General features: G+C 71.0%; 52 protein-coding genes (1 of these 52 running past the window's edge). 22 read left to right on the forward strand and 30 right to left on the reverse strand.

Annotated elements, in window-relative coordinates:
- From D9R02_RS01695 to D9R02_RS01705, 3 genes are all read right to left on the reverse strand, one after another.
- Window positions 1–877 (reverse strand): HAD family hydrolase (locus tag D9R02_RS01695; protein WP_147435318.1); only part of this gene is annotated, 877 nt, incomplete at its 3' end.
- A gap of 5 nt (window positions 878–882) precedes the next feature.
- Window positions 883–1404, reverse strand: a complete 522-nt coding sequence (locus D9R02_RS01700; protein WP_039101009.1) for a YbhB/YbcL family Raf kinase inhibitor-like protein — start codon at window positions 1402–1404, stop codon at window positions 883–885.
- A gap of 150 nt (window positions 1405–1554) precedes the next feature.
- Complete coding sequence (locus D9R02_RS01705; RefSeq protein ID WP_070636647.1) at window positions 1555–2487, reverse strand: carbohydrate kinase family protein; 933 nt, start codon at window positions 2485–2487, stop codon at window positions 1555–1557.
- Window positions 2488–2710: 223 nt separating this feature from the next.
- On the opposite strand from D9R02_RS01705, the gene D9R02_RS01710 reads away from it, so the two are divergent.
- On the forward strand, window positions 2711–4126 hold the full coding sequence (locus D9R02_RS01710) for a glyceraldehyde-3-phosphate dehydrogenase (RefSeq protein WP_223110557.1): 1416 nt from the start codon (window positions 2711–2713) through the stop codon (window positions 4124–4126).
- A gap of 195 nt (window positions 4127–4321) precedes the next feature.
- Here D9R02_RS01710 and D9R02_RS01715 read toward each other — a convergent pair whose 3' ends face one another.
- The 3 genes from D9R02_RS01715 to D9R02_RS01725 all read right to left on the reverse strand — a co-directional run bounded on the left by D9R02_RS01715 (window position 4322) and on the right by D9R02_RS01725 (window position 7955).
- A complete protein-coding gene (locus tag D9R02_RS01715) occupies window positions 4322–5752 on the reverse strand; it encodes a M18 family aminopeptidase (protein WP_070636646.1) in 1431 nt (476 codons plus the stop codon).
- Between the two features lies 1 nt (window position 5753).
- The gene (locus D9R02_RS01720) at window positions 5754–6908 is read right to left on the reverse strand and encodes a CPBP family intramembrane glutamic endopeptidase (RefSeq protein WP_070636645.1); all 1155 of its coding nucleotides are present in this window, start codon (window positions 6906–6908) and stop codon (window positions 5754–5756) included.
- A gap of 312 nt (window positions 6909–7220) precedes the next feature.
- Window positions 7221–7955: a glutamine amidotransferase gene (locus D9R02_RS01725; protein WP_019310603.1), complete on the reverse strand. Its 735-nt coding sequence runs from the start codon at window positions 7953–7955 to the stop codon at window positions 7221–7223.
- Between the two features lie 120 nt (window positions 7956–8075).
- Here D9R02_RS01725 and rfbA point away from each other — a divergent pair, with 120 nt between their 5' ends.
- A complete protein-coding gene (gene rfbA, locus D9R02_RS01730) occupies window positions 8076–8966 on the forward strand; it encodes a glucose-1-phosphate thymidylyltransferase RfbA (protein ID WP_039101004.1) in 891 nt (296 codons plus the stop codon).
- A gap of 232 nt (window positions 8967–9198) precedes the next feature.
- Here rfbA and D9R02_RS01735 read toward each other — a convergent pair whose 3' ends face one another.
- Window positions 9199–9960, reverse strand: a complete 762-nt coding sequence (locus D9R02_RS01735; RefSeq protein ID WP_039101002.1) for an IclR family transcriptional regulator — start codon at window positions 9958–9960, stop codon at window positions 9199–9201.
- A gap of 221 nt (window positions 9961–10181) precedes the next feature.
- Between D9R02_RS01735 and aceB the strand changes: the two genes are divergently transcribed.
- Window positions 10182–11789 (forward strand): malate synthase A, encoded by a 1608-nt coding sequence (gene aceB, locus D9R02_RS01740; RefSeq protein ID WP_121566202.1) that lies wholly within the window; start codon window positions 10182–10184, stop codon window positions 11787–11789.
- Window positions 11790–11876: 87 nt separating this feature from the next.
- On the opposite strand, the gene D9R02_RS01745 is transcribed toward aceB, so the two are convergent.
- The 3 genes from D9R02_RS01745 to D9R02_RS01755 form a co-directional block, all read right to left on the reverse strand.
- Window positions 11877–12437, reverse strand: a complete 561-nt coding sequence (locus D9R02_RS01745; protein ID WP_039101085.1) for a GNAT family N-acetyltransferase — start codon at window positions 12435–12437, stop codon at window positions 11877–11879.
- A gap of 92 nt (window positions 12438–12529) precedes the next feature.
- Complete coding sequence (locus D9R02_RS01750; protein WP_039101000.1) at window positions 12530–13576, reverse strand: NAD(P)-dependent alcohol dehydrogenase; 1047 nt, start codon at window positions 13574–13576, stop codon at window positions 12530–12532.
- Window positions 13577–13697: 121 nt separating this feature from the next.
- Window positions 13698–13997, reverse strand: coding sequence for an ArsR/SmtB family transcription factor (locus D9R02_RS01755; RefSeq protein ID WP_052239242.1), 300 nt, complete (start codon window positions 13995–13997; stop codon window positions 13698–13700).
- A 75-nt stretch (window positions 13998–14072) separates the two neighbouring features.
- On the opposite strand from D9R02_RS01755, the gene D9R02_RS01760 reads away from it, so the two are divergent.
- From D9R02_RS01760 to allB, 6 genes are all read left to right on the forward strand, one after another.
- The gene (locus D9R02_RS01760) at window positions 14073–15365 is read left to right on the forward strand and encodes an FAD-dependent oxidoreductase (protein WP_121566203.1); all 1293 of its coding nucleotides are present in this window, start codon (window positions 14073–14075) and stop codon (window positions 15363–15365) included.
- Complete coding sequence (gene arsB / locus D9R02_RS01765; protein ID WP_220700411.1) at window positions 15355–16419, forward strand: ACR3 family arsenite efflux transporter; 1065 nt, start codon at window positions 15355–15357, stop codon at window positions 16417–16419. Before D9R02_RS01760 ends, arsB begins: the two co-directional genes overlap by 11 nt.
- The gene (locus tag D9R02_RS01770) at window positions 16416–16829 is read left to right on the forward strand and encodes an arsenate reductase ArsC (RefSeq protein WP_121566205.1); all 414 of its coding nucleotides are present in this window, start codon (window positions 16416–16418) and stop codon (window positions 16827–16829) included. The genes arsB and D9R02_RS01770 overlap by 4 nt, the downstream gene beginning before the upstream one ends.
- 197 nt (window positions 16830–17026) lie before the next feature.
- A complete protein-coding gene (locus D9R02_RS01775) occupies window positions 17027–17812 on the forward strand; it encodes a hydroxypyruvate isomerase family protein (RefSeq protein WP_121566206.1) in 786 nt (261 codons plus the stop codon).
- Window positions 17813–18005: 193 nt separating this feature from the next.
- Complete coding sequence (locus D9R02_RS01780; RefSeq protein WP_121566207.1) at window positions 18006–19136, forward strand: glycerate kinase; 1131 nt, start codon at window positions 18006–18008, stop codon at window positions 19134–19136.
- A 473-nt stretch (window positions 19137–19609) separates the two neighbouring features.
- The gene (gene allB, locus D9R02_RS01785; RefSeq protein ID WP_029603401.1) at window positions 19610–20929 is read left to right on the forward strand and encodes an allantoinase AllB; all 1320 of its coding nucleotides are present in this window, start codon (window positions 19610–19612) and stop codon (window positions 20927–20929) included.
- Window positions 20930–21011: 82 nt separating this feature from the next.
- Here the strand turns inward: allB and D9R02_RS01790 are convergent, their stop codons facing one another.
- Complete coding sequence (locus tag D9R02_RS01790; protein WP_019310615.1) at window positions 21012–21569, reverse strand: mycothiol transferase; 558 nt, start codon at window positions 21567–21569, stop codon at window positions 21012–21014.
- A gap of 94 nt (window positions 21570–21663) precedes the next feature.
- Here D9R02_RS01790 and D9R02_RS01795 point away from each other — a divergent pair, with 94 nt between their 5' ends.
- On the forward strand, window positions 21664–22620 hold the full coding sequence (locus D9R02_RS01795) for a helix-turn-helix transcriptional regulator (RefSeq protein WP_019310616.1): 957 nt from the start codon (window positions 21664–21666) through the stop codon (window positions 22618–22620).
- Between the two features lie 74 nt (window positions 22621–22694).
- On the opposite strand, the gene D9R02_RS01800 is transcribed toward D9R02_RS01795, so the two are convergent.
- On the reverse strand, window positions 22695–23075 hold the full coding sequence (locus D9R02_RS01800; protein WP_029603403.1) for a VOC family protein: 381 nt from the start codon (window positions 23073–23075) through the stop codon (window positions 22695–22697).
- A gap of 284 nt (window positions 23076–23359) precedes the next feature.
- On the opposite strand from D9R02_RS01800, the gene D9R02_RS01805 reads away from it, so the two are divergent.
- Both D9R02_RS01805 and D9R02_RS01810 read left to right on the forward strand, forming a co-directional pair.
- A complete protein-coding gene (locus tag D9R02_RS01805; RefSeq protein WP_124109525.1) occupies window positions 23360–23566 on the forward strand; it encodes a hypothetical protein in 207 nt (68 codons plus the stop codon).
- 88 nt (window positions 23567–23654) lie between these two features.
- Window positions 23655–24506, forward strand: coding sequence for a class I SAM-dependent methyltransferase (locus tag D9R02_RS01810; protein ID WP_019310619.1), 852 nt, complete (start codon window positions 23655–23657; stop codon window positions 24504–24506).
- Window positions 24507–24532: 26 nt separating this feature from the next.
- Here D9R02_RS01810 and D9R02_RS01815 read toward each other — a convergent pair whose 3' ends face one another.
- The 3 genes from D9R02_RS01815 to D9R02_RS01825 form a co-directional block, all read right to left on the reverse strand.
- Window positions 24533–25372, reverse strand: a complete 840-nt coding sequence (locus D9R02_RS01815; RefSeq protein ID WP_235586565.1) for a nucleotidyl transferase AbiEii/AbiGii toxin family protein — start codon at window positions 25370–25372, stop codon at window positions 24533–24535.
- Window positions 25373–25452: 80 nt separating this feature from the next.
- Window positions 25453–26187 (reverse strand): type IV toxin-antitoxin system AbiEi family antitoxin domain-containing protein, encoded by a 735-nt coding sequence (locus D9R02_RS01820; protein WP_019310621.1) that lies wholly within the window; start codon window positions 26185–26187, stop codon window positions 25453–25455.
- A 218-nt stretch (window positions 26188–26405) separates the two neighbouring features.
- Complete coding sequence (locus tag D9R02_RS01825; protein ID WP_019310622.1) at window positions 26406–28340, reverse strand: primary-amine oxidase; 1935 nt, start codon at window positions 28338–28340, stop codon at window positions 26406–26408.
- Window positions 28341–28550: 210 nt separating this feature from the next.
- On the opposite strand from D9R02_RS01825, the gene D9R02_RS01830 reads away from it, so the two are divergent.
- Together D9R02_RS01830 and D9R02_RS01835 are read left to right on the forward strand one after the other, a co-directional pair.
- Entirely contained in the window at window positions 28551–29180 is a 630-nt protein-coding gene (locus tag D9R02_RS01830) for a TetR/AcrR family transcriptional regulator (RefSeq protein ID WP_039100963.1), read from the forward strand.
- Between the two features lie 9 nt (window positions 29181–29189).
- Window positions 29190–30146: a hypothetical protein gene (locus D9R02_RS01835; protein WP_121566208.1), complete on the forward strand. Its 957-nt coding sequence runs from the start codon at window positions 29190–29192 to the stop codon at window positions 30144–30146.
- 107 nt (window positions 30147–30253) lie between these two features.
- On the opposite strand, the gene D9R02_RS01840 is transcribed toward D9R02_RS01835, so the two are convergent.
- The 4 genes from D9R02_RS01840 to D9R02_RS01855 are packed head-to-tail and all read right to left on the reverse strand — an operon-like array spanning window position 30254 to window position 34245.
- Window positions 30254–31399 (reverse strand): glycine betaine ABC transporter substrate-binding protein, encoded by a 1146-nt coding sequence (locus tag D9R02_RS01840; protein WP_019310625.1) that lies wholly within the window; start codon window positions 31397–31399, stop codon window positions 30254–30256.
- Complete coding sequence (locus D9R02_RS01845) at window positions 31396–32175, reverse strand: ABC transporter permease (RefSeq protein WP_183085932.1); 780 nt, start codon at window positions 32173–32175, stop codon at window positions 31396–31398. The genes D9R02_RS01840 and D9R02_RS01845 overlap by 4 nt, the downstream gene beginning before the upstream one ends.
- Window positions 32172–33611, reverse strand: coding sequence for an ABC transporter ATP-binding protein (locus D9R02_RS01850; protein WP_100205740.1), 1440 nt, complete (start codon window positions 33609–33611; stop codon window positions 32172–32174). The genes D9R02_RS01845 and D9R02_RS01850 overlap by 4 nt, the downstream gene beginning before the upstream one ends.
- Entirely contained in the window at window positions 33604–34245 is a 642-nt protein-coding gene (locus D9R02_RS01855) for an ABC transporter permease (RefSeq protein WP_019310628.1), read from the reverse strand. Before D9R02_RS01855 ends, D9R02_RS01850 begins: the two co-directional genes overlap by 8 nt.
- Before the next feature lie 353 nt (window positions 34246–34598).
- On the opposite strand from D9R02_RS01855, the gene D9R02_RS01860 reads away from it, so the two are divergent.
- Window positions 34599–35153: a type 1 glutamine amidotransferase domain-containing protein gene (locus D9R02_RS01860; RefSeq protein WP_070636622.1), complete on the forward strand. Its 555-nt coding sequence runs from the start codon at window positions 34599–34601 to the stop codon at window positions 35151–35153.
- 88 nt (window positions 35154–35241) lie between these two features.
- Here the strand turns inward: D9R02_RS01860 and D9R02_RS01865 are convergent, their stop codons facing one another.
- The 8 genes from D9R02_RS01865 to D9R02_RS01900 all read right to left on the reverse strand — a co-directional run bounded on the left by D9R02_RS01865 (window position 35242) and on the right by D9R02_RS01900 (window position 43596).
- Complete coding sequence (locus tag D9R02_RS01865; protein ID WP_121566209.1) at window positions 35242–36336, reverse strand: pyridoxal-phosphate-dependent aminotransferase family protein; 1095 nt, start codon at window positions 36334–36336, stop codon at window positions 35242–35244.
- A gap of 238 nt (window positions 36337–36574) precedes the next feature.
- On the reverse strand, window positions 36575–37768 hold the full coding sequence (locus tag D9R02_RS01870; RefSeq protein WP_121566210.1) for a type II toxin-antitoxin system HipA family toxin: 1194 nt from the start codon (window positions 37766–37768) through the stop codon (window positions 36575–36577).
- Window positions 37765–37962: a helix-turn-helix transcriptional regulator gene (locus D9R02_RS01875; protein WP_019310632.1), complete on the reverse strand. Its 198-nt coding sequence runs from the start codon at window positions 37960–37962 to the stop codon at window positions 37765–37767. The genes D9R02_RS01870 and D9R02_RS01875 overlap by 4 nt, the downstream gene beginning before the upstream one ends.
- Window positions 37963–38089: 127 nt before the next feature.
- Window positions 38090–39313, reverse strand: coding sequence for an MFS transporter (locus tag D9R02_RS01880; protein WP_259463886.1), 1224 nt, complete (start codon window positions 39311–39313; stop codon window positions 38090–38092).
- Between the two features lie 233 nt (window positions 39314–39546).
- The gene (locus D9R02_RS01885; protein ID WP_121566212.1) at window positions 39547–40011 is read right to left on the reverse strand and encodes an SRPBCC domain-containing protein; all 465 of its coding nucleotides are present in this window, start codon (window positions 40009–40011) and stop codon (window positions 39547–39549) included.
- Between the two features lie 65 nt (window positions 40012–40076).
- Window positions 40077–40793, reverse strand: coding sequence for a glycosyltransferase family 2 protein (locus tag D9R02_RS01890; protein ID WP_259463887.1), 717 nt, complete (start codon window positions 40791–40793; stop codon window positions 40077–40079).
- A gap of 287 nt (window positions 40794–41080) precedes the next feature.
- The gene (locus tag D9R02_RS01895) at window positions 41081–42418 is read right to left on the reverse strand and encodes a PIG-L family deacetylase (protein WP_121566214.1); all 1338 of its coding nucleotides are present in this window, start codon (window positions 42416–42418) and stop codon (window positions 41081–41083) included.
- Window positions 42412–43596 carry an acyl-CoA dehydrogenase family protein gene (locus tag D9R02_RS01900; protein WP_183085933.1) on the reverse strand — a complete coding sequence of 395 codons (1185 nt, stop codon included), beginning with the start codon at window positions 43594–43596 and terminating at the stop codon, window positions 42412–42414. Before D9R02_RS01900 ends, D9R02_RS01895 begins: the two co-directional genes overlap by 7 nt.
- 97 nt (window positions 43597–43693) lie before the next feature.
- On the opposite strand from D9R02_RS01900, the gene D9R02_RS01905 reads away from it, so the two are divergent.
- From D9R02_RS01905 to D9R02_RS01930, 6 genes are all read left to right on the forward strand, one after another.
- Complete coding sequence (locus tag D9R02_RS01905) at window positions 43694–44062, forward strand: GntR family transcriptional regulator (RefSeq protein WP_121566215.1); 369 nt, start codon at window positions 43694–43696, stop codon at window positions 44060–44062.
- A gap of 46 nt (window positions 44063–44108) precedes the next feature.
- Window positions 44109–45032, forward strand: coding sequence for an ABC transporter ATP-binding protein (locus D9R02_RS01910; protein ID WP_121566226.1), 924 nt, complete (start codon window positions 44109–44111; stop codon window positions 45030–45032).
- Window positions 45029–45844, forward strand: a complete 816-nt coding sequence (locus D9R02_RS01915) for an ABC transporter permease subunit (RefSeq protein ID WP_059280707.1) — start codon at window positions 45029–45031, stop codon at window positions 45842–45844. The genes D9R02_RS01910 and D9R02_RS01915 overlap by 4 nt, the downstream gene beginning before the upstream one ends.
- A 154-nt stretch (window positions 45845–45998) precedes the next feature.
- Complete coding sequence (locus tag D9R02_RS01920) at window positions 45999–46421, forward strand: hypothetical protein (RefSeq protein ID WP_121566216.1); 423 nt, start codon at window positions 45999–46001, stop codon at window positions 46419–46421.
- A 4-nt stretch (window positions 46422–46425) separates the two neighbouring features.
- Window positions 46426–47034 (forward strand): molybdenum cofactor guanylyltransferase, encoded by a 609-nt coding sequence (mobA, locus tag D9R02_RS01925; RefSeq protein ID WP_121566217.1) that lies wholly within the window; start codon window positions 46426–46428, stop codon window positions 47032–47034.
- Between the two features lie 22 nt (window positions 47035–47056).
- The gene (locus D9R02_RS01930; RefSeq protein WP_121566218.1) at window positions 47057–48445 is read left to right on the forward strand and encodes a molybdopterin molybdotransferase MoeA; all 1389 of its coding nucleotides are present in this window, start codon (window positions 47057–47059) and stop codon (window positions 48443–48445) included.
- A 445-nt stretch (window positions 48446–48890) separates the two neighbouring features.
- Here D9R02_RS01930 and D9R02_RS01935 read toward each other — a convergent pair whose 3' ends face one another.
- Both D9R02_RS01935 and D9R02_RS01940 read right to left on the reverse strand, forming a co-directional pair.
- Window positions 48891–49391, reverse strand: a complete 501-nt coding sequence (locus D9R02_RS01935; protein ID WP_039100971.1) for a DUF456 domain-containing protein — start codon at window positions 49389–49391, stop codon at window positions 48891–48893.
- Between the two features lie 244 nt (window positions 49392–49635).
- Complete coding sequence (locus tag D9R02_RS01940) at window positions 49636–54768, reverse strand: NAD-glutamate dehydrogenase (protein WP_121566219.1); 5133 nt, start codon at window positions 54766–54768, stop codon at window positions 49636–49638.
- Between the two features lie 339 nt (window positions 54769–55107).
- Between D9R02_RS01940 and D9R02_RS01945 the strand changes: the two genes are divergently transcribed.
- Window positions 55108–55962 carry a formate/nitrite transporter family protein gene (locus D9R02_RS01945; protein WP_019311081.1) on the forward strand — a complete coding sequence of 285 codons (855 nt, stop codon included), beginning with the start codon at window positions 55108–55110 and terminating at the stop codon, window positions 55960–55962.
- A 58-nt stretch (window positions 55963–56020) separates the two neighbouring features.
- On the opposite strand, the gene D9R02_RS01950 is transcribed toward D9R02_RS01945, so the two are convergent.
- On the reverse strand, window positions 56021–56360 hold the 3' portion of the coding sequence (locus D9R02_RS01950) for a histidine phosphatase family protein (protein ID WP_019311080.1). It continues 206 nt past the right edge of the window; the window shows 340 of its 546 coding nt (coding positions 207–546); the start codon falls outside the window, past its right edge — the gene reads right to left on this strand; its stop codon occupies window positions 56021–56023.

Below are 56360 nucleotides of genomic sequence, written 5' to 3' on the forward strand. Positions count from 1 at the left end.
AGCGGTACCTGGCGGGGGCGGGGACCGCCGCGGCGTCGTGCGCCTCCCCCGCCAGGTACCGCTCGATCACGTGCGCCACGCCGTCCTCGGTGAACGCCGGTGCGGTGCGCTCCACGGCGGCGACGACGCCCGGGTGCCCGTCCGCCATGGCGTAGCCCCGCCCGGCCCAGGTGAGCATCTCGAGGTCGTTGGGCATGTCCCCGAACGCCATCACCTCGTGGCGGGAGATCCCCAGCTCAGCGGCGAAGTGCTCGAGGGTGCGGGCCTTGGTGAGCCCGCGCTGGCCCATCTCCACGAGCGGGGCGGCGGCCACCGAGTGGGTGACCGCGAGCCTGCCCGCCACCACATCGCGGACGGCCTCGAAGTAGGCTTCCGGCTCGGCGCCGTCCAGCTTGGCGAGCAGTTTGACCACCTGGGTGCCGGCGCGCAGGGTCTCGGTCACTGGTGCCTCGGTGACGTCCCGGATCTCCATCCGGTCCGTGCGCGCCCATCCGTGGTCCGTGTGCACGGCGTCCAGGGTCTCCGCGGCGAACAGCGAGTCCGGGAATGCCCGGCGCACGTCCTCGATCACCGGCAGCGCCTCGGACACGTCGAAGCCGTTGGCGTGCAGCACACGCTCCGTGCCGGGATCGAAGACCACGGCGCCGTTGGAGCAGATCACCACGCCCACGTCGTCGAGCTGCTCGTGCAGGGGGTCCAGCCACCGTTTGGGGCGCCCGGTCACGAACACCACCTGGATCCCGGCGTCCCGGGCCGCGGCGATGGCCTCCAGGGTGCGGGGGCGGAAGCGGAAGTCCGGGCCCAGGACGGTCCCGTCCAGATCGCTCGCGATCAGCCGGACGGGCGCCCGCCCCGGATCCTGCACGTGCTCCGCCACCGCGACTACTTCACTTCGTACGTGGGCGTGAGGAACGCGCGTCCCAGGGCGTGGGAGAACAGGTTGAAGTTCACCACAGCGGGGCTCGCGCTCTCGTCCACCTCGAGCTCGGGGACGTCCACGGCGGTCACGCAGATGATGTAGCGGTGCGGGCCGTGCCCCTCGGGCGGTGCGGCGCCCAGGTACTCGTCCGTGCCGCCGTCGTTGCGATGCTTCACGGCACCCTTCGGCGGGTTCGACGCCGCCCCGGTGGCCAGTTCGGTGACGTCCGCCGGGATGTTGGACAGGCACCAGTGCCAGAACCCGCTGGGGGTGGGGGCGTCCGGGTCGAACATGGTCACCACGTAGGACTGCGTGCCCTCCGGGGCACCGGACCACGACAGCTGCGGGGAGACGTCCTCTCCCCCGGCACCCATGATCCCGGAGACCTGGGGCGTGGCCACGGGCTCGCCGTCGGTCACGTCCGTGGAGGTCAGGGTGAAGGTGGGCAGCTCGGGGAGGTCGGCGTAGGGATGACGGTCGTACATGACGGTGTTCCTCTCATCTCGCGGGGTGGTGGTGTCCGGACTTTGCTGTCCGTGGGGTTCTGCGGTCCATCCAGCCACGGCGGGTGGCCCTGCTCAGACGCTCCTGCCGGGCGCAGTGGATTCTGTCGGGGCGGGAGCGGTGGCGAGCTGTCAGCCGCTCGGCGGCAGGTCCTCTCGGGTGGGCAGCTGCGCCCCGGAACGGGAGACCGTGACGCCCGCGGCCGCGGCGGCGTAGCCCAGCAGCGCGGTCACCTCGTCCGCACCGAGCTGCTCGAGCGAGGACGCCCCGGAGGCTCCCAGGATCTGGCGGTCCGCGAGTCCGCTCAGCAGCGCGGCCATGAACGAATCCCCCGCTCCCACGGTGTCCGCCACGGTGACTCTCGCGGCGGGGACGAACACGCCGTCGGGCCCCGTGCCGCGGCTGAGTGCCCACGGTCCCATGGCGCCGCGCGTGACCACCACGAGGCGGACACCGGCGGACAGCCACGCGCGGGCGGAGTCCTCCACGGTGCGGTGCGGGTAGAGCCACAGCAGGTCCTCGTCCGAGGCCTTGACCACGTGGGCGAGTCCCACGATCTGCTCCGCGCGGGCGCGGGCGTCCGAGGAGTCGGGAATGATCGAAGGCCGGCAGTTGGGGTCGTAGGAGATCAGCGCGTGGCGGTGCGCACGCTCCAGAGCCTGCCGCACCACGGAGGCCCCCGGCTCCAGCATGGCGCCGATCGACCCCACGTGCAGCAGGTCCGTGTCCGCGAGCAGCTCGTCGATCCGGACCGGAGAGACGTCCAGGGACCAGTCCAGCTGGAACTCGTAGTCCGCCGCGCCGTTCTCGTCCAGCACGGCCTGGGCCACGGAGGTGGGGCGGTCATCCGCCTCGAAGGGCAGCCGCACCCCGTTGCCGCGCAGGTGCTCGACCACCTGGTGGCCGTACTCGTCCTGGCCGTAGCGGCCCAGGAACTGCACCTGGTGACCCAGCCGGGCCAGGCCCACGGCCACGTTCATGGGGCTTCCGCCCACGTGGGCCCGGGGTTGTTCGCCGCTGCGGGACACCACGTCCACGAGGGCCTCACCGATCACGGTCAACATGGTTCCACGGTAGCAAAGCACCCGCGGCCCGCCCCGAGCGCGCAGCCGCGCCAGGCGGCGTCGTCATCCGTGGGCACAGACCACGAGGGGGCGCGGGGGCACGTAAACTGGGGCCGACGAGCAGCGCCGCTCACGGGGCGCTCCATCACGCCAGCTCGCGCACCGCCGCGCGACACCAACACGGCCCGCACGAGGACGTCCGGGCCGAGGAAGAAGGATGCTCATGAGCGCCACGTGGTCAGAACGAGAGGCCCTCGCCGAGCAGCTGGTCCCCCTGGTGGGGCAGCTGCACCGCAACAACAAGGTGGTCACCACCGTCTTCGGCCGGTCCCTGGTGCACAAGTCCGTCACGGACATCATCAAGGTCCACCGCTTCGCCCGCCGCATCATGGGTGAGGAGATGCCCCTGGAGAAGACCGTGGAGATCGTCACGGCACTGGGTGCGCTGAACCTGGGCGTGTGCAACGTGGACGTGGCCAAGCTCTACCAGGGCTTCACCGAGTCCGGCTCCACGGACCTGGACGGCTACCTGCGCGAGGCGCTCGCCCCGGCCGTGGACCAGCACGGCAGCAACGACGCCGAGACCCGGGACGTGGTGCTGTACGGCTTCGGGCGCATCGGCCGCCTGCTCGCCCGCATCCTGCTCAACCGCAACGACGGCACAGGCCTGAACCTGCGCGCCGTGGTGGTGCGCAAGAAGCCCGGCAACGACCTCGTCAAGCGCGCGTCCCTGCTGCGCCGCGACTCCGTGCACGGCTCCTTCGACGGCACCATCACCGTGGATGAAGAGAACAACGTGATCACCGCCAACGGCGTGGCGATCCAGTTCATCTACGCGAACTCCCCCGAGGAGATCGACTACACCGCCTACGGCATCCACGACGCCCTCGTGGTGGACAACACCGGCGTGTGGCGCGACGAGGAGGGCCTCTCCCAGCACCTGCGGTCCAAGGGTGTGGGCAAGGTGCTGCTCACCGCCCCCGGCAAGGGCGAGATGAAGAACATCGTGTGCGGCGTGAACGACCAGGACATCGACCCGGAGGACACCATCATCTCCGCGGCGTCCTGCACCACCAACGCCATCACCCCGGTGATCAAGGTCCTCAACGACGAGTACGGGATCGTCCAGGGCCACGTGGAGACCGTGCACTCCTACACCAACGACCAGAACCTGATCGACAACTGGCACAAGGGTGACCGCCGCGGCCGCTCCGCCGCGCTGAACATGGTGATCACCGAGACCGGTGCCGCCAAGGCCGTGGCCAAGGCCCTGCCCGTGATGAAGGGCAAGCTCACCGGCAACGCCATCCGCGTGCCCACCCCGGACGTCTCCATGGCCATCCTCAACCTCCAACTGGAGAACGCCCCGGAGTCCGCCGAGCAGGTGAACATGTTCCTCAAGGACATCTCCCTGAACTCGGCCATGCGCAAGCAGATCGACTACGTGGACTCCCCGGACGTGGTCTCCACGGACCTCGTGGGCTCGCGCCGCGCCGGCGTGGTGGACGGGCTGGCCACCATCGTGAACAACAACTCGCTGGTGCTCTACGTCTGGTACGACAACGAGTTCGGCTACTCCTGCCAGGTGGTGCGCGTGATGGCCCGCATGGCGGACATCTCCATGCTGCAGCTGCCGTAACCCGCTCCTGCTCCACGGACGCCCCGCGCGCCCTGCTGACGACGCCGCCCGGTGGCCTTCTGCGCGAAGGTCACCGGGCGGCGTCGTGCGTGGGAGTGGTGTGTGCACGCCTCTGCGTGCGGCGTCGCGGGCGGAGGGGCGTGCGCGGCTGCGCGGCCGAGCCTCGCGTGTAGGGCGGAGCGGGCGGCGCGGGGCTCAGCCGCGCCAGAAGCCCCCGATGGCGCGGTACATTGCGAACAGGTCTGCGGTGTGCACGAGCTCGCGCGCCGAGTGCATGGACAGCAGACCCACCCCCACGTCCAGGGTGCGGATGCCCAGGCGGGTGGCGGTGATGGGGCCGATGGTGGACCCGCACGGCACACCGTTGTTGGAGACGAACTCCTGGTACGGAACACCGGCGCGTTCGCACGCCTCCGCCCACACCGCGGCACCCACGGCGTCCGTGGTGTAGCGCTGCTGCGCGTTGATCTTGAGCAGCGGGCCACGGCCGGGCTCCGGGGTGTTCACCGGGTCGTGGTGGCCCTGGTAGTTGGGGTGCACCAGGTGGCCCGCGTCCGAGGACAGGCACACCGAGTGGGCGAGCGCGCGACGGTGGTCGTCGGTGGAGTCCCCGCGGGAGGCGCCGATGCGCACGAGCACGTCCTCGAGGAACGGGCCGGCCGCACCGGAGCGGGTCGCGGACCCCACCTCCTCGTGGTCGAACGCGGCGAACACGCTCACGTGTTCCGCGGACTCCAGCTCCTCCGCGTGCTCCACCAGGGACCGCAGCCCCGCGTGGACGGTGGTGAGGTTGTCCAGGCGGCCGCTGGCCAGCAGGTTCTGCTGGGCGCCGATGAGCTCGGGGGCCTGGGTGTCCGCCACGGTGATGTCGTAGCCCAGGATGTCGGCGGGGTCCACGGCGGGCACCTCCGCCGTGGGCGTCCCGGTGCCGGGCGCCGTGCCGGAACCGGCAGTCCGCGCTGCAGGGTCGCTCGCCTCCCCGGCGCCGCCGGCGGCCGGTGCGTGGACGGCGTCTGCCAGCACCGCGAGGACGTCCGCGTCCTGGGCATCCCCCACACCCCACACGGGCTGGGTGTGGCGCTGCCGGTCCAGGCTCAGGGCGTCGTTGGCGGAGCGGTCCAGGTGGATGGCCAGCTGCGGGATGCGGGCCACGGGCCCGGTGCTCGTGAGCACGGAGCGCGGTGCCCCGTCCGCGCCGCGCACCACCAGCCGGCCCGCGAAGCGCAGGTCCCGGTCCAGCCACGAGTTCAGCAGCGCTCCGCCGTAGACCTCCACGCCCGCCTGGTACCAGCGGTGGGTCACCGTGGTGGGGCGGGGCTTGAGCTTGAAGCCCGGGGAGTCGGTGTGGGCACCCAGGATGCGATAACCCGCCCCCGGTGCGGCACCGGACGGGAGCACCCAGGCGATCAGGGCGCCGTCGCGCACCGTGTACCAGCGGCCCGCGCCGATCTGCCACGGCTGGGCCTCGTCCAGGGCGGTGAACCCGGCGTCGTCGAGTGCCGCGGCCACAGTGGCCACGGCGTGGTACGAGCTGGGGGACGCCGTCACGAACCGCCCGAGGTCGCGGGCGAACTCTGCGTGGGCAGGGCTGTCTGGGGCCGCGTGCGCCCGGTCGGAAGCGTGCATGTCAGTACTGTCCGTCATGGGGCCCAGTGTATGTGGGCTGCATCTCACCGGCGCCGCGGGTGTCCAGGACACCCACGTAGCGGCCCTGGCCGTCCCGCACCACGTAGGGGCCGTACTGCGGGGGCAGGCTCAGGTAGGTCTGCGTGGCGGGGTCGTAGGGGTAGGCGGCCAGCCCGGAGCGGTCCGCCGCGATCGCCGCGGGCCGCACGGTCGGCAGCCGGGGCGGGGCCGGGGGCTGCGGGAGCACCACGGTGCGGGTGACCGCGACCTCCGGGTGGCGCTTCACGAGCCAGAACACCAGGGCGATGAAGGCGCCGTTGAGGATCACCTCGGTGACCAGGTCCGTGGGCGCCCCGCTGGTGTCGTTCATGTCCACCAAACCGAGCATGGCGAACAGCGAGACGGTCATGTTGTTCACGGCGTGCAGGGCGATGCCCGCCTCGAGCCCGCCGGTGCGCCACGTGACGATGCCCATGGACACCGCCATGATCGCCACTGAGAGCAGACCCCACACGTCGTACACGTGCCCGGCCACGAACAGCGGGACGGGCAGCAGGATGGCCCACGCGGGGTGCTTGAGCCAGCGGCCCACCATCTGGGCCAGGTACCCGCGGAAGACCACTTCCTCCGCCGTGCACTGCAGTGGCACCACGATCAGCGTGGTGGCCAGCAGCCAGCCGAAGCCCGGTGCCAGCTGCACGGAGGTGGGGGTCCCGCCCGTGGCGAGGTCCAGGCCGATGCCCGCCAGGTTGACCACCGCGTAGACGCCCACCGCCACCAGGAAGCACAGGAGCAGCCACTTCCACCGGATGCGGCCGGTGACCGAGAAGATCAGCCCGAGCGGCCGGGGGCCGAGCACGAGCCGGGCCAGCAGGGCGCTGGGCAGCAGCAGCGCCACGGACGCGAAGAGCATGAAGTACACGACCGGGTCCAGCTGGTCGGCGGCCAGCACGTCCTCGGTCAGGGTCTCGGGGAATGCGAGCGCCAGCACGATCCCGAACAGGATGCTCAGGACCATGAAGATGCCGAAGAGGATCAGCCCCTCCACCAGCGGCATCCACCAGCGGTGGTGGGGGTCCGTGCGGGCCAGACGGTGGTAGAAGTACGTGCGGGTCCGGGGAGCCGGCTGCACTCCGCCCGTCACAGACCCGCCCATGGGAGCACCGGGCCACGTCTCGCCCGGGGCCGGTGCGCTCGGGGTGCTTGTCGGGGAGGGAACAGGACGGGACCACGGTGCGCTGGGGTGACTCATTCCCCCACGGTATCGGTCCGGGGCCCGGTGCGCCGGATTGTGCAGGGCGCCCGCCGTGCGCTCACCCTCGCGGCAGCCCGTGGGCGCCCCCGGGGCCCCGTGGAACGGCCCACCCAGGTGGCTCGCGCGACCTCCTGCCGCGAGCGCCGTCGTTCGAGGGCAACCCGCGGCGACGCACGCCCCTACCTGACGACCACGCGGCACCCGCGGCCGGTGTCAGCGGGCGTAGCGCTCCACGAACGCGCTGAGCACCTTGGGCGCCTGGTCCACGGCGGGCCCGTGGGTGATCCGCTCGATCACGGTCTCCAGCTCGTCCGGCTTGAAGTAGCCCAGGTCCTTGTACACGCGGATGCGGTTCACGAGCCCCTCCACGTCCAGCTCCGGGTGGAACTGCGTGGCGTAGAGGTTCTCCTTGATGCGGTACATCTGCACCTGGCACACCGATCCCTCCGCGAGCAGAACGGCATTGGGCGGCATCACCCGGGTGCCCTCCTTGTGCCCCACGTAGGCGCTGAACTCCCGGGGCATGTCCGCGAGGAGCGGATCCGCCTCCCCCGCCTCCGTGAGGGTCACGGTGATGGGACCCACCTCCTCCGGACGGGTCCGGTCCACCACGGCGCCCTGGTGGATGCCGAGGGTCCCCACGCCGTAGCACGCCCCCAGGAACGGGTAGTCACGGGCCACCACCTCGTCCAGCAAGCCGCTGATCCAGGTCTCCGCGAGCCGCTGCACGCGGGACTTCTGCTCCGCGGGGTCCGAGGAGTTGAACGGCGAGCCGCCCACGATGATCCCGCTGTAACGGTCCAGGTCCAGCGTGGGGAAATTCCCCTGCTCCAGGCGGATGCGTTCCAGCTGCGAGGTACTCAGCCCTCCGAAGCGCGCCACGGCCTCGTACTCCTCGTCCGCCAGGACGTCGTCATCACGGGTGGCCAGCAGCACGAACGGTTTCATGCCCTCATGCTAGCCACGGCCGCAGGCCTCGCCGCACACCGGCGGCTCGGGCACCTGGGACGATCCCCACACAGGCCATGCGTCCCATGCACTCGAATGAGTCCCTGCCATGATGGGGACATGAAGGGCATCATCCTCGCGGGCGGCACGGGCTCCCGTCTGCACCCCGTGACCCTGGGCGTGAGCAAGCAGCTCGTGCCGGTCTACGACAAGCCGATGATCTACTACCCGCTCTCCACGCTACTGCTCGCGGGCATCCGGGAGATCCTGGTGATCACCACCCCGCACGACGCCGAGCAGTTCCGTCGCCTGCTCGGGGACGGCTCCCGCTTCGGCGCGGTGATCTCCTACGCCCAGCAGGAGTCCCCGGACGGGCTCGCCCAGGCGTTCCTGCTGGGGGCCGAGCACATCGGGGACGACAGCGTGTGCCTCGTCCTGGGCGACAACATCTTCTACGGTCCGGGACTCGGCACCCAGCTGCGCCGCTTCCACGACCTCCAGGGCGCCGCGATCTTCGGGTACCGGGTGGCGGATCCCAGCGCGTACGGCGTGGTGGAGTTCGACGCCGCCGGGCAGGCCGTGTCCATCGAGGAGAAGCCCGAGCACCCCCGCAGCCCGTACGCCGTCCCGGGGCTCTACTTCTACGACCGGCGCGCCGTCGAGTTCGCCCGCTCGCTCACGCCCTCACCGCGCGGCGAGCTGGAGATCACGGACCTCAACCGGATGTACATGGACCGGGGCGAGCTCGCGGTGCACGTGCTGCCGCGCGGCACCGCGTGGCTGGACACCGGCACGTTCGACTCCCTCGCGGACGCCACAAACTTCATCCGCACCGTCCAGGCGCGCCAGGGCACCTCGATCGGCTGCCCCGAGGAGGTGGCGTGGCGCATGGGCCTGATCTCCGACGCCCAGCTGCGCGACTGCGCCACCGAGCTGCACAAGAGCGGCTACGGCGCGTACCTCGAGTCCCTTCTCACGGAGCACGACGCCGCCCTGCCGCAGCGCAACTGACCCCGCGCCCTCGCGCTCTGCCCCGTCTGCGGACAACGCAGCGCAGGAGACGCGGACGGGCACGGCTGCGTCGTCAGGCGTCGGCGTGTCGGCGAGCGCGGCGACCTCGTCCGGCGCGGGAACCAACGGTGGTTGCGGCGGGACCATCCGGCGCCGGGCCCACGGCTCGCGCGTCCGACCTGCCGGGTGCCGGAACGCGGCAGGACGGCTGGGCACGGCGGCGTCGTCCGCCTCAGCCAGCGCGGGAGAGCTGTCCGGACAGCTGCACCGCGGCCTTGCGCAGCAGCGGGACCGCGCGCTCCCCGAACTCCCAGTCCACGCGCGTGGTGGGCCCGGACACCGAGATCGCCGTGGGGGTGGGGGCGTCCGGGACGAGGACGGAGAAGCAGCGGACGCCGATCTCCTGCTCCTCGTCGTCCACGGCGTAGCCGCGTTCGCGGATCAGCGCGAGGTCCGCGAGCAGCTCCTCCACGGTGCCCAGGCTCTTCTCGGTGGGGGTGGGCATGCCCATGGACGTGACGATCGAGACCACCTGCTCCTCCGGGAGGGTGGCCAGGATGGCCTTGCCCACGCCGGTGCCGTGCAGGTGCGCGCGACGGCCCACCTCGGTGAACATGCGCATGGAGTGGGAGGACTGCGCCTGCCCCACGTACACGACCATGCGCCCGTCCAGCACGGCCATGTTGGCGGACTCCCCCAGCTGGTCCACGAGCCCCTGCAGCACGGGCTGCGCGTAGGTGCCCAGCGCGAGCCCCGCGGCGTTGCCCAGCCGGATGAGTCCCGGGCCCAGCGCGTAGCTGCGGTTGGGCAGCTGGCGCACGTGGCCCAGCGGGATCAGGGTGCGCAGCAGCCGGTGGATGGTGGGCAGCGGCAGCTGCGCCCTGGAGGCCAGCTCGCTCAGCGAGATCTCTCCCCCGGCTGCGGTGATGATGTCGAGCAGGCCGAAGACCCGTTCGACGGACTGCACCCCGCCCGTGCTCCTGGCCTCTGGCATCCGTGCGCTCCCTCGGTCGTCGATGGTGTCGTGCGTGGCTCACCGCCGGTCGGGTCGCGCCGCGGCGGGACCGAACGGCCACGGCCGGGTTCGGGCGATCCCGGTGACCCCTCGCACGTGTGGCCCGCGTCTCAGCAGGGCCTTGTCCTGGGTCACATCCTATGTCTAAACTCGTGGTAATGGAATAATTTTTCCACAATACGGATACTTGGAGGCACTCCATGAGCATCACCCACACCACCCCGCAGAACGTGGCCGCGGCGGACGAGATCCTCTCGGAGGAGGCCCTCGCGTTCGTGGAGGCGCTGCACGAGAAGTTCGCGGACCGCCGTGAGGAGCTGCTCGGCAAGCGCGAGACCGCCCGCGCGCAGGCCGCCAAGACCGGCACCATGGACTTCCTCCCCGAGACCCGCGAGGTCCGGGAGGGCGACTGGAAGGTGGCCCCGGCCCCCGAGGCGTTGCAGGACCGGCGCGTGGAGATGACCGGACCGGCGTCGCCCGCCAAGATGGCCATCAACGCGCTGAACTCCGGGGCCAAGGTGTGGCTCGCGGACCTCGAGGACGCCGCCTCCCCCAGCTGGGCCAACCAGGTGGACGCGATCGCCAACCTGCGCGACGCCGCCCGCGGCACCCTGGGCTTCACCTCCCCGGAGGGCAAGGAGTACACGCTCCGCGAGGACGTGCCCCTGGCCGTGGTGGTCATGCGCCCGCGCGGCTGGCACCTGCCCGAGTACAACATCACGGTCAACGGGAAGACCGGCTCCGGTTCCCTCACGGACTTCGGGCTGCACTTCTTCCACACGGCCAAGCAGCTGATCGAGAACGGCCAGGGCCCGTACTACTACCTGCCCAAGATGGAGTCCTACCTGGAGGCGCGGCTGTGGAACGACGTGTTCACGTTCGCGGAGGAGTACCTGGGCATCGAGCACGGCACCGTCCGCGCGACCGTGCTGATCGAGACCATCCCCGCCGCGTTCCAGATGGACGAGATCCTCTACGAGCTGCGGGACCACGCCTCCGGGCTCAACGCGGGGCGCTGGGACTACCTGTTCTCCATCATCAAGTACTTCCGCGATGCCGGGGAGAAGTTCATCCTGGCGGACCGTTCCGCGGTGACCATGACCGCTCCCCTGATGCGCGCGTACACGGACCTGCTGGTGCAGACCTGCCACAAGCGCGGTGCCTTCGCGATGGGCGGCATGGCCGCGTTCATCCCCTCCCGCAAGGACGAGGAGATCAACAAGGCCGCGTTCGAGAAGGTCCGCAACGACAAGACCCGCGAGGCCGGGGACGGCTTCGACGGCTCGTGGGTGGCCCACCCGGACCTCGTGCCCGTGTGCCAGGAGGTCTTCGACGGCGTGCTCGGTGAGAAACCGAACCAGGTGGACCGCCAGCGCCCCGAGGTGGACGTGACCGCCGAGATGCTGCTGGACGTGCCCTCCGCCGGTGACCAGCGCACCGAGAAAGAGCTCAACGCCAACCTGTACGTGGCCATCCGCTACGTGGCGGTGTGGCTGTCCGGCAGCGGCGCGGTGGCCATCCACAACCTCATGGAGGACGCCGCCACGGCGGAGATCTCCCGCTCGCAGATCTGGCAGCAGATCAAGAACGGCGTGGTCTACACGGACACCGGCAGCACCGCCACGCGCGAGCTCGTCTCCGACGCCCTCGACAAGCAGCTCGAGGTGCTGCGCGGGGAGATCGACCAGGAGAACTACGAGAAGTGGTTCGTGCCCGCTGGGCGGCTCATCTCGGACATGGTGCTCAGGGAGGACTACCCGGCCTTCCTCACGCTGTCCGCCTACGACCTGATGGAGAGCACCAGGTAGGCCGCCCCCAGCGCCTGCCCCGTCCGGCCCCCGCGGTTGCCGCCTCGTGCGGTACCTCGGGGGCCGGAGGTCTGTCCGTCCGCTCGCTCAGCCGTGGTGCTCCTCCGCGAGCATGGCGTACCCGTAGCCGTCGTGCCACTGACCATCCCGGTGCATGCAGTCCCTGACCGTGTGGATTTCTCGGCGCATCCCCACCTTCTCCATGACCTTCCAGGAGCCGGTGTTCTCCGCGAAGCAGCCGGCCTCCACCCGGTGGACACCCATGTCGAACGCGATGGCCAGGCCTTCGCGCACGAGTTCCGTGGCCACGCCACGGCCCTGGGCCCAGGGTGCCACCACCCAGCCGAGCTCCACCTGCTGCCCCCGGGCCTGCTCGGTGACGTCCGCCTGGGACCACGCGTCCTGGAGCTTGACCATGAGGTAGGCCGCGAGCCGCCCGTAACAGTGGGCCATCAGGTGGGTGGTGGCCAGGGCGTCCCAGTCCGCCCGGAACTCCTGGCGTGAGGCGTAGAGCCTAGTGGTCCAGCGGTTCAGCTCCTGGTTGCTCTTGAGGGCCCACAGCGTGTCCGCATCCTCCGGGGTCAGGCGACACACGGTGAGCCGTTCGGTGCGGCGGGGCCAGGAGAGGTCGTTCAGGGTTCGGGGCATGGGCTCAGGGTAGTGGAGCGCGGTGAGACGCACGACGGTGCCCTGGACCGCGAAGGTCCGGGGCACCGTCGTCGGCGTGCCTGGGTCTTGCCTCAGATGGTCTTCGCGTCGATCACGAAGCGGTAGCGCACGTCCGAGTCCACCACGCGGTCGTAGGCGTCGTTGAGGTCCTCGGCGTTGATCAGCTCGATCTCTGCGGTGACCCCGTGCTCACCGCAGAAGTCGAGCATCTCCTGGGTCTCGCGGATGCCGCCGATGTTGGAGCCCGTGAGGGACTTGCGTCCGCTGACCAGCAGCGGGGCCTTCACCTCGAGGGTCTCGGTGGGCAGACCCAGCAGCACCATGGCACCGTGCGGGCGCAGGGTGGCCATGAACTCCTGGACGTCCACGTGCGCCGAGACGGTGTTGATGATGACGTCGAACTCACCCTTGTGCTGCGACAGCGCCTCAGGGTCCTCCGTGCGGGCGATCCAGTCGGTGGCGCCGAAGCGTCGGCCGTCCTCCTCCTTGGAGCGGGTCTGGCTGATCACGGTCACCTCCGCACCCATGGCGGCGGCGAGCTTCACGGCCACGTGGCCGAGTCCGCCCATGCCCACCACGGCCACCTTGGAGCCCTCGGTGACACCCCACGTGCGCAGCGGGGAGTACGTGGTGATGCCCGCGCACAGCAGCGGCGTGGTGGCCGCCGGATCCAGGTTCTCGGGGATGTGCAGGGCGAAGGCCTCGGACACGATGATCTCGGTGGAGTAGCCGCCGTCGGTCTGCTCCCCCGTGAAACGGTCCTTGCCGCGGTAGGTGCCCACGGCCTTCGGGCAGTTGTTCTCCTCACCCTTGAGGCACCACTCGCACTCGCGGCAGGAGTCCACCAGGCACCCCACGCCCGCGCGCTCCCCCACGCTGAACGTGGTGACCTCCGAGCCGACCTCCGTGACGCGGCCGATGATCTCGTGCCCGGGGACCAGCGGGAAGTCGATGGGCCCCCACTCCTCGCGCACGGTGTGGATGTCCGAGTGGCAGATCCCGGCGAACTCGATCTCGATGCGGATGTCGTCCGGGCGCAGGTCCCGGCGCTCGATGGTGCCCTTCTCGAGCGGAGCACCGGAGGCGACGGCCTGATAGGCAGCAACGTTGGTAGTCATGGGATGTGACTGTAGACCTGTACCCCCGGTCAGGTCATTTCGGGGGAAAGTGGTTCGATGCCGATCCGCACCCGCTCGGGGCGTTCAAGGGCGCCACGACGGACGAGGGCGGGGCACGGCTCTACACCACTGAATCGACGGCCAGCTCGAACACACCCTCCTGCGCGGTGTAGTGCACCCACGTGCCCTGCCGGCGCGAGCTGACGAGCCCGGCCTCCCGGAGCTTGCGCAGGTGGTGCGAAATGGTCGCCTGGGACAGATCGAAGTCCGGGAGATCGCACACGCAGATGCTCCCGGGCAGAGCCTTTCGGATCGCGAGGTACAGGCGCAGGCGCACTGGGTCCGCCAGGGCCTTGAACACGGCGGCCGAGCCCTCGACGCCGTCGGACGCGTTGTCGATGTGCAGCTCAGCCGAGGTCATGCGCCTATTTTGACAACTGTCTATGCATGGGACAACCTGAGGTTGTATTGATTTCTATCAAATCAAGGAGGATGCGTGGATCCGTCACTCCCTCCCGTTGCCGTCCTCGGCGCGGGCCCCATCGGTCTGGCCTGTGCAGCGGAGCTGCGGCACCGCGGTCAGGAGGTCATCGTGTTCGAGCGCGGGGACGACGCCGCCACCAGCGTCCGCGAGTGGTCGCACGTCCGCATGTTCTCCCCCTGGCGGGAGCTCACCTCACCCACCGCCGTCCGCCTCATCGGACCCGCGTGGCGCGAGCCCCGAGAGGGCTTCTACCCGACGGGTGCCCAGTGGCTGGAGCAGTACCTCCTGCCTCTGGCGGAGGCGCTCGGGGACGTGATCCGATACGAGCACGAGGTCGTCGGCGTCTCCCGCCTGGACAGAGACCGCATGGTCGACTCCGGCCGCGACGACGTTCCGTACATCGTGCACACACGCACGCGCGATGGGCGCATCGAGCGGCATCTCGCGCGCGCGGTGGTGGACACGACCGGCACCTGGAACCAGCCGAGCCCTCTCGGATCGGAGGGGTACCCCGTGGACGGCGAGCGGCGGTACGCCGATCGCATCTACTACGGCATTCCACGTGTAGAAGAGGGCGGCTACGCCGGGGAGCACGTCGCTGTGGTCGGGACGGGCGCCTCCGCGCTGACCACTCTGATCGCACTGACCCGCCCCGGACACGACGCCGCAGCACATGTCACCTGGGTGGTCCGGCGCCCCAGCGCAGAAACCGCGTTCGGGGGAGGCGACGACGACGAGCTGCCGGCTCGCGGGGAACTCGGCAAGCGGGTGCGCCGTGCCGTGAACGACGGACGCATCAGCCTTGTGACGGGCTTCCGTACTGCACGCCTCGTGGAGGACGGCGGCACCCTCACGCTGGAGTCGTCCGGAGGGCGTGAGATCACCGGCGTCACACGGATCGTGTGCGCCACGGGCTTCCGCCCGGACTTCTCCTTCTTGAGCGAGGCGCGTCTGAACCTGGATGCCTCACTCCAGGCGCCGGCCCGACTTGCCGAAGACATCGACCCGACCTGGCACTCGTGCGGATCCGTCACCCCGCACGGCTACGACGTGCTCGAACAGACGGACAAAAACCTCTTCATCGCGGGCATCAAGTCCTACGGGCGCGCCCCCTCGTTCCTGGCCATGACCGGGGTGGAGCAGGTGCGTTCGATTGCCGCCTACCTCGCCGGCGACCTCGACGCCGCCCGTCGCGTGGAGCTCGTCCTGCCCGCCACCGGCGTCTGCGGCGGCGCCGGCACATTCGACGACGAGCCCGCTCCTACCACCTCGTGCTGCACCACAGGAGACGATGATGAGAACTGACACACCACCGGCCGCCCGCCTCTCCACCCTCGACCGGTTTCTTCCCGTGTGGATCATTGCGGCCATGGTTGCCGGACTCGCGCTGGGCCGTCTGGTGCCGGGACTGGGAGAGGCACTGGGCGCCGTCGAGATCCAGGGGGTCTCGCTGCCGATCGCGATCGGTCTGCTCGTGATGATGTACCCGGTGCTCGCGAAGGTGCGCTACGACCGTCTGGACACCGTGACCGGTGACAAGCGCATGCTCGGGGCGTCCCTGCTGCTCAACTGGGTGGTCGGTCCCGCGCTGATGTTCGCCCTCGCCTGGATCTTCCTGCCCGACCTGCCGGAGTACCGGACGGGTCTCATCATCGTGGGGCTGGCGCGGTGCATCGCCATGGTCATCATCTGGAACGACCTCGCGTGCGGCGACCGTGAGGCGGCCGCCGTGCTCGTGGCCCTCAACTCGATCTTCCAGATCATCGCGTTCGGCGCCCTCGGGTGGTTCTACCTGGAGGTGCTGCCGGGGTGGCTCGGACTGGAACAGGCCCAGCTGGACGTCTCCCCCTGGCGTATCGCGGCGTCCGTGCTCATCTTCCTTGGCGTGCCGCTCGTGGCGGGCTATCTCTCGCGGCTCATCGGCGAGAAGACGTGGGGCCGGGAGGCCTACGAGTCGTCGTTCCTGCCCAGGGTCGGCCCGTGGGCCCTGTACGGCCTGCTGTTCACCATCGTGATCCTGTTCGCCCTGCAGGGTGAGCAGATCACCTCACACCCGCTCGACGTGGTGCGGATCGCCCTTCCCCTGCTCGCCTACTTCCTGCTGATGTGGGGTGGCGGCTTCCTGCTGGGGCGTGCGCTGGGCTTCTCCTACGAGCGGACCACCACCCTCGCCTTCACCGCCGCCGGCAACAACTTCGAGCTGGCCATCGCGGTGGCCATCGCCACGTTCGGTGTGACCAGCGGTCAGGCACTGGCCGGCGTGGTGGGGCCGCTCATCGAGGTGCCCGTCCTCGTCGGTCTCGTGTACGTGAGCCTGGGCCTCCGCAAGCGCTACCCCCAGCAGGAGGTCCACGCATGAGTCACCGGAATCCCAGCGTGCTGTTCGTGTGCGTCCACAACGCGGGGCGCTCCCAGATGGCGGCCGCCTACGTACGGCACCTCTCGCGCGGCGCCGTGGAGGTCCGCTCGGCCGGTTCCGCGCCCGCCGCGTCCATCAACCCGGCGGTCCACGAGGCCATGCTCGAGGAGGGCATCGACCTCAGCGCTGAGAGGCCCACAGTGCTCACCCCGGCTGCCGTGGAGGCCTCGGACGTGGTCGTCACCATGGGGTGCGGCGACGCGTGCCCCTTCTACCCCGGCAAGCGCTACGAGGACTGGGCGCTGCAGGACCCCGCGGGGCAGGGCGTTGACGCCGTGCGTCCCATCCGCGACGAGATCAGGTGGCGCGTGGTGGAGCTGCTGGGCTCGCTCGGCGTGCACGCGCACTGACCACCGCTCGCCAGGAACGGCCCGCTCGGTCTCGCCCTGCGGCCGCCCGGGCGAGCGAGCGGGCCCGTCCTGCGAGTCCTGCGGAACCGGCCACCCGACCTGGCGGGCTGCCCCGATGTGACGGTGTGAAGCCGCCCCAGCACCCCACGCCCGGGTCACGGAACGACGCCGCATCGGGGCGCTGGCAGGATGACTCCATGAACTGCACCGTCAACGCCTCGATCGTGTTCGCGGACCTCCCCCTGCTCGACCGCGCGGCCGCGGTCGCCCGGCACGGCTTCACGCGCGCGGAGTTCTGGTGGCCGTTCGACTCCCCCACCCCACCCCGTCAGGAGGTGGACGCCTTCGTGGCCTCCCTGCAGGACGCGGGCGTCCAGCTCACCGGGCTCAACTTCTACGCCGGGGACATGCCCGCCGGCGAGCGCGGCGTGCTCTCCCACCCCTCCCGCACGGCGGAGTTCCGCGCGAACGTGGACGTGGTCGCGGAGATCGCCCGCGCCACGGGGTGCCGCCACTTCAATGCGCTGCACGGCAACCGCCTTCACGGTCTCGCCGCGGAGGAGCAGCGGACGACGGCGCTCGCGAACCTCCGCCACGCCGCGGACGTGCTCGCCCCGCTGGACGGGACGGTGCTGCTCGAACCGGTCTCCGGCGTCCCCGCCTACCCCCTCAGAACCGCGGCGGACGCGCTCGCGGTGGTCGAGGCCGTGGACCGAGGAAACGTGCGGCTACTCGCGGATTTCTACCACCTGGGCGTCAACGGCGACGACGTTCCCGCCGTCATCGAAGCTCACGCTGCGGACTTCGGGCACGTCCAGATCGCAGACGCCCCCGGTCGTCACGAACCGGGCACCGGCGGGCTGCCGCTGCTCGACTGGGTGGCCCGGTCCCGCGAGCTCGGCTACACCGGTGACGTCGCCCTCGAATACGTGCCGTCCCGCGAGGACCCGTTCGCATGGCTGCCGCGGTCGGAGCGGGCATGAGCGCGGCGTCACCGGTCACGTGCCTGGCCTCCCCGTGCACGTTCGAGCGCCCGCGCAGAGCGGTGCCAGCGCGCTCCCGACGGGCGGTGCGCGGAACGGGGCCCCGCGGCGTCGTCGTGCTGGAATGGCCCCGCGGGGCGCACACCACCGGGGCGCTCCGGCCGTGACCGAGACCGTTCCGCGAGGAGGCGCCGTGCGCATCGTGGTGGCACCCGACAAGTTCAAGGGCTCCGTGACCGCCCGCGAGGCCGCCGCGCACCTCGCGGCCGGGATCCGGGACGCCACCCCGGAGGCGGACGTGGTGGAGCTGCCCGTGGCCGACGGCGGCGAGGGCACGCTCGACGCCGCCCGGGAGGCCGGTTTCACGCGCCAGGACCTCACCGTCACGGGCCCCGCGGGCGATCCCGTGGCCGCGGCGTGGGCCCGGCGCGGGGACGAGGCCGTGGTCGAGATGGCGCTGGCCTCGGGCCTGGCCGCTCTGCCCCACCACGACGGCGAGCCCGTGCTGCAGGCCCGCACCGCCACGAGCCAGGGCACGGGCGAGCTGATCGCCGCCGCCCTGGACGCCGGGTGCACCCGCGTGGTCCTGGGCGTGGGCGGCAGCGCCACCACGGACGGCGGCGCCGGGATGCTCACCGCCCTGGGTCTGCGCCTGCTGGACGAGCACGGCGAGCCCCTCCTCCGCGGCGGCGCGGCTCTCGCGCACCTGCGCACCGTGGACGCCTCCCGGCTGCACCCCCGCGTGCGGGAGGCGCAGTTCGTGCTGGCCGCGGACGTGGACAACCCCCTGACGGGTCCGCGCGGCGCCGCTGCCGTCTTCGGCCCCCAGAAGGGCGCCTCGCCGCAGGACGTCACGGAGCTCGACGCCGCCCTGGGAACCTTCCGCGACCGGCTCACCGTCGCGCTCGGCGAGCCCGCCCGCGCCGCCGCCGATGCCCCGGGAGCGGGTGCCGCCGGTGGCGTGGGGTACGCGGCGCTCGCCGTGCTCCGGGCCGAGCGCAGGCCCGGCGTGGACGTGGTCCTGGACCTCGTGGACCTGGACGCCGCCGTGGCGGGCGCGGACCTTCTCGTCACGGGCGAGGGCAGCCTGGACGAGCAGAGCCTGGGCGGCAAGACCCCGCTGGGCGTGCTGCGCGTGGGCCGGCGCCACGGGGTCCCGGTGATCGCGGTGTGCGGTCGCACCACGCTGTCCCCGGAGGCGCTGGCCGAAGCGGGCTTCGCCGCCGTCCACGAGCTGCGCGCCCTCGCCCCGGACACGAACACCTCCATGCGCGAGGCCCCGCGCCTGCTGCGTGAGGTGGGTCACCGCCTACGCTCGCAGTAGCACCCGTACGCCCACCCACTTCTGCCGCATCACCGGCACGCCCCACCGAAAGGACCACCGACATGAACGCCTCACCCCAGCGCGGTTCCCGCAAGCCCTCGCACGACGACGCCGCGGCCCCGGACAGCGCGCCGCAGCGGCCCGAGGACGCGGTCGCCACGGACCACGCCCGGAACGACGAGCAGGCCACGGTGGACGTGCGCGCGAAGGTGGAGCGGGCGGCGTCGTCCCCGGAGCGTGACGAGTCTCCCGAGGAGGTTGCGGAGCATAACTCGAACCTCGCGGAGACCCCCGAGAACCGCGCCGAACGGGGTGGTGAGCGTGCCGCGCAGATCGCGCTGGCCGCCGAGGTCAACGGTGCGGAGCACGTGCGCGAACTGATCCGGGAGTACCGAGCCGAGCACCATCTCACGGGGGCGGACGAGTCCGCGGAGGCCCGGGGCACCGGACGGCGGGACGGCGAGTTCGACCTCGTGGTCCGCGGCCACCGGGTGATGTGCGGGGACCACTTCGTGCCCCGGGAGGTGGGCGTGCGGAACGGGAAGATCGCCGCGATCGAGCCGCTCGGCGCCGGTCTGCAGGGCGCGCGGGTCGTGGAGCTCGCCGAGGACGAGACGCTGCTGCCCGGCCTCGTGGACACCCACGTGCACGTGAACGAGCCCGGGCGCACCGAGTGGGAGGGCTTCGCCACCGCCACCCGGGCGGCCGCGGCGGGCGGTGTGACCACCATCGTGGACATGCCCCTGAACTCCGTGCCCGCCACCGTGAACACGGCCGCACTCGAGTACAAGCGGCTGTTCGCCCAGCAGAACGCGTTCGTGGACATCGGCTTCTGGGGCGGCGCCGTGCCCGGCAACAAGTCCGATCTGCGCCCCCTCCACGACGACGGCGTGTTCGGCTTCAAGTGCTTCCTGCTGCACTCCGGTGTGGACGAGTTCCCGCACCTGGAGGCGGACGAGATGGAGGAGGCGCTCGCCGAGATCAAGACCTTCGACTCGCTGCTGATCGTGCACGCGGAGGACTCCCGCACCATCGACAAGGCCCCGCAGCCCAAAGGCAACGTGTACGAGAACTTCCTGAAGTCCCGCCCGCGCGGTGCGGAGAACATCGCGATCGCGGAGGTCATCGAGCGCACCCGCTGGACCGGGGCCCGCTCGCACATCCTGCACCTGTCTTCCTCGGACGCAATCCCCATGATCCGCTCCGCCAAGAACGACGGCCTGGACATCACCGTGGAGACCTGCCCGCACTACCTCACGCTGCTCTCCGAGGAGATCCCGGACGGCGCCACCGCGTTCAAGTGCTGCCCGCCGGTGCGCGAGGTCTCCAACCGGGAGAAGCTGTGGGAGGGGCTGATCGACGGCACCATCGACTACATCGTCTCGGACCACTCCCCCTCCACACTGGACCTCAAGGACCTGGGCAACGGGGACTTCGGGGTGGCGTGGGGCGGCGTCTCGTCGTTGCAGCTGGGCCTGTCCCTGATCTGGACCGAGGCGCGACGCCGCGGGGTCGGGCTCGAGCGCGTGGTGCGGTGGATGTCCACGCGCCCGGCCGAGCGCGTGGGCCTGCGCGGCAAGGGCAAGCTGTCCCTGGGCTACGACGCGGACATGGCGGTCTTCGCCGCGGACGAGAGCTACGTGGTAGACGCCCAGCGCCTGAACCACAAGAACCCCATCACCCCGGACCAGGGCAAGGTGCTCTCCGGGAAGGTTCGTCGCACGTTCGTGGGCGGGCACGAGGTGGACTACGAGACGCCCACGGGCCGTCTTCTGAGCCGCGGCCAGGCCTGACGACGACGCCGTGCCCCGCCTTCGCGGGGCACGGCGTCGTCTGCCCGTCGTCCAGGTCCGGGCGTTCGGGACGACGGCGCTGTCAGACTTTCCAGGGGGTCACGAAGTCGTTCGCGGGTCGTCCTTCGACCGCCGCGAGCAGTTCAGCGGCCTGGGCGCCGTCGATCTCCTCACGGATGATGTCGGCGTGTCCCGCGTGCCGGGCGAACTCCTCCACGTGGTGCACGTAGAGGTACCGCAGTTTCGCCGGGCGGGCTTCGTCCATGCCCACCCAGGGCATGGGGCCCACGGGCAGTTCTGCTTCGAGATCCCCTTCACGGCACATCTCCATGTACTGGCCGCGGACCGCGTCGAAGGTCTCCAGCAGCGTCGCGATGTCCTCATCATCCGACGCTGTGAAGCTCGCGAAGAACGCCTCGAACGGCTGGTCGTGCTCGTGGTGTCCAGCTCCGGAGAGTGACTGCTTCATGCAGAAGATGATGTGTTTGGTGATCCCGCTGATGCTCAAAGCGCTGCGCAGGGGAGCGCAGCGTGCCTGGGCATCGTCGAGCCCGTAGGAACTCGCGCGAATCGCATCGAGCTGAACGTCCAGGTATTTGCAGAGAGTGGTGCGTTCGTCGTCGATCTGGGGCAGGTACACGGTGATGTCCTCTCAAGGTCAGCGGGTGCTGTCAGGAACATGACACCTGGGCATGCGGACAGCTCCAGTCCGCTGTGTCCGAGAGAATGCAGACATGGCCGACACCACTCAGCGCGTCCTGCGCCTGCTCGGGCTGCTGGAAGCGCGCACCACCTGGCAGGCGCACGAGCTCGCCGCCCGCATGGACGTCACGGAGCGCACCGTGCGCCGGGACGTCACCAGATTGCGGCAGCTGGGCTATCCGGTGGAGGCCGCGCGGGGGTTGGACGGCGGGTACCGCATGGGTGCCGGGCGCCGCCTTCCTCCTCTGCTGCTCGACGACGACGAAGCCATCGCGCTGGTTGCCTGCCTCCGGATGGGCGCGCTCTCGGGAGCTGACGAGGTGGGAGAAGCAGCACTGCGTGCGCTGACGAAGCTCGACCAGGTTTTGCCCCCAAGACTGCGCGCCCTCGCCTCGGCCGTCGACCGGGCCACCCGCGCCATCCCGGGCAACCGCCCACCCGTGGACCTCGCAGTTCTGCAACGGCTCGCCACGTCGCAGCGCGACCGCGCGCTGGTACGTTTCGACTACTGCAAGGCCACGGGTGAGACGAGCGCACGGGAAGTGGAGCCGGCGCGTCTCCTGACGCAGGGCGAGCACTGGTACCTGCAAGGTTTCGACCGCGGCCGGGACGACTGGCGGGTGTTCCGTCTGGACCGGATGACCGACCTCCGCAGCACCACCTGGCGCTTCGACCCACGGGAGACACCTCCACCGGAGTTCCAGCAGGATCTCCCCCACCGCTACCCCTGTCGTGTCCGTGTGGCAATGGGAATCGACGTGGAGAAGGTCCGTGCCCGGGTCCCGGCGCCCTACCGGGCCGACCTCGAATCCACTCCCCACGGCTGCCGGTTCCTGGTGGGTGCACCCGACTGGGACGACCTCGCCTGGCACATGCTGTGGATCAGTCGCGATCTCAAAACTCCCCTGACAGTTCTCGACGGTCCAGGAGCAGACCCGTTCCGAGAGGCTATGGCCCGCATTTCGGACCTGGCGCGCAGCACACGCTGAGGAGTCCCGGCCAGGGCCGATCGCCGCAGGCCATGAGAGACCGATGGTTCGGAGTCCTCCGTTTGAACTCCAGGTCAATCAGGACGGACAGCACTCAGGCAGAAGAGGTGCCCGACCGGATCGAGCATGACCCTCCACTGTTCGGGGAAAGGCTGGAAATCGGCTTCGCGGGCCCCGATCTTGAGGGCCGCCGCCACATCGGCGTCAAGGTCGTCAGCCGCGAGGTCCAGGTGCATCTGTTGGAACTGAGGCCCCTGCGGCCATGTCGGCGGTTCGTACTCGTTCACCCGCATCAGCGTCAGCATGGGGCCTGCTCCGCTCAGGCAGATGACACCCCGGTCAGGGGTGGCGAAGGCTTCCTCGAGTCCGAGCAGGCTCTTGTAGAAGGGGGCAAGGTCGTCGGGGCTGGGGCAGTCGATGGAGATCGACGCGAGGGGCGCCACACGAGTAGTCATGCACTGACGGTAGAAGATGTCACCGACAACGGCAGTTCACTGTGTCAACGGTGGATCTCACTGATGAAAACTCTCAGGTTGTCCCGTGGTCCGTTGTGATGGTGCTGATCCGCTGGGCAAGCCGGGTTTGCTGCTACCTGGCCGTGCGACAGTCCCCGTCTGCCCTGCTTCCCCCGGGGAAGCTGGCGATTCCACCGGAACTGTGTCTTGCGGCAGCCGTCCTCCTCCGCCAGGATCAGCGGAAAGGAACCGCCCCGCCGGGGCACCAGGGGGAGGGAATGGTCATGACCGAGAAGAAGACCGCCAGGGTGCAGTACGGGGTCAAAATGTTCGTCTACATCGGAGCCGCCTTGGCGATTCTGGCCAGCATCGTGGCCATCACTCTGAAGCTCTCGGCGGGGACCACGTCCGGCCTGTTCTACTCGTACTCCACGATCGCCATCGCGGTGCTCCTCATCATCTTCGTGAGGAGCAGTCCCCAGGCCAAGTGACGACCCCGGACTCCAGCGCCACCACGGGCTCGTCTCACCAGGTGATCCTGTCTTTTCCTGAGCTTTACCCGCGCCTTACGGTGCCCTCATGACCACCTCGCCCAGCTCGGGAGCAACCCCTCGCTACAGCCACGGCCACCAGCCTGCGGTCCTCGCCTCCCACGGCACCCGGACGGCAGCGAACAGCTGCGCCTATTTCCTCGACCGGCTGCGTCCCGGGATGCGGGTTCTCGACCTGGGGTGCGGCCCCGGCTCGATCACCCTGGACCTGGCGGAAATCGTGGGCCCCGCCGGGGAGGTGGTCGGCGTGGATTTCTCCGAGGAGGCCGTCGCCGCGGCACGTGAGAACGCGCGGACGCGGGCGGACACGACCGCCACGTTCCTCGCCTCGGACTTCTTCACCGTGGACGTCGAGCCCGGTTCGTTCGACGTGGTCCACGCCCACCAGGTGCTCCAGCACGTTCCCGACCCGGTGGCGGCACTGGACGCGATGGCGGGCTACTGCGCCGAGGACGGGATCATCGCATGCCGCGACGCCGACTACGGGGTCATGGTCTGGTACCCCGAGAACGCGGGCCTCGACCGGTGGCGGGAGACGTACTGCGCGAGCTCCCGGGCTCTGGGCGGCGAACCGGATGCCGGGCGGCGGCTCCGGGCCTGGGCAAACGAGGCGGGGCTCGACGTCGAGACCGCCCAGTCCTCTACGTGGACCTACGCGACCCCCGAGACGACCCGCTGGTGGGGCGGCTCCCAGGCCGAACGCGTCCGCACCTCCGGTTTCGCCGTCCGGGCGCGAGAGCAGGGTCTCTCCCTCGCCGAGGTCGAGCAGATCGCCGTGGCCTGGCAGGACTGGGGCCGGTCCCCCGACGCCTGGTTCTGCATGCCCCACGGCGAGCTCATTGCGCGCCCCAACCTTGCAGCCCATCAGGGAAAGGCTTAATTGACCTCAGCCCCCGCCGACGGGACTCACTCCCTCTCCCAGGCAAGTCTCTCCGGGGACCACAGACAGTCCTCGGCAGAGCCATCAAGCACCGGATCGAGGAACGCGGTGGTGAGCTCAACAGCGGCATCGAAGGTGAGGAAGTCCCCACACGCTGGAACACGCCTCGCTACGGGCGGATACAGGCGGTCCCACGATTTCGGTGGGGCGAAGAACGGTGCTCCGGAGAGTCCGCGGTGTTCCCATTCGGCCGCAATGGCTTGTGAGAGTTCAATGCCGTTGACGTGCTGGGTCCGTGCGAGCACTACCAGGTCGACCAGATCTCGCACTCGGGTCGAAGACTGGTCCCCGGCGGAGCCGTACATGCTCTGCGTAGCGCAGAGCTTGTCAGCGATGTGGTCGACCACGGGGTAGAGACTGACACGGGTTGGCGGGACGGCGGGAACGAGACCTGGACGGGTACGGACCTCTGGCGAGGCAGTCATCAGGGAACCTGTCACCACATCCACGCTGAAACTGTGGCGCCGCGTCACACCACAGTAGGCGTCGAGCGATACCTTGCAGCCGGCGATGCCCGGTTGCAGAACACCCCCGGACGCTGCGCGGACCCCGGTCACGGCGAATCGGAAATGGTCACCCAGATCAATGGCGACTGCCGCCCGCAGCGCCGATACGGCATCCTCAGGGTCAGCCAATTCCGCCAGGAGGTCGACGTCCTTGGTCGTGCGCGCATCATGCACCCGAACGAGCACGGCGTTGCCTCCTTTGAGCACCCACCTCGCAGAGGGCGAAACGAACACCCGGGCGAGAAAACGATCGACGACGAACCGTCTGATGACGGCCTCAACCGGAACCCCAGAGGTCATGGACTCCGTCTTGGCATGGGCTCTGGCTGCAGCCCAGAGTGCATTGCCATCCCGATAGGGAAACCCCTCCGTCATTTCCGTCATTGCGAGATGCCGGTCGAGTCAGCGCCCGGGGGCAACGAATACCTATTGATCTCGCTCATTGCAGGTGCAGCGCTCGAGAGCAGCGCCCACTCGAAGTTCAGACCTGCCCCGTCGAGCAGGTCACCGAGCAGTGCGGCCCCGCTCGTCTGGCCGTTCCTCCGGGCCAGCGGTTCCAGCGCCACCTCCAACTCGTGAGGCGTGGCGAGATCCCTCCTCACCGCCTCGCCGACGATGTCGGCAACATGGGAGGGTTCGTGCCCGTCGCGCAGGAGGTCTGCGACGGTTCGAGCTGGTGTGGTCACCGGCAGACCACTGACAAGGGTCACGTCATCGGCGGCGAGCGCGGCGCGATGCAGTCGGATGCCCCGCCTGCTCTGCTTCCTGCCGGGAACCGAGAGTTCCGGCTCGTCATCCAGGAGATCTCCCATCCCGTGCAGTGCCGCCGCCGAGGTGTGCGACAGCACCCCGGAGGCAACGGGATCCACCAGTCGTTCTTCGGCGAACCGCCCGGCATCGAGCGACAGCCACGCAACCCGCATCGGAGTCCTTTCATCCACCGCCGCCGGGATGCCGTAGATGCCCCTGTCGAGCCGCTCGATGACACCGGCGGCTGCAAGGCGGCCCAGGTGCAGCCGACTGATGCCCTCGCTCGCTGCCTGTGCGGTGGTGAGCAACCCCCACTGGCGTGCCGCCAGCTGCGACACCTGCGACACCACCTCAAGGAGCTTCATACCTGCAATTGTATCTGTTTAGAGATACAAGTGAAGCACTTTTGACCACTGCAGCTGCCCCGGTCACCCAATTCGCGACGTTCCCACGACGGCGCCGTGCCCCGCCCCGCGAAGGCCGGGCACGGCGTCGTCGTCGCCCGGAGACGGACGAGGCGCCCACCCCGTGGAGGGTGGGCGCCTCGCTCACGCGCTACCGGAAAAAGCCGGCGCGGGTGGTCCTACGACTCGCAACAGGAGGACTGCTCCTGCTCGCCCTCGCAGCAGTGGCCCTTCTTCGGGGCGGGGACGTCCAGCACCGGGGAGCGGTCGAAGAAGCCCTCCGGGCGCAGCTTGAAGCCCACGGTGTCCACGGGCATGATCGGCCAGTCCTCCACGCGCGGGAAGTGGGTGAGCCCGAAGGTGTGCCACACCACGATGTCCGTGCCGTCCACCGAGCGGTCCTGGGCGGTCCACTCCGGCAGGCCGCCGTTACCGGCGTGCTGGTTGGGGAAGTCGCCGGTGGGGTACCGCTCGGACTCCTCGTACGGGGTGACCCACAGGGCCTTGGTGGCGAACGCGGCGCGGCGGTGGATCGAGGAGTCCTCCGAGGCCAGCATGGTGGGCAGCCCCTCCGGGTGCAGCTTGTAGCCCACGGGGTGGCCCAGCCGGTTGGTGTGCTCGGTGCTGGAGACCACCCACGTGCGCGCCCGGGACATGTCCGCGTCCCGCATGGCGGCCTTCTCCGTCTCCAGCACGGTGCGCCTGCGGGTGAACGCGTTGCCGCGGGAGTTGTCGTCGGAGATGGGCACGCGCACCGCGTCCTCCTCCTCCACGCGGCAGGGCCCGCCGTCGAGCGCGAAGTCCAGGCGCGCGGAGAACAGGTGCTGGTGGAACGGCGCACCCAGCCCCGGGGCAATTTCCGAGGCGAAGTCCGAGGAGCCGTTGGGCAGGGCGGAGGTGAAGACCACGCCGGTGGCCTTGGCCTCGAACTCGATGGTGCCGTCCAGGTAGAGGTACCAGTAGAAGCCGTAGTCGTAGTTGCCCACGGTGGTGAAGAAGGAGATCACCAGGCGGCGGTTGCGGCGGGTGTACGCCACCCCGCTCCACAGGTCCGTGTGCTTGGAGAGGATGGACCAGTCCTCCTCGTGCATGCAGATGCCGTTGGTGATCTCCCGCGGTTCGCCGCGCCCGGTCACAACCACCGGGGACAGGTAGGTGATGTCACCCAGGCAGTCGCAGCCGAGCTCCAGGGAGTTGGCCCACTGCCCCACCAGGTACTCGCCGGTGTCGAAGTAGTTCTGCCAGGACCGCACCGGGGAGGGGTCCCCGTAGGGCACCATCATCTCCGCGATGGCGGCGCGGTCCAGGATCCGGCGCTTCTGGCCCTGGTCCTCGAACGCGATGTTGTGCAGCACGAGCCCCTCGCGCATGTCGAAGCCCACGTCCAGGCTCCACTTCTCCCACTCCACGTGGTTGCCGCCGGTCACGGTGAAGGACGGCCCCTCGGGCTGGGTGATCTCGATCGGCTTCTGGGTGGTGCGCGTGGGTCCGGTGAGCTCGGGATCCGTGTAGTTGCCGTGCTCCTGCGGCACCGGGACCACCTCCAGGTCCAGCACCTGGTCCACGGCCTGGTTGGTCACGTCCACGTAGGCCACGAGCCCGTCGATCGGGTGCGCCCACGCCGAGTCCTCCTCGTGCTCCTGCAGGAACGCGAGCCCACGCAGCATGCGCCGGCCCTTCTCCTCCGGGTACTCGAACACCCCGGCGGACAGCGGCGCCACCCGCACCTTCTCCACGGGCAGGTTGCGCTTCTGCAGCGCGGCCAGCCAGCGCTCGTCCGTGGAGAGGATCTGCTCCACCATCTCGAACTCCTCCTCGAGCACCGGCAGCTCCCCGGTCTCGGAGGTGTCCAGCTCGGTCACGCTCTCCACGCGGCGGGCGGTCGCGGAGACGACGACGTCCTTGGCGGGTCCCCCGGCGACGTCGAGCAGGAACACGCGGAACCTGCGGTCCGCCGGCGCGTCCGCGGGTGTGCCCCGGGCGGGCTCGACGAGGCCCAGGTACGCCATGCGCGCCGTCTCGGGGAAGTGCCCGGCCTCTTCCAGGACCTCGCGCACCACCCGGATCTCCTCGAGGCTTTGCAGGGCGTAGGGGCTGGTGGTCTCGTGGGACATGACGGATCCTTTCGTGGCGCCGACACCGCGGCGGGCCGTGACCCGCAGAATGTGTCCCGGATCACTTTTGTTCTACGCTTGTAGAGACTAGGGCGGCCCCCGCCCCGTGACAACCCCCTGACGACCGACGACGCCGCCCGGGCACCGGCCCCACCGCGCCACCGGCGTCGCCCGCAACCCGAGCACCCCCGACCCCCAGGAGGTCCGCAGATGCCCCGAGTGGTGGACCACACCGCCCGCCAGCAGGAGATCGTGCGCGCCGTGCGGCGCGTGCTCGCCCGGGAGGGCTCCTCGGGGATGACCATGCGCCAGGTTGCCGCGGAGGCCGGGTACGCGAACGGCGCCCTCAAGCCGTACTTCGCGTCCAAGGCGGATCTCATCGAGGCCACCTACACCCACGTGTTCGAGCGCACCAACGAGCGCGTGACCCGTGCGGTGGTGGGACGCTCCGGCCTGGCCGCCCTGGAGGTGTTCTGCCGCGAGGTCATGCCCCTGGACGCGGACCGGCTGGACGAGGCCCGCGTGGTCATGACCTTCTGGCAGGAGGCCACCCACGACCCCGTGCGGGCGGAGCACAACCGGCGGTTCATGGCGCAGTGGCGCGAGTCCGTCACCGGGTGGCTGACCGAGGCCCGCGGCGCCGGGGAGCTCGCGGAGGACGTGGACCTCACCCTGTGGGGAGATACCTTGCTGACCTTCCTCCTGGGCACCCAGGTCACCGCCGCGCTCGGCCTGCCGATCGCCTCCCCCGACCTCCTGGAGGCCCAGCTGCAGGGGGTACTCGCTCCCGTGCGCGCCCGTGGCCCAGAGCACGCCGGCGCGCCGTCCCCGCTCGCGTAACCTGCTGGGATGCGTTCCCCTCGCCCGCTTCCCGCGCGCCCCGACGACCACGACGACGGCCCTCCGGCCGGCAGCCGCTACCAGCGCCTTGACAGCGCCGCCGTCCGCGGTTCCGCGGCCACCCTGCAGCGCCGGATCTACGCGCGCTTCCCCCGCCGCAGCCTGTGGGAGGTGGGCGGTGAGCTGATCGCCCTGGTGGACGAGGTGGTCGAGGGCGGCGGCATCAGCCGACGCCGGATCCGCTCGGCCCGGCTGCTCTCGCGGCTCGGCGTGCTGGTGGTGCTGCTGGTCTTCGGCACGGCCATCGCCCTGGCCGCCGCGAGCCTCTGGTCCAACCCCGACGCCCTGGGCCCCGTGGACTGGCTGCCCCTGCTGGAGACCGTGGTCAACGACCTCGTCTTCGCGGGCATCGCCATCTTCTTCCTGCTGGCCGTGCCCCAGCGCATGGAGCGCGCCCGGGTGCTGCGCGTGCTGCACCGGCTGCGCTCGCTGGCCCACGTGATCGACATGCACCAGCTCGTCAAGGTCCCCGAGCGCCTGCCGACCGCCCGTCCGGAGGCCGGGGGCACGACGTCGCCCGCGCACCCCCGCGGCCCAGGTGCCGGTTCCGCGCGGGGCGGCGGAGCGGCGTCGTCGGAGGCGGCGGTGGGTGACGCCCACGGCCGCGGCGCGGGTCCGAGCGGTGACGACGTGCCGCCGGTGGCTGCGGACGGGACCGACGCGGCATCGTCGCCAACGACGGATGAGCGCGGCGGAGAACTGCGGATGACCCGCTCCGAGATGACGCAGTACCTGGACTACTGCACCGAGATGCTCTCCCTGGTGGGCAAGACTGCGGCGCTGTTCGCGGAGGACACCACGGACGGGGACGTGCTGGATGCGGTGGAGGGCATCGAGACCCTCACCTCGGACATGGCGCGGAAGGTGTGGCAGAAGATCGCGATCATCCAGGAGCAGGCGGGCTGATCGCCCGGGATGCGGCCCGCCCGCTCCTGCGGCACGTCAGCCCGGTGGGCCGGCCGCGTGGCGCCGGGCGGACCGGTACGCCGTCGGCGACGCGCACCCCGGGAGGGTCAGGACGCCGGGGTGATGAGCCCCTGCTCCACCATCCAGTCGTAGGCCACGTCCCCCGGCTCCTCGCCGCCCTGGTCCACGCGGGCGTTGAGCTCGCGCATGGTTTCGTCCGTGAGCAGCGGGGAGAGCTGCGCGAACACGTCCTCCAGCTCCGGGTACTGCTCCAGGGTCTCGGTGCTGAACACCGGCGCGGCGTTGTAGGCGGGGAAGAACCCGCGGTCGTCCTCCAGCAGCGTGAGGTCCAGGGTGTCGATGCGTCCGTCCGTGGTGAAGGCCTCGCCGAAGTTGCAGTCCCCGGCGTCCGTGGCGGTGTAGACGGCGCCGGTGTCGTAGACCCCGATGTTTTCGTCCGGCACCCCGTCCGCCGCGCCGCGGTCCAGCCCGTACGCCTCCAGCATGGGGTTCAGCCCGTCCGGGCGGGAGTTGAACTCCGCCTCCACGCAGAACGTGCGCTCGCTCACGGGGAGCTCGGCCACGTCCGAGAACGTCTTGATGTCACCCAGCTCCGCCACGGCCTCGCTGCGCACCGCGAACCGGTAGGTGTTGTTCAGCGGGGCCGGTTCCGCCCACGTGAGCCCGTTCTCCAGGTCCGCGTCCCGCACCGCCTCGTACTGCTTCTGCTGGTCCGCGATCCCCTTCTCGTGGTTGAGGTAGGTGATCCACGCGGTGCCCGTGTACTCGTAGGTCATGTCCGCCTCCCCGGAGAGCATGACCTCGCGGGTGGGCTGGCTGCCGGGGATGTTGGTGAGGTCCGTGACCTCGAACCCGGCGGCCTGCGCGGCGAGCACGGCCATCTTGCCCAGGATGAGCTGCTCCGTGAAGTTCTTGCCCGCCACCGTGAGGTGCGCGTCCTCCGGCAGCCCCTCGATCGGCTGGATGGTGCCCGGTCCGGCCGCGGGCACGTAGGACGAGGCCGGCTGCAGTCCGCAGCCCGCCAGCAGCAGGACCCCGGCCACGGCGGCCACACCCGAGGCGGCACGTCGCCCCCGGCGGCGCGAGCGGTGCCGCCCACCGGGGGACGCCGGGGCCGCGGTGTTCCGGTGCGCGGCGTCGTCGCCGTCCGGGGCGGGAGCGGCCGGGCCCGACGACGCCGCGCCGCCCGGCCACCCGCAGCCGTGGACTTCCGATGCGTGCGTCATGGTCACAGTCCCTTCGGTCGGGCCACGTGCTCGACCACGCGGCCGAGCCAGTCGACGACGATGGCGAGCAGTGCCACCAGCAGCGATCCCACCACGAGGACCTTGGTCAGGTTGAGGTTCACACCGGTGGTGATGAGGATGCCCAGCCCGCCGCCGTTGATGAACGTGGCCAGCGTGGCCGTGCCGACCAGCAGCACGAGCGCCGTGCGGATCCCGGCGAGCATCACGGGGACGGCCAGGGGAAGCTCCACCCGGAACAGCACCGCGGCGGCGCTCATGCCCATGCCCCGCCCGGCCTCCACGAGCCGCTGGTCCACCTGCTGCAGCCCCACCATGGTGTTGCGCAGCACCGGGAGCACGGCGTAGGCCACCAGGGCGATGACGGCCGCGGTGAAACCGAAGCCCACGATGAAGGCCAGCAGCACGATCAGACCGATCGCGGGAGCGGCCTGCCCGATGTTCGCGACCACCATGACCGGCCCGGAGAGCCGCCGGAACGGGCGCCGGCTCAGCAGGATGCCCAGCGGGATGGCGATCACCAGCACGATGGCCGCGGCCACCACCGTGAGCTGCAGGTGCTCCACGGTGTAGTCCCAGAGGTTTGCCGGGGCCAGAGTGGTCCGCTCCGTCTCGCTCAGGTCGCCGAAGGCCAGGTAGGACCACAGGCCCACGATCGCCAGGAGCACCACGACCAGCTGGATCCACAGTGCGCGCATGCCCCCGCTCGTGAGGGTCTCGGCCTCGGCCCGGGCGGCATCGGGGGCCTGAGTCGTGGCGCTCATGCCCGCCCGCCCCGGACCTCGGGAGCGGCACCCTGCTCGGGCCCTGCGGGGCCTCCGTGCGCCGGGTCTCCGTGGCCGGGGGACGGCGTGGCGCTCACCGAGGGGTCCGCGTCGCTGCCCTCGGCGGTCGCCTCGCCCTCCCCGGCGGGAGCTCTGCCGTGCCCGACGGGTGCTTCGCCCGGTGCCGCGGCGTGAGATCCGGCGGCTGCGGGCTCGGAGGTGGAGGCGGTGAACTGCGCCGTGTTCGCTCCCTCGGGGCTCTCGGAGTCCTTTCGGGCCGCGGACTGGGATGCGGAGATCGCGTCCATGATGGTCGCGATGGTCACCAGGCCCACCAGGCGGCCCCGGCGGTCCACCACGAGCGCACTGCCCGTGCTGCCCATGAGCATCGCATCCAGGGCGTCGTGGAGCGTGGACTGCGCCGTCACCAGGGGGAGGGTGGGGTCCGCCGCGGCGGGCAAGGTCCGCAACCGCTCCACCTGCCGGCGGGACAACCACTGCACGGGCCGTCCGGAGGAATCCGTGAGCACCACGTTCTCCTCTCCCGCGGCCACCATGCCCGCCAGCACGTCAGCGGGTGCGGTGTCCGCCGCGGCCACGTGGGCGTCTGCCAGCTCCACCTCACCCACCCTGCTCAGGGTGAGCTGCTTGAGGCCCGCGCCGGAACCGATGAAGCTCTCCACGAAGTCGTCCGCGGGATTGGCCAGGATCCGCTCCGGGGAGTCGTACTGCACGAGCCGTGCCCCCTCGTCGAACACGGCAATCCAGTCCCCGAGCTTCACGGCCTCGTCGAAGTCGTGGGTCACGCACACGATGGTCTTCTGCAGCTCGGCCTGGATGTTGAGCAGCTCGTTCTGCAGCCGCTGACGGGTGATGGGGTCCACGGCTCCGAAGGGCTCGTCCATGAGCAGCACGGGCGGGTCCGCCGCGAGCGCCCGGGCCACTCCCACACGCTGCTGCTGGCCGCCGGAGAGCTCCTTGGGGTAGCGGTCCCGGTAGGTGTCCGGGTCCAGGGAGACGAGTTCGAGCAGCTCGTCCACGCGGCGCGCGATGCGCTTTCTGTCCCACTTCAGCATCTTGGGGACCAGGGCGATGTTCGCCCCCACCGTCATGTGCGGGAACAGCCCACCGGCCTGGATGACGTAGCCGATGTTGCGGCGCAGCTTGTCACCGTCCATGCCCGTGACGTCGTCCCCGTTGATCACGATGCTGCCGCTCGAGGGCTCGATGAGCCTGTTGATCATCTTCAGCGTGGTGGTTTTGCCGCACCCGGAGGGGCCCACGAGCATGACCACGCTGCCGGCCGGGATCTCCAGGGTGAGACCACCCACCGCGGGCTTCTTCTGGCCCGGGTACCGCTTGGTGACCTGCTGCAGAAGGATGGCGGCACCGCTCACGGACTGCTCGCCGGTTGCTGCTGCTGACTGTTCAGACACGGATACCTCGCGGAGTGGTGAGTCGACCGATGAGCACGAGCGCCAGGTCGAGGATGACGGCCAGGACGATCACACCCACCACGCCCACGACGACCGACTCGAAGGCATTGGCACCTCCCAGCCGGGACAGGCCCGAGAAGATGAATCCGCCCAGTCCCGGGCCGAGGGTGTAGGCGGCCACGGCGGCAATGCCCATGACCATCTGCGCGGAGACCCGGATGCCCGCCATGATCACCGGCCAGGCCATGGGGATCTCCACGGTGAGCAGGGTGCGCAGCTGGCTCATGCCGATCCCGCGCGCGGATTCCCGCACGGCGCCGGGGATCCCGCTGAGTCCCACCACGGCGTTGCGCAGGATGGGCAGGGTGGCGAAGAACGTCACCACGATCACGGCCGGGGTGACGCCGAAGCCGAACGGTGCGATGAGCAGCCCGATGAGCGCGAAGGACGGGATGGTGAGCCCCACGGCGGAGACCCCGTTGGCGATCCCCGAGGCCGTGGAGCTGCGGTAGACCAGCGCGGCGATGACCACCGCCAGCACCGTGGCCAGCACCAGGCACTGGACCACCAGGCTGAAGTGCTGCCAGGACGCGAAGAGGATCTCCTCGCGTCTCTGGGTGATGAAGTCCCACATGGGTGTACCGGCTCCTCGGATCGGCGCGGAACCGGCGTTCGACGCAGCGGGCCGTGGCCCCGCCGCGGACTGCCGGCTCGGTGCCGGCAGGAGCCGTCTCTCGCTCTTCGATCGTAGGTGCATTCGCATCTTTCGGGACCACGCCGCGCCGCACCCCGCGGGTTCGGCCCGCACCCGGCGCGACTCCAGCGTGGTTCTCCGAGCCACCGTGCCCCCGCGCCTCCGCACCGGGGCCGAGCCGAGCGGCGTCGTGCGCGTCCCGCTGTCAGCGGAACCCGCCGCCACGATCTTGCAGGCTTCGGGAGCGCGGTGCCACAGTAGAAGTCATCACCCGATAGAAAGGACCCTTAGCAATGTCTGACCTGTCCGGAAAGAAGATCCTCCTCCTCGTCAACAACCAGGGCGTGGAGCAGGACGAGCTGAAGGTGCCCGCCGACAAGCTGCGCGCCGACGGCGCGGAGGTCACGGTGGCCGCCCCCGAGTCTGGCGAGGTGAAGTCGCTCGTGGGCGACTGGGACCTCGGCGAGACCTTCCCCGTGGACGCGACCATCTCCTCCGTGGACGACGCCGCGTACGACCTCCTGCTGCTGCCCGGCGGCACCCTGAGCGCGGACTCCCTGCGCCTGGACGAGGACGCGCAGAAGATCGCCAAGGCCTTCGCCTCCTCCGGGCGCCCGGTGGCCTCCATCTGCCACGGCCCGTGGCTGCTCGTGGAGACCGGCCTGGTGGACGGCAAGACCCTGACCTCCTACCAGTCGGTGAAGACGGACATCGTCAACGCCGGCGGCAGCTGGGTGGACGAGCAGGTGAAGGTGTGCCCCGCCAACGGCTGGACGCTCATCACCTCCCGCAACCCCGGTGACCTGGACGCGTTCGTGGGCGCCATCGAGGACCAGCTCACCGCCTGATCCGCGCCCCTTCACACCGCACGACGACGGCGGGCCCCCCCCTCCCCGGGGGGGCCCGCCGTTCGCGTGGGTCAGGTGGTTGCAAGGGTCAGCGACCCAGCACGTTCCTCAACGCACCGAGGATCAGGGTCACAGACTCCAGGGACGCGTTCGGGCCCATGAGACCGATGCGCCACACGGTGCCCGCGTACTCCTTCACACCGGGGCCGATCTCCATGCTGTAGGTCTCCAGCAGCTCCTTGCGGACCGCGGCGGAGTCCACACCCCCCGGGACCTTCACGGTGGTCAGCTCCGGCAGGCGGTGGCCCTCGCGGGCGAAGAGCTCCAGGCCCATCTCCTGCAGACCGTCCTGCAGCGCACGGCCCGCGGCCTCGTGACGCTCGCGGACGGCGTCGAGCCCCTCCGCCAGCACGCGGCGCAGACCGGCCTCCAGCGAGGCGACCATCGCGACCGGCGCGGTGTGGTGGTAGGTGCGGGTGGCCCCGGAGGCCTCACCCACGTAGCCACCGAGCATCCCGAGGTCCAGGTACCACGAGCGGGGCTTCTCCACGCGGCGCTCCCACGCCCGGTCGGAAACCGTGAACGGCGCCAGGCCGGGGGCCACGCCCAGGCACTTCTGGGTGCCCGCGTAGCCGATGTCGATGCCCCACTCGTCCGCCTTGAGCTCGATCCCGCCGATGGACGTCACGGCGTCCACGAGCAGCAGGGCGTCACCCTTGAGCGCGCCGAGGGCTGCGATGTCCGAGCGGACACCCGTGGAGGTCTCCGCGTGCACCGCCGCGATGATCTTCGGGGACGGGTGCGCCGCGGCCACCTTCTCAGGATCCACGGGCTCGCCGAACGGGAAGTCCACACGGGTCACCTCGGCACCGCAGCGGGCGGCGACGTCGCACATCCGCTCCCCGAACAGGCCGTTGACCGCGATCACCACGGGGTCCCCCGGGTTCACGAAGTTGACGAACGCCGCCTCCATGCCTGCGGAGCCCGTGGCGGACAGCGGCAGGGTGCGGCGGTTGTCGGTGCCCCACACCTTCCGCAGCCCGTCGCACGCGCTGTCCATGACCGCGAGGAACTGCGGGTCCAGGTGGCCGAGCAGCGGGCGCGCGAGCGCCTCGGTGGCCTCCGGGTACGGGTTGGTGGGGCCGGGACCGAACAGGTGGCGGACGGTCATGATCTCGCTCATGGAAGGGTCTCCTGACTGCGCCGGCCTCGCTCGAGTTCTCGCGAGGCGGTGTCCGCGGGAGAACCGGCGGACGGCGGCGCGCTGTGGTGTGCGGGGCCACCTCCAGAGTAGAGCCAGATCACAGCCCACGCGATGACCGGCCGTTTCCCGCCCCGGCCACTCGCTCGCGCTTCTGCGGTCGAACCGCTTCACCCCGGCGCTCTCGTGCCGTGCTTTCCGCCCGACGACGCCGCGGGGCTCAGCCGGCCAGCTCGGCCCGCCGCTGGCGCAGCTCCCGTTCCGCGAATCGCAGGGGGGACCCGTGGAACGGCAGGGCCTCGAGGTCGACGGTGCTCGCGGCTTTCAGCGCCAGCGCGTTCGCCGAGTGGGCCGCGCGCTCCGGCAGCCCGATGGCACGGGCGAAGGCTGCCCAGTGACCCGCCCGAAGGTTCTTGACCCGCCCGTCCACCGGCAGCGCCTGGGTCCTGTCGTCGTAGAGGAGCGTGCAGGGCACGTCGTAGACGGGGGCCACCTCGAACCGTCCGCCGGTGCCCGCGAGCACGGAGACGTTCTTCGCGTGGAGATCGCCGTTGCCGGTCAGCCAGGAGAACACGAACTGCAGGTAGAGGTTTCTGGTGGCCACCAGGGGAGCCGCCGTCGTGTCCGCGAGCGCGCGCACCACTTCCTCCGAGGTGAGGGTGTACTTCGCCGCCGGAGCCAGCCCCATGACCTGGCACGCGTCCTCCGCGGCATTGCGGGACCGGCTGCCGTCGCGGAATGTCCGGTCGAACCGCTCCACCATCAGCCCGGCAACGCCATGACGGTCCACCACGGTCTGCGCCGGGGCCACCGGGATCCTGAGGTGCCTCGCGGCGGCGAGGTGCAGTGCCTCGTTGGCGACGAGATGGGGGTGGTCCGGGGGATCCAGTTTGAGGATGTAGCGCTTCTCCGCCGCGGCCACGGGGGCGGTGAGCATCGACGCGCTGGCCTTCTCCTGGACCCCCGGCAGGGCGTGGAGGTCCAGAGCGGTGGCGAGTCGTGAGAAGTCGACGTCCTGCAGGTGAGCCGTGTCGACCAGTGGGTCGGGCTCGGCCGGAGGGGTTCCCGCGGGAACCACCTGGACGTCCCCCGGGGCATCTGCCCCCACAGCCATGAGCAGGGAGAGCTCGTCATCGGGACTCGTCTTGATCGCGTTCCGCAGGACGGTCAGACGGTGACCCTCCGGCAGCAGACCCGCGAAGAACGCGGGCACCCCGCCCGAGGCCGTGGCGACGGGCGCCTCCTGGACGGGCAGCGTCGTCGCCACCGGAGGGCCTCCCAGCTGCCGGTACTGCTCGTCGTAGGTGAACACGGTGCTCGCAGCGTCACCCCGTTCCAGTCGTGCCGCCAGCCGTCCGGCCTTGTAGACGTCCGCCGCGGCGACCGAGCGCAGGCGCTGCACGTCCGCCGTCATGCCACGCTCACCCGCAGACCGAGCACGCCGGCGGTGGCGACGAGGGCGGCCACCGTGGGGTTGCCCCGTCCCGTCTCGATGGCGCGCACCGTCCTCTCGGAGACGCCCGAGAGGTCCGCGAGGTCCTTCTGGGTGAGACCCGCCTCACGGCGTGCTCTCCGGATGGCCTCACCCGGCTCCACGATCCCCTGCATCAGTCCCCCTCCGGCAAGAAGTTGCCGATTACGGTTCAGTGGACCTCATTCTGCCGCCAAACCCCGTAAACCGGCAAGATGTTGCCTTTCCAGGCTCCGCGGCGTCGTCGAACCCGCCGGAGGTGGCCTATCGGCAGGATGCTGCCGCTCGGGGCAGGAAGGTCAGCGCGAGCACCACGGCCGCCACGATCAACCCCGTGATGCACAGCACCGCCCCGTTCCACCCCGCGGCGGTGAAGGGGACGCCCACCGCGTAGCCGAGCACCGACGATCCCCCGTAGTAGAACAGCGTGTACAGCGAAGACGCCTGCGCCCGGCCCTCCGTGGCGAGCGCGGGGACCCACCCGTTCGCCACGGAGTGCGCCGCGAAGAACCCGGCCGTGAACACGAGCACCCCCGCCACGATCACCGGCAGCCACGGCACGGCGGTGAGCAGCAGTCCGCCGAGCATCACCAGGGCGGAGCCGAGCAGCACGGGCTTCCGACCGAATCGCCCCGCGAGGCCCCCGGCCCGGGCGGAGGACCACGTGCCGGAGAGGTAGGCCAGGAACAGCACCGAGATCACGCTCTGCGGCACGCTGTACGGGGCCTCGCCCAGGTGGAAGCCGATGTAGTTGTACACGGCCACGAACCCGCCCATGAGCAGGAAGCCCTGCAGGTAGAGCGTGAGCAGGCGGGGGTCCTTGAGGTTGATCCACAGGTGCTCGAGCAGCCCGTGCTCGCCCGTGATCTTGACGGGTTGAGCCGTGAAACCGCGTTGCCGCGGGGCGAGCAGGATGAAGACGACGGCGGCGGCCGCCGCGATCAGGGCAACCACCGACGTGCCCACGCGCCAGCCGAAGAAGTCCGCGAGGGGTGCGGCCACGATCCTGCCGGAGAGCCCGCCGAGGCTCGTTCCGGAGATGTAGGTGCCCGCCGCCGCTGCTCCGTGGCGCGAGCTGACCTCCTCCGCGAGGTAGGCCATGGCCACCGCCGGGATGCCACCCAGGGCCACGCCCTCCACGAAGCGCAGGGCCACGAGGGACTCGAACGTGGGCATGAGCCCCACGAGCACACCGAGCACCGTGGCCGCGCTCACCGCGGCGACCATCGTGCGACGTCGCCCCCACCGGTCGGAAACCAGGGACCACGGGATCACGCCCACCGCCAGGCCCATGGTGGCCGAGGAGACCGCGAGCGCAGACTGTGCGGCGTCCACGTGGAGGTCCTCGGCGAGAATGGGGAGCACACCCTGCACCGAGTACAGCTGCGCGAACGTCGCGACCCCCGCGCACAGCAGCGCCACGAGGATCCGCCGGTACCCCGAGCTGCCCTTCTCGTAGCCCTCCCACGCCGTGCGCGACGATCCCATGCTCGAAGCCACCTTCTGCTCGCTGACGATCCGCTGTTCCGGGCACCACGTGGTCGTCCGTGTCCCACCCGGCCCCCGCCAGGCTACGCCCGGACGACGTCGCCCGGGCTGGGGAGGCGACCGCGCGGCATCGTCCGGGCGTGCCCCCGAGCACGACGCCGCCCGCACCCTTCCGTGGGAGAGTGCGGGCGGCGTCGTTCACCGGCGCGCGGGGCCGTGGCCCCGCGAGGGTGTCAGGAACCCGAGACGGACGCGGCGAGCTTGTCCAGGGACTCCTCCAGGACGTTCTGGTCGAAGACCGGGAAGCTGACCTTCTTCTCCACCTTGGGGTTGGCGTGCTCCCACGAGTAGGTGAGGGTCACGGTGGTGGAGTCCGAGCCCTCGGGCTGCAGCTCGTACATCCACTCCCAGCCGTTGTCCTCCACGGAAGTGCCCTCCGGGCAGGGCTTCCACGCGATGAGCTTGTTGGGGTCCAGGCCGGTGACGTGGTTCTCCATCTTGTAGTCCCCGCCCATCATCTCGGCGTTCATGTTCATCACGAACACGTCCCCCACCTGCTGGATGCGCTGGTCCGTGCCGGAGATGACGGTCCCGGAGGCGTCCAGGCCGGGGTGCTTGGCGGGCAGGGTCAAGACCTCGAAGATCTCCTCCGCCGGGGCGTCGATGACACGGCTGACAGTGATGCTTTTCTCGCTCACGAGATACCTCCTGTGTGGTGACGTGCTCTTTCCCACCCACGGTAGCCAGGACCGGGGGTGGGGGTTCAAGCGTTTTTGCGGTGGGCGAAGAACTCCGGGCCGTTCGGGCGGCCCGCGGGCTCGGGCCGCTGCGACTGTCCGGCCCCCGGCCACGGCGCCTCCTCCGGCTGACCGGCCAGCTGCGCGAGGCCCAGCAGGTGGTGGGCGAAGCCGAGCTCGGCGCGACCCTCGAACCGCGCGGAGGTGATCACCCGGATCCGGTCCGTGGCCTCGATGCGCGCTCCCACCCGGTGCAGTGCGGCCACGAGCGCCTCGTCCTCGCTGCACTCCAGCGCGGGAAACCCACCCGCACGCTCGTAGCTGCGCGCTCGCACCCCCATGTTCGCGGCGTGGATGTGCGGGTGCCCCTCCGCGAGCGTGTGCTCCCGCTGCCACAGGCGGTACACGGCCACCGGGCACTCCGCCGGGTCCGGCTCCACGGTCCCGAGCACCGCGTCCACCCCGTGAGCCGCGCGCTCCAGCTGATAGGCAACCCAGTTCTCGGGCACCGCGGTGTCCGCGTCCGTGGATGCGATCCACTCCGGCCGGCAGTTCGCCAGCGCCCACGACGCCGCGGCCGCTCGGGCCCCGCCCGCACTGCGCCACGATCCCGTCACCACCTCGAGCCGCGTCGTGCCCTCGGGCAGTCCCGACGCCGCCCACGCGGCGCTCGCGCGCTCCACCGTGTCGTCGGTGCACGCGTCCGCGGCGAGCACCACGGTCACGTGGAGCGGCGCGGACACGCCGGGTCCGTCGGGTCCGCCGGGTCCGTCGGGTCCGCCGGGTCCGTCGGGTCCGTCGGGAGACGATAGCTCGGAGTCGGCCGGCGGCACGGCGGCGTCGTCCCCCGGCGGCGCGGGCTCCGACCCCGTGGGCACGGCAGGGACTGCCCCGGGGGCCGTCTGCGACGGCGCCTCCATTACACGAGCCGTGGTGCAGGCCGCCGCAATCGCCGCGGCCACGGACGCGATGCACCGCCCCACCCGCTCCTCCTCGTTGCAGGCCGGAACCACCACCGCGACTCGCCGGATCATCCCTGCTCCCGCGGCACGGGTTCGAAGATCTCCAGCTCGAAGTCCCGTTCCCGGTGGCTCACCACGCGCCGCAGGTCCGGGCGGCAACGCGCCTCGCGGTGCACGTCCGCGCCGTCCAGGGGCCAGTCCTGGATGGGGTGGCGCCAGTGGCACAGCACCAGGTGCCCCTCCGGCTCCAGGGCGGTGGCACAGCGCTCCAGCAGCTCGTCCCACTGCTCGGGCGAGCAGAAGTACCCCATCTCGCTCACCACGATCAGGTCTCTGGGAGTCCACTCCTCCCGCCACTCTGCGGGCAGCACGGCGTGGACGAGCTCGACGTTCGCGGCGCCCTCCTCCGCGAGCCGGGCGCGGGCGGCACGCAGGGCGACGTCGCTCGCGTCCACCGCGGTCACGGCACCCGCCCGCTGGGCGAGCTCCGCCGTGAGCGCGCCCGTGGAGCAGCCGATGTCGAGCACACGCTCGTAGCGCGGACGCGGCAGGCAGCCGAGGAGCACCTCGCGCTTGCGCCGCTCGTACCAGGAGGTGTCCACGTCCCAGGGGTCCTCGGCGTCGGAGTGCACGCGGTCGAACACCGCGGACTGCCCCGGGGCGGCCAGCACGAAGTGCTCGGCGGGGCGGTCGAAGTGCGCGACCACGTGAGGACCCAGCAGCACCTCGTCACCGGGCCGGTCCGAGAGCGGGCGCACCTGCGTGACGTGGTGGGCCAGGGCGTCCCGCTTGGCCGCACGGTCCTCCTCCGACAGCGGCACCCGCACCAGACCGCGCGGCAGCCGGGTGGGCGAACCCCAGTGCCAGAACCACACGGGGTACTGCACGCAGCGCACACCCCGCGCACCGGCGGCGCGGGTCACCGTGCGGGCGAGGACCTCGTGGTCGGTGTGGGCGTCCCGCTCCCAGGTGACAACCGCGAGCGGACTCTCCCCCTGGCCCGCCCAGTCGAGGTGCTCGGCGACGGGGGCCTCCAGCTGCTCCTCGGTGAGGCCACCGTCCGTGAGGGACAGGTACACGGGTGGCGCATCCTGCCCGGTCAGAGTCTGCACCGCGGCGGCCAGCTCCTCGTGGCGCAGGCGCGCGAGCTCGTCCGGCGTGAACGTGGTGGAGTCCGGATGGGAGTTCTCCCCCAGGGTCGCCACGACCACCCGCACCTCCGTGCCCTGCCGGGCGAGCCGGCGCACGGTGCCGCCCGCACCCAGGGTCTCATCGTCCGGGTGCGCGGCGAACACGACGGCGCGGTCCACGCCCGCAAGCTCCAGCTCCGGGGCGCGGTGCAGGGCGCCGCAGCGGGCCCAGTCCTCCTCCGGGGTGCCCGGTTCCCGGTGGTCGAAGGTCACCACGGGGTGTCCTCCTCCCCCAGCTCGAGCAGCGTCCGCCCCAGCGCGGCGGTGTCCCGCTCGGCGTGGTCCTGGCGGATGTAGACCTGCAGCGACTCCACGCGGCGGATGTGTGCGGGGTCCCCGGTGAGCGGGCCGGGGCCCGTGGCGCGGGAGACCACGCGGATGACCGTCTCGGCGGCGTCGGCCACGGTGCGGCGCACGCGCAGGGCCCAGGCGGCGCCGCGGTCCCCGGCGGCGTCGCCCGCGTCCACGGCCGCCGCGGCCTGCTCCAGCACGGCGCGGGCCGCCCCGAGCGTGAGGTCCAGCTGCCCGAGGGCGGTGTGGGCGGCGTCGTCCACGGGACGGCGGGGGTGGCGCAGCTGGCGCCACAGCAGGTCCGCAACCGACTGCGCGCCGCCCAGCCAGATGGCGGCCACGCCCATGCCGCCCCACCCGAAACCGGGGCGGGTGAGGTACCACTCGTCCGCGCCGAGCGGCTCGGCCGGGACGTCCTCAAAGGCCACGGGCACTGTGACGACCTCCGCGAGCCCGTGCGAGGTCCACTGCTCCACGGGCGCGGGCCGGAACCCAGGGTGGTCGGTGGCGACGACGAACGCGCGGCGGTGCCCGGTGGGCTCGCCGTGCTCGTCCGTCACGTGCGCCGTGACGACGGCGCGGGTCACCGAGTCCGCGAGCGAGCACCACGGTTTGGTGCCGGTGAGGGTCCAGGTGGCGCCCGGTTCGTCGCCCGCACCGGGTGACGGCGTGCGCGCCTCTCCCCCGCTCCCGTCCGGCTCCGACGACGACGCCGCGCCGCCCCGGTTCTCGGCGAACCCCAGGCCCGGCGCGCGGTCCGGACCGGGCGTCGTCGTCGTCGGCGTGGCGAGCAGGGGCTCCCCCGGACCCTCCGCGGCCCACACGGCCCAGGTGTCGTGGTCGGTGACGAGGTCGGCGCGGCCGGCCTGCCGCAGGATCGCGAGGGCGTCCAGGTGGGGCTCGATGATGCGCGCGTACGCCAGGTCGGTGCGCCCGAGCTCGCTCAGGGTGCGCCACAGCTCGGCCGTGCGCCCCTCTCCCGGAGCGGGCAGCCGGCGCCCGAGCTCGCGGGCCCGGTCCAGTGCGTGGGCCACGAAGTCCCGCACCGCGTGCGGATCCGGGACGGCGGCGGGCGGAAGGGGAAGCTCTGCAGGCGCGGACACGACCATCAGCCTACGTGCAGTGACGCGGGTCCCCACCGCACCCCGCCGGGGGTGGGCCGGGCCCTACGATGAGGGCAGACGACGGAAAGGCACACCCATGTTCACGGTCGACCCCCACTCCACCACCCCGGTGTACGAGCAGCTCGTGGAGTGCGCGCTGCGGGACGTCTCCGCAGGTGAGCTGGTGGTGGGTGACCGCATCCCGCCCGTGCGCACCCTCGCGGCTGACCTCGGGCTCGCGGCCGGGACCGTGGCCAAGGCGTACAGGGAGATGGAGACCCGCGGGATCATCGAGACCCACGGCCGCAAGGGCACGTTCATCGCGCAGGGCCGTGACGACCGGGAGTCCAGTGCGGCACGGGCGGCCGCCGCCTACCTGGACGTGGTCGTGGGACAGTTGCACTACTCGCCCGAGGAGAGCGTGGCGCTGGTGCAGCGGGCGCTGGACAGGCGTGCGGCCCGGTGAACGCCCGGTCGGCAACCACGCACCCGACCCCGTGGAGGACGACCCCGTGGATCCCGTGATCGAGACCCGCGCCCTGGACAAGCGCTTCGGCGACGTCCATGCGCTGCGCGGCATAGACCTCACCGTGGAGCGCGGCACCGTCCACGGCCTGATCGGTCCCAACGGGGCCGGGAAGTCCACGATGCTCCGCGTGCTCGTGGACATCATCCGCCCCACTGCGGGATCGGTCTCGGTGCTGGGCGTGGCACCGCACCGGGCCGCTCCCGGGCTGCGGCGCCGCATCGGCTACCTGCCGGGTGAGGTCAGGTTCACCGAGCGCGGCACCGGCCACTCCGTGCTCGACGACTTCGCCCGCATCAGCGGCCCGGTGGCACCCGGCACCGTGGAGGAGCTGGCGCAGCGGCTGGGCCCGGACCTCCACCGCCCGGTGCACACCCTGTCCAAGGGCAACCGGCAGAAGCTCGGACTGGTCCAGGCGTTCATGCACCGCCCTGAGCTGCTGATCCTGGACGAACCCACGAGCGGGCTCGATCCCCTCATGCAGCGCGAGTTCCTCAGCATGGTCCGCGAGGCGCGAGACAACGGCCAGACGGTGCTGCTCAGTTCCCACATCCTCGGCGAGATCCAGCACACCGCGGACGCCGCCTCCATCCTGGCCCACGGCACGGTGGTGGCCGAGGGGGACATTGCCTCGCTCCGCCTGGCCGGGGCCTCCCGGGTGCACGCCGTGCTCTCCGGATCCGCACCGCACACCGTGCGTGCCGCCTTCGAGGGGCTTCCCGGGCTGAGCGAGCTCACCGTCCGGGCCACGGACGCGGCGGCGGTCCAGGTGACGGGACTGCTGCGTGGCGAGCCGGACGCACTGCTCAAGGCGCTGGCCCAGCACACCGTCCACGAGCTCACCCTCGAGGCCCCCGACCTCGAGGAATCCGTCCTGGAACTCTACGAGAGCACGGTGACGCGGTCATGACCACCCCCGGGCCTCACGCCACTGCGTGCCCCGTTCTGCGCCGGCAGCTGCGCGGCGGACTGCGGGGGCTGCTCTGCTGGTGCCTCGGGTTGACCGCGGTGCTGTGCCTCTACCTTCCCCTCTACCCGAGCATCCAGACCCCCGGGTTCAGCGAGATGGTCGCGGCCATGCCGCCCACGCTCACCGAGACCCTGGGCTTCGACCAGATCGCCACGGGAGCCGGCTACACCCAGGCCACCTACTTCGGCCTGCTCGGTCTGCTCATCGCCACACTGGCCAGCGTCTCCTGGGGGACTCAGCTGATCGCGGGGGCGGAGGAGTCCGGCCGCCTGGAGCTGAGCCTGACCCACGCCGTGGGCCGCGGCCAGTACGCGCTGGAGAGTCTGGGCACCCTGGTGCTGCGTGTGCTGGTGCTGTGCGCCTTGACCCTGGCGGTCGTCCTGGCGCTCAACGGCCCCGGAGAACTCTCCCTCACGCCCAGCCACGTGCTCACCACCACGGCAGCCTGGGGCGTGCTCTGCCTCGCGTTCGGGGTCACAGCACTGTCCGCCGGGGCCGCCAGCGGCCGCCACGGCCTCGCCGTGGGCACGGGGGCGGCGGTCGCCATCGCGTCCTACGCGTTCGACGCCGTGGCCCGGAGCAAGGACTCGCTGGACTGGCTCTCCACCATCTCGCCCTACCACTGGGCCTTCGGCTCGGATCCGCTGAGCACGGGAGAGGGCTGGGCGGGGATCGGTCTGCTTCTCGTCTACTCCGCGGTGGTCTACCTCCTCGGCCACCTCGCCTTCACCCGCCGGGATCTCCACGCCTGATCCGCCCCGCGGTCCGCCCGCCGCTGATTTCGCTCGACGACGCCGCACCCCCGGTGGCGGGGCACCTCACCCCGCCAGCCACCGCCCTGACCACCCGCTGGGCGGGTCTGCCGTCACACGGTCCTCCCACGTGCCGCACCTAGACTGGTGTCCCATGAAGTCCTTCGTAGCTCCCGCCCTGCTCGTGATCACCGCCGTCCTCCAGGCCATGGGGGTCTACCCCTACATCCAGGACGGCATCACGCTCGCCGGACAGCTGCTCTTCCCCATCCTCTTCGGACTCACGGCCATGTACCTCTCCCGCAAGGGCCGCCCCGGGGTCTTCGGCACCGCGCACATGGTCGTGCTGATCCTCTCCGTGGTCCTGCTGGTGCTGTCCCTGGTGGGCATGAGCCAGCAGCTGCCGTACTTCTACCCCACGATGATCATCTACTACATCGCCTTCGTGCTGCTCGTGGTGGAGTGCGGGCTGCGGATCGCCGGGCTGCCCAAGAAGGAGCGTCCCAAGGATCCCGAGCTCGACGAGGACTTCGAGGACGCAGAGGACGCGCAGGACGCCGACGAGCCCGCCCGCTGATCGCATGACCGCCCGCGGCGACGCCCACGAGGGCCCCCGTTTCGACACCGTGGTGGTGGCCGGGGGCCGCTCCTCGCGGCTCGGGGGAACTCCCAAGGCCCTGCTGCCCGTAGCGGGCTCCACTCTGCTGGCCCGCACCGTGGACGCGGCCCTGCCGTTCGGGACCGTGGTGGTCGTGGGCCCGGAGGATCTCCCACTGCCGCTATACGTGCTGCGCGCCCGCGAGGACCCCCCGTTCTCGGGGCCGGCCGCCGCGGTGGCCGCGGGCGTCGTCGCCCTGGCTGCCACCCCCGAGCGGTTCCCCTGGACCGCCGTGCTCGCGTGCGACATGCCGGACGTGCACCGCGCCCTGGCGCAGCTGCGCGCGGCGGCGGGCCGGGCGGCGTCGGACGTGGCAGGGCTGATCGCGGTGACCGGCGAGGGACGCCGGGAGAACCTGGTGGTCCTGGCCCGCACGGACGCGCTCTCCGGCGCCCTCGAGGCCGCGCCCACCGAGAACGCGTCCCTGCGTTCCGTGTGGCGGCGGCTGGGTCCGCAGGAGGTCACCGTGCCTCCCGGAAGCACCTCGGACGTGGATACGTGGGAAGATGTTCACAGGCTCGACTCGTACTGAATCAGCACGCTGAGGAGACAAGATGCCCGGACTTCCGCACCCGCACGATTCCCCTGCCCACGAGGACCACGAGCAGTCCCAGCACCGCGAGACCGCCGAACCGACCGCGCACTGGGCGTCCTGGGACGAGGCCCGCCGCATCGCGTACGGCGTGCCCCAGCCGCTGCCCAACATCCTCCTGCCGCTCGCCCAGTGCCTCGAGGAGACCCTTGCCGAGTCCGTGACCGCAGAGATGCCGGTCCCCCACTACGCCACGGCCGCCACGGACGGCTGGGCGGTGGCCGGCGAGGGCCCGTGGCGGGTCCGCACCCCGCAGCCCGCCGAGACCGACGAGCGGCTACTGCTGACCCTGCCCCCGGAAAAGCGCATGCTGGCCGTGGTGGAGCTGCACCCCGGGGAAGCCACCCACGTGAACACCGGGGACGCCGTTCCCTACGGAACCAGTGCCGTGCTGGAGGCCCACCGCGGTCACGTGGTGCCGGCGGACCCCGCCGCTGACGTCCCCGAGGACACCGAGCACGGACGCAGGGCCGTGGAGGGCGACACCCTGGAGGACGCCACCCCCGCCGCTCCCCTGGTGAAGAACCAGGACGTCCGCGCCGTGGGCGAGGAGATCCAGCAGGGTGACCTGCTGCTGCGTGCGGGCCGCAAGCTCAACCCCGTGCACCTGGGGCTCGCGGCGAGCGCCGGCCACGACATGCTCCCCGTACGACGCCGCCCGCGCGTCACCGTGCTGCTCGGCTACGCCAACGTGGTGGAGGACGGCATCCCCGGGCCCGGTGAGGTGCGCGACTCGCTGAGCCTGCAGCTGCCCGCGGTGCTCCGGGAACTGGGCGCGAACGTGGACCAGGTGCGCCGCGTGGCGGACGGCTGCGAGGGCATGGTCTCCGCCCTCACGGAGTCCCCCATGGGTGCGGGTTCGCTGCTGGACGCCCGCGCCGAGATGGTCGTGACCACGGGCGGCACGGGCCACGGGGAGGACGACCACGTCCGTCAGGCCCTCGAGGAGCTGGGCGCCCACCTCATCCTGGACGGGGTGGCGCAGGAACCGGCTCACGGCGTGATCCTGGCGAAGCTCCCGGAGGACGGTCCCGTGGTGCTCGCACTGCCGGGCTCGCCCCTGTGCGCCATGACCGGTCTGCTCACGGTGGGCCACGCGCTGATCGCCGGGGCCACCGGTGAGGGACTGCCCACCACCCGCCGGCTCACGGCCGGACGTGCACTGGACCCCCTGGGCCGCACCCGCGTGATCCCGGCCTACATCCAGGACGGCCGGGTGATCCCCGAGCCCACGGTGGGCCCGGCCATGCTCTCGGGCCTCGCCCACGCGGACGTGCTGCTGGTGGTCCCCGAGGACGGGATGCAGCCGGGCCAGGACATGGAGGCCATCCCGCTGCCCTGGCGGTTGTGAGCCGACTCGCGACGGAAACACGTCGAACCCCCATGACGTGAACCGGGTCTTGCGGAGATCAACCGAATCCCCACCCCAGAGGTAGCGGGCTTCGCCCTCATAAAAAGTGCAGACTTTGCCACAAAAGCGCCGATCAGTGGCAAAGTCTGCACTTTGCGTTGGAGGAGGTAGCTGCACGGCGCGCGTGGGCCACTCTCCCGTGCCGCGCCGTGCTGTGAGGTGCTGTGAGGTGCTGTGAAGTGGAGTAAATGCAGCAGAACGGGCCTCAGCGTGCTTTTACTCCACTAGAGAGCACCATGATTTCGCTCCGCTGCCGACCAGCGGGGCGCCCCGCCAGTAGGGGCGCGCCTCCGGTCGGGCCGCACCGTCAGCAGAGGCCCGCCGCCGGTCGGGGACCCCGGTAGGGGCGCCCCCACCGATCACGCCGGCTGCGGCTGTCACGCCGTCACGCCGTCACGAAGTACGTGATCGCCCCCACGATGAACGTCAGGGACGCCAGCAGCGCGCACGTGAGCTCCAGCAAGATCCCCACCCCCATGGCCTTGGCCGCCACCCAGGAACTGGCCAGCGCCGTGTTGAGGTTGCGGTTGCGCACGGTCTCGGAGAGCAGCAGCCCCACCAGGAACCCCACGAACAGGCCCACCACCGGGATCACGAACATGCCGACCACCGCGCCCACCACTCCGAAGAGCAGCGTGCGGTTGGGGATGGCCCGGCGCTTGAGCTTGCTGCTGGTGAGCACCAGGCTCGAGGACAGCCCCGCGATGAGCAGGGTCCCGCCCAGGGCCAGCACCACCCACCCCTCGGGGGCCTGCACCACGAACGCCCAGATCACCAGCCCGATCAGCGCCAGGATGGATCCGGGCAGCACGGGTATCACGATCCCCACGCAGCCCACGATGATGAGGGCGACGGTCACGATGGTGGCAATGATGTCTGCGGTCACCGCCCCATCGTACGGTGACGGTGCCACGCACGACGCCGCTCCCGCACCGGTGTGGTGAGGCCCGGCCCTCGCCGTTCGCCTGGCCACCGGGCCACCTCCCCGGTCCCCGCGCTCCGGACGCCCACACAGGCCGGGCGCCAGGACCGGTCGGGCGCACGACCGCGCCCCCGCCGCCCGGCACCTGGGGTGCGTGGGCCGCGGGGGCGCGGTGCGGCGTCGTCGGAGGGGGCCGACGGCGTGAGGATCAGTCCACGAGCGCCCCGCGCAGGGTGCGCAGCGCCACGGACAGCGCGGCGAGCTCGGCACCGGCGTCGTCCGACTCGGACATGGACTCGATCTCGTCCAGCACCTCCCGCAGCCGCTCGAGCCGGTCCGCGTTCTCCTGCTCCCACGCCTGCACCTTCTGCTGGGCGTCCTCACCCGGGGACTCGAGCGCCTGCGCGGCGAGCGCCACCAGCGTGGAGTACAGGTCCTCGCGCATCGCGATCCGCGCCATGTTCTCCCAACGGGTGGTCTGCGGCAGGGCGCTGATGCGGTTGAGCAGGTTCTCCAGCCCGTAGCGGTCGAACAGGGAGAAGTAGACGCGCGCGATCATCTGCACGCTCACGCCGTTCCCATCCGTTCCCCCGGTCAGGCCGCGCCCGGAGGACGACGCCGCCGCGCCGCCTCCGCCGCCCGCCGTCCCGTCCTGCGCCGGGCCGGTGATGCCCTGCTGCTCGGCGAGCCGCGCCACGTCCAGCAGCGCGAACGCGTCCAGCAGCTCCGCCCACTCGACCGCGAGGTCCCGCGGCACGCCGTGGCGCTCGGCGAGCTCCGCCTCGGTCTGGGTGCGCTCCTCGGACTCCGGGCCCATCAGGTGCTCGGAGCCGAAGCGCAGGGCCACGATGGGACGGTAGGTGTCCACGAGCTCCTGGATCCCGGTGTCCGCGTCCTGGCGGTGCAGGAACCAGCGGACCACGCGGTCCAGCAGGCGCCGCATGCGCAGCGACATCCGGTTCCACACCTCCAGGGGCACGTCCGCACCCAGCTGGGCGTGGCGGTCGGCGTAGCTCTCCAGCTCGAAGATCTCCATGGCCGCGGTGAACGCGCGCGCCACGTCCGCGAGGTCCGAACCGGAGTCGTCCACCACGCGGTACGCGAACGCGATCCCGCCGAAGTTGATGATCTGGTTGGCCACCACGGTGGAGATGATCTCCTTGCGCAGCGGGTGGGTGTCCAGCTCCGCGTCGAAGCGCTCCCGGATCTGCGCCGGGAAGTACTGGGACAGCGTGCGGTGGAACCACGGGTCGTCCGCGAGGTCGCTGTCCACGAGCGCCGCCGTGAGCTGGATCTTGGCGTACGCCGTGAGCACGGACAGTTCCGGGCCGGTCAGGGGCTGGCCCTGAGCCGCACGCTCGCGCAGCTCGGCGTCGGAGGGCAGGAACTCCAGCTCCCGGTTGAGGTCCGCGGTGTCCTCGAGCCAGTGCATGAGCCGGATGAACATCTCCGTGAAGGAGACCCCGCGGGCGCGCTCGGTGGTGAGCAGCACGTTCTGCGCCACGTTGGTGCGCAGCACCAGCTCCGCCACCTCGTCCGTCATGGACTCGATGAACTCCGCGCGCTCCTCCGCGGAGAGCAGCCCGGCCTGGACCATGCCGTCCACGAGGATCTTGATGTTCACCTCGCGGTCGGAGGACTCCACACCCCCGGAGTTGTCGATCGCGTCCGTGTTGACCAGGATCCCGTTCAGCGCGGCCTCGATGCGTCCGAGCTGGGTGGCGCCCAGGTTGCCACCCTCGCCGATCACCTTGACGCGCAGGTCCTCGCCGTTGACGCGGATGGCGTCGTTGGCCTTGTCCCCGACCTCCTGGTGGGTCTCGGAGGAGGCCTTCACGTAGGTGCCGATGCCGCCGTTGTAGAGCAGGTCTGCCGGCGCGAGCAGGATGCGGCGCACGAGCTCCTGCGGGCTGAGCGACTCCACGCCGTCCTCGATGCCCAGCGCCTCGCGCACCTGCGGGGTGAGCGGGATGGACTTCTCGCGGCGCGAGTACACGCCGCCGCCCTCGGAGATCACGCTGCGGTCGAAGTCCTGCCACGAGGTGCGCCCCGCGTTGAACAGCCGCTCACGCTCCTTGTAGGAGGCCGCGGCGTCCGGGGTGGGGTCCAGGAAGATGTCCCGGTGGTCGAACGCGGCGATCAGGTTGATGTGCTCGGAGAGCAGCATCCCGTTGCCGAACACGTCCCCGGACATGTCCCCCACGCCCACCACGGTGAACGCCTCGGACTGGGTGTCCACGCCGAGCTCGAAGAAGTGGCGCTTCACGGACTCCCACGCACCGCGGGCGGTGATGCCCATGGCCTTGTGGTCGTAGCCCACGGAGCCGCCGGACGCGAACGCGTCCCCGAGCCAGAAGCCGCGGTCCAGGGAGATCGCGTTCGCGGTGTCGGAGAACGCCGCCGTGCCCTTGTCAGCCGCGACCACCAGGTAGGAGTCGTCGCCGTCGCGGCGCACCACGTTCTCGGGGTGCACCACGGTGTCCCCGGCCTCGCCGGAGGTCTCGGCGGAACCGCTCGCACCGCCCTCGGCACCCGGGGTGGCATCCCCGCGGGACGACGACGCCGCACCCTGCCCGGTCTCGTCCGTCCCGTTCTGCGCGGAGACCTCCTGGCCGGCACCGGTCTCCGCCTCGCGCACGATGTTGTCGGTGACGTCCAGCAGGGACGCGATGAACAGCTTGTAGGCCTCGCGCCCCTCGGTCAGCCAGCCCTCGCGGTCCGTCGCGGGGTCCGGCAGCTGCTTGGGGAAGAACCCGCCCTTCGCGCCCGTGGGCACGATCACGGCGTTCTTGACCATCTGGGCCTTGACCAGGCCCAGCACCTCGGTGCGGAAGTCCTCGCGGCGGTCGGACCAGCGCAGACCGCCGCGGGCCACCTGGCCGAAGCGCAGGTGCGTGCCCTCCACGCGCGGGGACCACACCCAGATCTCGAAGGCCGGGCGCGGCTGCGGTGCCGCGGGGATGGCCGCGGGGTCCAGCTTGAACGCCATGGTGGGGCGGTTCTGGAACACGTTGGTGCGCAGGGTGGCCGTGACCACGTCCGCGAGCGCCCGGAACAGGCGGTCCGCGTCCAGGCTGGGAACGCTCTCCAGCACCTCGGCCAGCCGCTGGAGGGCGGCCTCGCGCGCCTGGCCGCGGGCGGCGTCGTCGTCCGTGAAGCGGGACGGGTCGAAGCTCGCGGAGAACAGCTCGGCGAGCTCGTGCGTGGCCTGCGGGTGGTCCACCAGGGTGTCCGCGATGAACTCGAACGAGTTGGGGTAGTTCAGCTGCAGCAGGTAGCGCACGTAGGCGCGCATCACGGCCACGGTGCGCCAGCCCATGCGCTCGGTGAGCACCAGGCGGTCCATGCTGTCGGACTCCGAGCGGTTGGAGAGCACCGCGCACAGGGTGTCCTCGATGAGGTCCTCCGTCTTGGCGTCCTCGGGGCCCTCGGGGTCCACGCCCTCGGGCAGCTCCACGCCGAAGTCGTAGAGCTGGAACTCGCGGCCGTCCGCAGGGGTGACCGTGTAGGGGCGCTGGTCCAGCACGCGCAGGCCCATGTTGTGCAGCAGGGGCAGCAGCTCGGTGAGGGACAGGGACTGCGTGAGGTAGATGTTCAGCCGGACCTGTCCGTCCTCGGTCTGCGCCACACGGACCTCGGCGGGCAGGTCCGGGTCGCGGCCCCACAGCTCCTCGCAGCGCTTGAGGTCCTGGATGGCCTCCTCGATCTCGTAGTCCTCGCGGTACGAGCCCGGAAACGCGTCCGCCCACACGGGGCCCAGCGCGCCGGCCTTCTCGTCCTCGAACTCGTGGCCGATCGCGCGGCCCAGGGACTCGGGCCAGGAGCGCACCGCGGCGCGCAGGCGGGACTCGAGGTCCTCGTGGTCGAAGTCCCGCACCTCGCCCGTGTAGGGCAGCCGGATGCGGAAGAACAGGCGGGCCAGGGAGGAGGAGGTCAGGCGCACCTCGAAGTCGATGGCCTCGGCGTCGAAGACCTCGAACAGCTGGGTCTCGATGCGCTGACGCACCGAGGTGTTGTAGCGGTCCCTGGGCAGGAACACCACCGCGGACATGAAGCGCCCGAAAGTGTCCTGGCGCAGGAACAGGCGGGTCTGGCGGCGCTCGTTGAGCCCCAGCACGCCACCGGCCGTCTCGTAGAGCTTCTCCGCGGACATGTGGAACAGCTCGTCCCGCGGGTAGTCCTCGATGATCCCCATGAGGTCCCGCGCGGAGTGCGAGTCCGGGAGGAAGCCGAAGCGCTCGACCACGCGCTCCACCTTCTCCCGCACGAGCGGGGTCTGCTGCGCGGGCACGGAGTAGGCGTGACGGGAGAACAGACCCAGGATCAGGTACTCCCCGTCCACGTCCCCGTTCTCGGCGAACGTGCGCACACCGATGTAGTCCAAGTACTCGCGGCGGTGGATCGAGGAGCGGCGGGTCGCCTTGGTCACGAACACCACCTGGTGGTCGCGGGCGTGCGCGCTGCCCAGACCCGTGAGCTTCTGCGCGTGGCCCTCGGACCCCTGCTCCCGCAGGAGCCCCAGGCCCGTGTCCGGGCGGGAGTGCAGCACGGCGTCCTCGCCGTCCGCCTCGAGGTCGTAGCGCTTGATGCCCATGAACACGAAGTTGCCGTCCCGCAGCCACTGCAGGAAGTCCTGGGAGGCGCGGACGTCCGGAAGCCGGGAGCCGTCCTGGAACGTGAGGTTCTCGAGGGGCGCGAGGGAGTCTGCGATCACCCGGGCCTGCTCGTGCATGGCCTCCTGGTCCTCGGCCACCCGGCTCACGTCCGCCACCAGCGACTCGATGTGACGGGCCAGCTCACCGCGTTCCACCTGGTCCAGGGAACGGTGCAGCTCCATGCGGATCCACGACTCCACCGCGGTGGACGAGTCACGGCCCCCGGCTGCCGCCCCGGCCAGCTCGTCCGTGATGGGGATGGCCGTGGTGTCACCGGAGGACACCGCGGAGATGTTGGGGACCTCGTCCAGGGACGTGAGCTCGTGGGAGCCGGCGTCGCGCACGGCCAGCAGCAGCGGGTGCAGCACCAGCTTGGCGCCACCCCAGTTGGCGGCGATCTCCGTGGTCAGCGTGGACACCAGGAACGGCATGTCGGTGGTGACCATGTAGAGCACGGTGACCCCGTGGTCCTCGCGGACGTCGATGCACAGCTCGCCGGCGCCGCGGGTGCGGCCCACCTCCCGGTGGGTCTCGGCCCGGTCGGTGAGCACCGGTTCCTGGGTGCCCACAAGGTCCGCGTCCGGCGCGGAGCGGTAGTACTCGTTGATCCATGCCTGCGCTCCGCTCCATCGCGGTCGCTGCCACACCGTGGGGATGGCCTGGGTGGTGGCTTGAGGAGAGGTCACTACTGCATCACGCCTTAGCTGTCGTTGAGTCGGGGATCGTAACTCCACGGCGTGGCACGTGACGCCCTGTGGGGCACCTCCGGGCAGGGTCCACCGGAACGCTCTCCCGGAGTCCACGACCTCTGCACCGCCCACGGCCACACTGCCGCATGTTCCACCACCATAGGACCCGAAACGCACGGGGACCAGACACGGCGCGTGTTCACCGCAGGGTTGCACGGTCCTACACTCGTGCGGTCACGGTTTTCCCGCTCGCATCCCCCTGCACGAGCCGGTGCGGGCGCCCGTGGCGCCACCGACGGGCACCCGGCCCGCCCCAAGACAGAGAGCAGGGCAGCCATGACCACCGTGAAACCCGCAGACGTGGTGACGGACGCCGTCGCCGCCGGACAGGCGAAGGCGACCGCGTCGTCCGGTGCCCTGGTGCTGCGCGGCGTGCTGGGCGGCGCCGTCCTGGCGGCCACCACCTCGTTCGCCGTGTCCGCGACCGTGAGCTCGGGATCCCCCGTGGTGGGGGCCGTGCTGTTCCCCGCCGGGATCACGATCGTGATCCTCATGGGGATGGAGCTCGTCACGGGCGGTTTCGCCCTGACCCCCATGGCGGCGGTGCGCGGGCTCGTGCCGTGGTCCGCCGTGGGTCGCTACAGCCTCATGGTGGTCGTCGGCCACATCATCGGCGCCGCTGCGTTCGCCCTGCTCTACGCGGGCGCGCTCACGGGCTTCGGCTCGCACGACGCCGGTGCGCTCGGGCAGAAGTTCGTGGACACCGCCCAGGCCAAGACCACCGCGTACGCCGCCATGGGAGGCGCCGGCATGGCCACGGTCCTGGTCAAGGCCGTGCTGTGCAACTGGCTCGTCTGCCTGGGAGTGTTCATGGGCATGGTCTCCAAGGACACGATCGGGAAGATTGCGGCCATCTGGCTGCCCATCATGGCGTTCTACGGGCTGGGCTTCGAGCACGCGGTGGTCAACTTCTTCATGATCCCCATGGGCATGCTCCTGGGCGCGGACGTCTCGTTCGGCGACTGGTGGCTGTGGAACCAGATCCCCGTGCTCGTGGGCAACTTCGTGGGCGGGTTCGTGTTCACGGGGCTGTCACTGCTGCACGCCCACCGCCCAGCTCGCTCTCACCAGGACGACGCCGCGGGCCCGTCTACCACCTCGGCCGGCAGCTCCCCGGGCACCGCGTCCTGAGCGGGGCCCGGCGGACGGGCGCCGCAGACGGGCGCGGGAAACGTCTGGCGAGACCCGTTCAGTCCGCGGACAGCACCTGCTCCGCGGTGACCGTGAGCACCTGACCGTTCTCCAGGCTGGGCAGCTCGGTGTCCAGCACACGGTCCAGGGTGAGCCGGATGAGGGTGCCGTGGGCCACCACCATCACGTCCTTGCCGGGGAAGTCCGCGAGGATCGTGCGCAGCACCGAGAGCCCCCGCTGCACCACGTCCTCGGTGGCCTCACCGTGCTTCTCCATCATGGCGTGGCGCTCGTTGTCGCCCATTCCCGTGCAGTCGCGGCCCTCCACGTCACCGAAGGCGCGCTCCACGAGATCCTCGTAGGTGCGGGAGAGCTCCAGCCCGATCTCCCGCCCGATG

This window comes from Kocuria rhizophila (assembly GCF_003667225.1).
Lineage (GTDB): Bacteria > Actinomycetota > Actinomycetes > Actinomycetales > Micrococcaceae > Kocuria > Kocuria rhizophila.

Excerpts from the sequence above, each read along its gene's own strand:
- D9R02_RS01905 (WP_121566215.1), top strand. The coding sequence starts at position 43,694 with ATGTTCACGGTCGACCCCCACTCCACCACCCCGGTGTACGAGCAGCTC.
- D9R02_RS01825 (WP_019310622.1), bottom strand. The coding sequence starts at position 28,340 with ATGTCCCACGAGACCACCAGCCCCTACGCCCTGCAAAGCCTCGAGGAG.
- D9R02_RS01875 (WP_019310632.1), bottom strand. The coding sequence starts at position 37,962 with ATGCAGGGGATCGTGGAGCCGGGTGAGGCCATCCGGAGAGCACGCCGT.
- D9R02_RS01795 (WP_019310616.1), top strand. The coding sequence starts at position 21,664 with ATGGCCGACACCACTCAGCGCGTCCTGCGCCTGCTCGGGCTGCTGGAA.
- D9R02_RS01820 (WP_019310621.1), bottom strand. The coding sequence starts at position 26,187 with ATGAAGCTCCTTGAGGTGGTGTCGCAGGTGTCGCAGCTGGCGGCACGC.
- D9R02_RS01770 (WP_121566205.1), top strand. The coding sequence starts at position 16,416 with ATGAGTCACCGGAATCCCAGCGTGCTGTTCGTGTGCGTCCACAACGCG.
- D9R02_RS01930 (WP_121566218.1), top strand. The coding sequence starts at position 47,057 with ATGCCCGGACTTCCGCACCCGCACGATTCCCCTGCCCACGAGGACCAC.
- arsB (WP_220700411.1), top strand. The coding sequence starts at position 15,355 with ATGAGAACTGACACACCACCGGCCGCCCGCCTCTCCACCCTCGACCGG.
- D9R02_RS01860 (WP_070636622.1), top strand. The coding sequence starts at position 34,599 with ATGTCTGACCTGTCCGGAAAGAAGATCCTCCTCCTCGTCAACAACCAG.
- D9R02_RS01725 (WP_019310603.1), bottom strand. The coding sequence starts at position 7,955 with ATGAAACCGTTCGTGCTGCTGGCCACCCGTGATGACGACGTCCTGGCG.
- D9R02_RS01775 (WP_121566206.1), top strand. The coding sequence starts at position 17,027 with ATGAACTGCACCGTCAACGCCTCGATCGTGTTCGCGGACCTCCCCCTG.
- D9R02_RS01735 (WP_039101002.1), bottom strand. The coding sequence starts at position 9,960 with ATGCCAGAGGCCAGGAGCACGGGCGGGGTGCAGTCCGTCGAACGGGTC.
- D9R02_RS01920 (WP_121566216.1), top strand. The coding sequence starts at position 45,999 with ATGAAGTCCTTCGTAGCTCCCGCCCTGCTCGTGATCACCGCCGTCCTC.
- D9R02_RS01880 (WP_259463886.1), bottom strand. The coding sequence starts at position 39,313 with ATGGGATCGTCGCGCACGGCGTGGGAGGGCTACGAGAAGGGCAGCTCG.
- D9R02_RS01745 (WP_039101085.1), bottom strand. The coding sequence starts at position 12,437 with ATGCCCCGAACCCTGAACGACCTCTCCTGGCCCCGCCGCACCGAACGG.
- rfbA (WP_039101004.1), top strand. The coding sequence starts at position 8,076 with ATGAAGGGCATCATCCTCGCGGGCGGCACGGGCTCCCGTCTGCACCCC.
- D9R02_RS01810 (WP_019310619.1), top strand. The coding sequence starts at position 23,655 with ATGACCACCTCGCCCAGCTCGGGAGCAACCCCTCGCTACAGCCACGGC.
- D9R02_RS01755 (WP_052239242.1), bottom strand. The coding sequence starts at position 13,997 with ATGACCTCGGCTGAGCTGCACATCGACAACGCGTCCGACGGCGTCGAG.
- D9R02_RS01915 (WP_059280707.1), top strand. The coding sequence starts at position 45,029 with ATGACCACCCCCGGGCCTCACGCCACTGCGTGCCCCGTTCTGCGCCGG.
- D9R02_RS01700 (WP_039101009.1), bottom strand. The coding sequence starts at position 1,404 with ATGTACGACCGTCATCCCTACGCCGACCTCCCCGAGCTGCCCACCTTC.
- D9R02_RS01715 (WP_070636646.1), bottom strand. The coding sequence starts at position 5,752 with ATGCACGCTTCCGACCGGGCGCACGCGGCCCCAGACAGCCCTGCCCAC.
- D9R02_RS01815 (WP_235586565.1), bottom strand. The coding sequence starts at position 25,372 with ATGACCTCTGGGGTTCCGGTTGAGGCCGTCATCAGACGGTTCGTCGTC.
- D9R02_RS01800 (WP_029603403.1), bottom strand. The coding sequence starts at position 23,075 with ATGACTACTCGTGTGGCGCCCCTCGCGTCGATCTCCATCGACTGCCCC.
- D9R02_RS01945 (WP_019311081.1), top strand. The coding sequence starts at position 55,108 with ATGACCACCGTGAAACCCGCAGACGTGGTGACGGACGCCGTCGCCGCC.
- D9R02_RS01845 (WP_183085932.1), bottom strand. The coding sequence starts at position 32,175 with ATGAGCGCCACGACTCAGGCCCCCGATGCCGCCCGGGCCGAGGCCGAG.
- D9R02_RS01720 (WP_070636645.1), bottom strand. The coding sequence starts at position 6,908 with ATGGGCGGGTCTGTGACGGGCGGAGTGCAGCCGGCTCCCCGGACCCGC.
- D9R02_RS01750 (WP_039101000.1), bottom strand. The coding sequence starts at position 13,576 with ATGACTACCAACGTTGCTGCCTATCAGGCCGTCGCCTCCGGTGCTCCG.
- D9R02_RS01870 (WP_121566210.1), bottom strand. The coding sequence starts at position 37,768 with ATGACGGCGGACGTGCAGCGCCTGCGCTCGGTCGCCGCGGCGGACGTC.
- mobA (WP_121566217.1), top strand. The coding sequence starts at position 46,426 with ATGACCGCCCGCGGCGACGCCCACGAGGGCCCCCGTTTCGACACCGTG.
- D9R02_RS01855 (WP_019310628.1), bottom strand. The coding sequence starts at position 34,245 with ATGTGGGACTTCATCACCCAGAGACGCGAGGAGATCCTCTTCGCGTCC.
- D9R02_RS01705 (WP_070636647.1), bottom strand. The coding sequence starts at position 2,487 with ATGTTGACCGTGATCGGTGAGGCCCTCGTGGACGTGGTGTCCCGCAGC.
- aceB (WP_121566202.1), top strand. The coding sequence starts at position 10,182 with ATGAGCATCACCCACACCACCCCGCAGAACGTGGCCGCGGCGGACGAG.
- D9R02_RS01830 (WP_039100963.1), top strand. The coding sequence starts at position 28,551 with ATGCCCCGAGTGGTGGACCACACCGCCCGCCAGCAGGAGATCGTGCGC.
- D9R02_RS01865 (WP_121566209.1), bottom strand. The coding sequence starts at position 36,336 with ATGAGCGAGATCATGACCGTCCGCCACCTGTTCGGTCCCGGCCCCACC.
- D9R02_RS01835 (WP_121566208.1), top strand. The coding sequence starts at position 29,190 with ATGCGTTCCCCTCGCCCGCTTCCCGCGCGCCCCGACGACCACGACGAC.
- D9R02_RS01710 (WP_223110557.1), top strand. The coding sequence starts at position 2,711 with ATGAGCGCCACGTGGTCAGAACGAGAGGCCCTCGCCGAGCAGCTGGTC.
- D9R02_RS01805 (WP_124109525.1), top strand. The coding sequence starts at position 23,360 with ATGACCGAGAAGAAGACCGCCAGGGTGCAGTACGGGGTCAAAATGTTC.